At 71.4% G+C, this 57671-nt stretch carries 51 protein-coding genes (2 of these 51 cut by a window edge); 24 read left to right on the top strand and 27 right to left on the bottom strand.

All coding sequences use genetic code 11. The annotated features are described in order from the left end of the window. The 5 genes in view from SROS_RS34225 to SROS_RS34205 are tightly spaced (at most 60 nt apart) and all read left to right on the top strand, a layout consistent with a single transcriptional unit that may run on beyond the window. A protein-coding gene (locus tag SROS_RS34225; RefSeq protein WP_012893526.1) for an ABC transporter permease crosses the window boundary here: on the top strand, nucleotides 1-724 show its 3' portion. The gene continues 260 nt to the left of window position 1, outside the view; the window shows 724 of its 984 coding nt (coding positions 261-984); its start codon lies off the left edge, out of view; the stop codon is at nucleotides 722-724. An 8-nt stretch (nucleotides 725-732) separates the two neighbouring features. Continuing rightward, complete coding sequence (locus SROS_RS34220) at nucleotides 733-1644, top strand: ABC transporter permease (protein WP_012893525.1); 912 nt, start codon at nucleotides 733-735, stop codon at nucleotides 1642-1644. Beyond that, the gene (locus SROS_RS34215; RefSeq protein ID WP_012893524.1) at nucleotides 1641-3797 is read left to right on the top strand and encodes a dipeptide ABC transporter ATP-binding protein; all 2157 of its coding nucleotides are present in this window, start codon (nucleotides 1641-1643) and stop codon (nucleotides 3795-3797) included. Before SROS_RS34220 ends, SROS_RS34215 begins: the two co-directional genes overlap by 4 nt. A 32-nt stretch (nucleotides 3798-3829) precedes the next feature. After that, nucleotides 3830-5566 carry an ABC transporter family substrate-binding protein gene (locus SROS_RS34210; RefSeq protein WP_012893523.1) on the top strand — a complete coding sequence of 579 codons (1737 nt, stop codon included), beginning with the start codon at nucleotides 3830-3832 and terminating at the stop codon, nucleotides 5564-5566. A 60-nt stretch (nucleotides 5567-5626) separates the two neighbouring features. Further along, nucleotides 5627-6715 carry a winged helix DNA-binding domain-containing protein gene (locus SROS_RS34205; RefSeq protein ID WP_012893522.1) on the top strand — a complete coding sequence of 363 codons (1089 nt, stop codon included), beginning with the start codon at nucleotides 5627-5629 and terminating at the stop codon, nucleotides 6713-6715. On the opposite strand, the gene SROS_RS34200 is transcribed toward SROS_RS34205, so the two are convergent. The 5 genes from SROS_RS34200 to SROS_RS34180 form a co-directional block, all read right to left on the bottom strand. Beyond that, nucleotides 6712-7704 carry a 5-oxoprolinase subunit C family protein gene (locus SROS_RS34200; RefSeq protein ID WP_043653508.1) on the bottom strand — a complete coding sequence of 331 codons (993 nt, stop codon included), beginning with the start codon at nucleotides 7702-7704 and terminating at the stop codon, nucleotides 6712-6714. The two genes, SROS_RS34205 and SROS_RS34200, sit on opposite strands and share 4 nt — an antisense overlap. A gap of 22 nt (nucleotides 7705-7726) precedes the next feature. Then, nucleotides 7727-8356: a 5-oxoprolinase subunit B family protein gene (locus tag SROS_RS34195; RefSeq protein ID WP_012893520.1), complete on the bottom strand. Its 630-nt coding sequence runs from the start codon at nucleotides 8354-8356 to the stop codon at nucleotides 7727-7729. Continuing rightward, nucleotides 8353-9108, bottom strand: coding sequence for a LamB/YcsF family protein (locus SROS_RS34190; RefSeq protein WP_012893519.1), 756 nt, complete (start codon nucleotides 9106-9108; stop codon nucleotides 8353-8355). The genes SROS_RS34195 and SROS_RS34190 overlap by 4 nt, the downstream gene beginning before the upstream one ends. A gap of 7 nt (nucleotides 9109-9115) precedes the next feature. Then, complete coding sequence (locus SROS_RS34185; protein ID WP_043657395.1) at nucleotides 9116-10627, bottom strand: hypothetical protein; 1512 nt, start codon at nucleotides 10625-10627, stop codon at nucleotides 9116-9118. A gap of 197 nt (nucleotides 10628-10824) precedes the next feature. Further along, a complete protein-coding gene (locus SROS_RS34180; RefSeq protein WP_012893517.1) occupies nucleotides 10825-11067 on the bottom strand; it encodes a hypothetical protein in 243 nt (80 codons plus the stop codon). A 742-nt stretch (nucleotides 11068-11809) separates the two neighbouring features. Between SROS_RS34180 and SROS_RS34175 the strand changes: the two genes are divergently transcribed. Continuing rightward, nucleotides 11810-13903, top strand: a complete 2094-nt coding sequence (locus SROS_RS34175) for a SpoIIE family protein phosphatase (protein WP_012893516.1) — start codon at nucleotides 11810-11812, stop codon at nucleotides 13901-13903. 242 nt (nucleotides 13904-14145) lie between these two features. Beyond that, complete coding sequence (locus SROS_RS34170) at nucleotides 14146-15783, top strand: RNA polymerase sigma factor (protein WP_043657392.1); 1638 nt, start codon at nucleotides 14146-14148, stop codon at nucleotides 15781-15783. 266 nt (nucleotides 15784-16049) lie between these two features. On the opposite strand, the gene SROS_RS34165 is transcribed toward SROS_RS34170, so the two are convergent. After that, nucleotides 16050-16790, bottom strand: a complete 741-nt coding sequence (locus tag SROS_RS34165) for a YaaA family protein (protein WP_012893514.1) — start codon at nucleotides 16788-16790, stop codon at nucleotides 16050-16052. A gap of 63 nt (nucleotides 16791-16853) precedes the next feature. On the opposite strand from SROS_RS34165, the gene SROS_RS34160 reads away from it, so the two are divergent. Further along, nucleotides 16854-17564 (top strand): GNAT family N-acetyltransferase, encoded by a 711-nt coding sequence (locus SROS_RS34160; RefSeq protein WP_012893513.1) that lies wholly within the window; start codon nucleotides 16854-16856, stop codon nucleotides 17562-17564. A 3-nt stretch (nucleotides 17565-17567) separates the two neighbouring features. Here SROS_RS34160 and SROS_RS48115 read toward each other — a convergent pair whose 3' ends face one another. Next, nucleotides 17568-17798 (bottom strand): DUF7455 domain-containing protein, encoded by a 231-nt coding sequence (locus SROS_RS48115; RefSeq protein WP_012893512.1) that lies wholly within the window; start codon nucleotides 17796-17798, stop codon nucleotides 17568-17570. 239 nt (nucleotides 17799-18037) lie between these two features. On the opposite strand from SROS_RS48115, the gene SROS_RS34150 reads away from it, so the two are divergent. Then, entirely contained in the window at nucleotides 18038-20110 is a 2073-nt protein-coding gene (locus tag SROS_RS34150) for a DNA gyrase/topoisomerase IV subunit B (RefSeq protein ID WP_012893511.1), read from the top strand. A 388-nt stretch (nucleotides 20111-20498) separates the two neighbouring features. Here the strand turns inward: SROS_RS34150 and SROS_RS34145 are convergent, their stop codons facing one another. Then, a complete protein-coding gene (locus SROS_RS34145; protein WP_012893510.1) occupies nucleotides 20499-20993 on the bottom strand; it encodes a beta-class carbonic anhydrase in 495 nt (164 codons plus the stop codon). Between the two features lie 166 nt (nucleotides 20994-21159). Here SROS_RS34145 and SROS_RS34140 point away from each other — a divergent pair, with 166 nt between their 5' ends. Next, entirely contained in the window at nucleotides 21160-21477 is a 318-nt protein-coding gene (locus SROS_RS34140) for a hypothetical protein (protein ID WP_012893509.1), read from the top strand. 268 nt (nucleotides 21478-21745) lie between these two features. Beyond that, complete coding sequence (locus SROS_RS34135) at nucleotides 21746-22111, top strand: VOC family protein (protein WP_012893508.1); 366 nt, start codon at nucleotides 21746-21748, stop codon at nucleotides 22109-22111. Between the two features lie 88 nt (nucleotides 22112-22199). Here the strand turns inward: SROS_RS34135 and SROS_RS34130 are convergent, their stop codons facing one another. Next, nucleotides 22200-24695 carry a DNA gyrase/topoisomerase IV subunit A gene (locus SROS_RS34130; RefSeq protein WP_012893507.1) on the bottom strand — a complete coding sequence of 832 codons (2496 nt, stop codon included), beginning with the start codon at nucleotides 24693-24695 and terminating at the stop codon, nucleotides 22200-22202. Between the two features lie 316 nt (nucleotides 24696-25011). After that, nucleotides 25012-25617, bottom strand: coding sequence for a GNAT family N-acetyltransferase (locus SROS_RS34125; protein WP_012893505.1), 606 nt, complete (start codon nucleotides 25615-25617; stop codon nucleotides 25012-25014). A 144-nt stretch (nucleotides 25618-25761) separates the two neighbouring features. On the opposite strand from SROS_RS34125, the gene SROS_RS53450 reads away from it, so the two are divergent. Beyond that, complete coding sequence (locus SROS_RS53450) at nucleotides 25762-26166, top strand: zinc ribbon domain-containing protein (protein ID WP_245564375.1); 405 nt, start codon at nucleotides 25762-25764, stop codon at nucleotides 26164-26166. A gap of 95 nt (nucleotides 26167-26261) precedes the next feature. Continuing rightward, nucleotides 26262-27110: a TauD/TfdA dioxygenase family protein gene (locus SROS_RS34115; RefSeq protein ID WP_012893504.1), complete on the top strand. Its 849-nt coding sequence runs from the start codon at nucleotides 26262-26264 to the stop codon at nucleotides 27108-27110. On the opposite strand, the gene SROS_RS34110 is transcribed toward SROS_RS34115, so the two are convergent. Then, entirely contained in the window at nucleotides 27080-28753 is a 1674-nt protein-coding gene (locus tag SROS_RS34110) for a SulP family inorganic anion transporter (RefSeq protein WP_012893503.1), read from the bottom strand. The two genes, SROS_RS34115 and SROS_RS34110, sit on opposite strands and share 31 nt — an antisense overlap. Before the next feature lie 140 nt (nucleotides 28754-28893). Between SROS_RS34110 and SROS_RS34105 the strand changes: the two genes are divergently transcribed. After that, on the top strand, nucleotides 28894-30963 hold the full coding sequence (locus tag SROS_RS34105) for a RecQ family ATP-dependent DNA helicase (RefSeq protein ID WP_012893502.1): 2070 nt from the start codon (nucleotides 28894-28896) through the stop codon (nucleotides 30961-30963). 211 nt (nucleotides 30964-31174) lie between these two features. On the opposite strand, the gene SROS_RS34100 is transcribed toward SROS_RS34105, so the two are convergent. After that, nucleotides 31175-32653: an MFS transporter gene (locus tag SROS_RS34100; protein WP_012893501.1), complete on the bottom strand. Its 1479-nt coding sequence runs from the start codon at nucleotides 32651-32653 to the stop codon at nucleotides 31175-31177. A 272-nt stretch (nucleotides 32654-32925) separates the two neighbouring features. Here SROS_RS34100 and SROS_RS34095 point away from each other — a divergent pair, with 272 nt between their 5' ends. The 4 genes from SROS_RS34095 (at nucleotide 32926) to SROS_RS34085 (ending at nucleotide 35421) form a co-directional block, all read left to right on the top strand. Then, nucleotides 32926-33576, top strand: a complete 651-nt coding sequence (locus SROS_RS34095) for a TetR/AcrR family transcriptional regulator (protein WP_012893500.1) — start codon at nucleotides 32926-32928, stop codon at nucleotides 33574-33576. Between the two features lie 85 nt (nucleotides 33577-33661). Continuing rightward, nucleotides 33662-33853, top strand: coding sequence for a ferredoxin (locus SROS_RS54250; RefSeq protein ID WP_342632948.1), 192 nt, complete (start codon nucleotides 33662-33664; stop codon nucleotides 33851-33853). 95 nt (nucleotides 33854-33948) lie between these two features. Then, complete coding sequence (locus SROS_RS34090; protein WP_012893499.1) at nucleotides 33949-35175, top strand: cytochrome P450; 1227 nt, start codon at nucleotides 33949-33951, stop codon at nucleotides 35173-35175. 51 nt (nucleotides 35176-35226) lie between these two features. Then, on the top strand, nucleotides 35227-35421 hold the full coding sequence (locus tag SROS_RS34085; RefSeq protein WP_012893498.1) for a ferredoxin: 195 nt from the start codon (nucleotides 35227-35229) through the stop codon (nucleotides 35419-35421). 73 nt (nucleotides 35422-35494) lie between these two features. On the opposite strand, the gene SROS_RS34080 is transcribed toward SROS_RS34085, so the two are convergent. Next, complete coding sequence (locus tag SROS_RS34080) at nucleotides 35495-36388, bottom strand: carbohydrate kinase family protein (RefSeq protein ID WP_012893497.1); 894 nt, start codon at nucleotides 36386-36388, stop codon at nucleotides 35495-35497. Between the two features lie 148 nt (nucleotides 36389-36536). On the opposite strand from SROS_RS34080, the gene SROS_RS34075 reads away from it, so the two are divergent. From SROS_RS34075 to SROS_RS34060, 4 genes are all read left to right on the top strand, one after another. After that, nucleotides 36537-39182: a bifunctional acetate--CoA ligase family protein/GNAT family N-acetyltransferase gene (locus tag SROS_RS34075; protein ID WP_012893496.1), complete on the top strand. Its 2646-nt coding sequence runs from the start codon at nucleotides 36537-36539 to the stop codon at nucleotides 39180-39182. 226 nt (nucleotides 39183-39408) lie between these two features. After that, the gene (locus SROS_RS34070) at nucleotides 39409-39999 is read left to right on the top strand and encodes a DUF5998 family protein (protein WP_012893495.1); all 591 of its coding nucleotides are present in this window, start codon (nucleotides 39409-39411) and stop codon (nucleotides 39997-39999) included. Then, complete coding sequence (locus tag SROS_RS34065; protein ID WP_012893494.1) at nucleotides 39996-41111, top strand: alkaline phosphatase family protein; 1116 nt, start codon at nucleotides 39996-39998, stop codon at nucleotides 41109-41111. Before SROS_RS34070 ends, SROS_RS34065 begins: the two co-directional genes overlap by 4 nt. Further along, nucleotides 41108-41920 carry a sulfurtransferase gene (locus SROS_RS34060; RefSeq protein WP_012893493.1) on the top strand — a complete coding sequence of 271 codons (813 nt, stop codon included), beginning with the start codon at nucleotides 41108-41110 and terminating at the stop codon, nucleotides 41918-41920. Before SROS_RS34065 ends, SROS_RS34060 begins: the two co-directional genes overlap by 4 nt. Here SROS_RS34060 and SROS_RS34055 read toward each other — a convergent pair. The 4 genes from SROS_RS34055 to SROS_RS34040 all read right to left on the bottom strand — a co-directional run bounded on the left by SROS_RS34055 (nucleotide 41860) and on the right by SROS_RS34040 (nucleotide 46443). Beyond that, nucleotides 41860-44295: a CHAT domain-containing protein gene (locus SROS_RS34055; RefSeq protein ID WP_012893492.1), complete on the bottom strand. Its 2436-nt coding sequence runs from the start codon at nucleotides 44293-44295 to the stop codon at nucleotides 41860-41862. The two genes, SROS_RS34060 and SROS_RS34055, sit on opposite strands and share 61 nt — an antisense overlap. Next, a complete protein-coding gene (locus tag SROS_RS34050; RefSeq protein WP_012893491.1) occupies nucleotides 44296-44760 on the bottom strand; it encodes a hypothetical protein in 465 nt (154 codons plus the stop codon). Then, nucleotides 44757-45329, bottom strand: a complete 573-nt coding sequence (locus SROS_RS34045) for an RNA polymerase sigma factor (protein ID WP_012893490.1) — start codon at nucleotides 45327-45329, stop codon at nucleotides 44757-44759. Before SROS_RS34045 ends, SROS_RS34050 begins: the two co-directional genes overlap by 4 nt. Before the next feature lie 61 nt (nucleotides 45330-45390). Then, nucleotides 45391-46443 carry a S8 family peptidase gene (locus SROS_RS34040; protein ID WP_012893489.1) on the bottom strand — a complete coding sequence of 351 codons (1053 nt, stop codon included), beginning with the start codon at nucleotides 46441-46443 and terminating at the stop codon, nucleotides 45391-45393. Between the two features lie 205 nt (nucleotides 46444-46648). Between SROS_RS34040 and SROS_RS34035 the strand changes: the two genes are divergently transcribed. Continuing rightward, nucleotides 46649-47143, top strand: a complete 495-nt coding sequence (locus tag SROS_RS34035) for a DUF3145 domain-containing protein (protein ID WP_012893488.1) — start codon at nucleotides 46649-46651, stop codon at nucleotides 47141-47143. A gap of 506 nt (nucleotides 47144-47649) precedes the next feature. On the opposite strand, the gene SROS_RS34030 is transcribed toward SROS_RS34035, so the two are convergent. The 9 genes from SROS_RS34030 to SROS_RS33990 form a co-directional block, all read right to left on the bottom strand. After that, nucleotides 47650-49071 carry an acyl-CoA carboxylase subunit beta gene (locus SROS_RS34030; protein ID WP_012893487.1) on the bottom strand — a complete coding sequence of 474 codons (1422 nt, stop codon included), beginning with the start codon at nucleotides 49069-49071 and terminating at the stop codon, nucleotides 47650-47652. Between the two features lie 13 nt (nucleotides 49072-49084). After that, entirely contained in the window at nucleotides 49085-50317 is a 1233-nt protein-coding gene (fabF, locus tag SROS_RS34025; protein WP_012893486.1) for a beta-ketoacyl-ACP synthase II, read from the bottom strand. 52 nt (nucleotides 50318-50369) lie between these two features. Then, nucleotides 50370-50609, bottom strand: a complete 240-nt coding sequence (locus tag SROS_RS34020; protein WP_012893485.1) for an acyl carrier protein — start codon at nucleotides 50607-50609, stop codon at nucleotides 50370-50372. 91 nt (nucleotides 50610-50700) lie between these two features. Beyond that, on the bottom strand, nucleotides 50701-51657 hold the full coding sequence (locus tag SROS_RS34015; protein WP_012893484.1) for a beta-ketoacyl-ACP synthase III: 957 nt from the start codon (nucleotides 51655-51657) through the stop codon (nucleotides 50701-50703). Nucleotides 51658-51731: 74 nt separating this feature from the next. Next, the gene (locus tag SROS_RS34010; RefSeq protein WP_012893483.1) at nucleotides 51732-52637 is read right to left on the bottom strand and encodes an ACP S-malonyltransferase; all 906 of its coding nucleotides are present in this window, start codon (nucleotides 52635-52637) and stop codon (nucleotides 51732-51734) included. A gap of 116 nt (nucleotides 52638-52753) precedes the next feature. After that, nucleotides 52754-53863, bottom strand: a complete 1110-nt coding sequence (locus tag SROS_RS34005; RefSeq protein WP_052317218.1) for a PucR family transcriptional regulator — start codon at nucleotides 53861-53863, stop codon at nucleotides 52754-52756. A gap of 291 nt (nucleotides 53864-54154) precedes the next feature. Beyond that, a complete protein-coding gene (locus SROS_RS34000; RefSeq protein WP_012893481.1) occupies nucleotides 54155-54634 on the bottom strand; it encodes a DUF350 domain-containing protein in 480 nt (159 codons plus the stop codon). A 15-nt stretch (nucleotides 54635-54649) separates the two neighbouring features. After that, nucleotides 54650-55810 (bottom strand): glutathionylspermidine synthase family protein, encoded by a 1161-nt coding sequence (locus tag SROS_RS33995; RefSeq protein ID WP_012893480.1) that lies wholly within the window; start codon nucleotides 55808-55810, stop codon nucleotides 54650-54652. A gap of 10 nt (nucleotides 55811-55820) precedes the next feature. After that, the gene (locus SROS_RS33990; protein WP_052317098.1) at nucleotides 55821-56180 is read right to left on the bottom strand and encodes a hypothetical protein; all 360 of its coding nucleotides are present in this window, start codon (nucleotides 56178-56180) and stop codon (nucleotides 55821-55823) included. 190 nt (nucleotides 56181-56370) lie between these two features. On the opposite strand from SROS_RS33990, the gene SROS_RS33985 reads away from it, so the two are divergent. Continuing rightward, entirely contained in the window at nucleotides 56371-57072 is a 702-nt protein-coding gene (locus tag SROS_RS33985; RefSeq protein WP_012893478.1) for a helix-turn-helix transcriptional regulator, read from the top strand. A 163-nt stretch (nucleotides 57073-57235) separates the two neighbouring features. Here SROS_RS33985 and SROS_RS50185 read toward each other — a convergent pair whose 3' ends face one another. Continuing rightward, nucleotides 57236-57671, bottom strand: the 3' end of a protein-coding gene (locus tag SROS_RS50185; RefSeq protein ID WP_012893477.1) for a LysR family transcriptional regulator. Its footprint extends 551 nt past the window's final position; only the last 436 of its 987 coding nucleotides appear in the window; its start codon lies off the right edge, out of view — the gene reads right to left on this strand; the stop codon is at nucleotides 57236-57238.

Here is a 57671-nt window from a genome sequence, read left to right as displayed (position 1 = left end):
CTCGGTCGGCCAGGACCTGGGGCGGCGGGCCGGTGTCACCCTGCGCCTGATCACCATAGGGCTGATCCTGGGCAGCGTCACCGGCGTGTTCGTCGGCGCCTACGCGGCGGTCAAGCAGTACGGCGTGTTCGACCGGCTGTCGACCGGCGCCTCCTTCGTCGTCCTCGCGGTCCCCACGGTCGTGCTGGCCAACATCCTGATCATCACCGGGGTCTGGTTCAACGAGCTGGTCGGCGCGCAGGTCTTCCTGGTCAGCGGTGAGGCCACCCCCGGGCTGCGGGGAGGCTTCCCCACCCAGGTGGTGGACCGGGTCCAGCACCTGATCCTGCCCACCCTGTCGCTCTCGCTGGGGCTGATCGCCGTCTACAGCCGCTACCAGCGCAACATGATGCTCGACGTGCTCGGCGCCGACTTCATCCGTACGGCCATGGCCAAGGGGTTGCGCCGCCGTACCGCGCTGACCAGGCACGCGTTGCGCACCGCGCTGATCCCGGCGGTCACCTACTTCGCCTTCACCTTCGGCTCGCTGCTGGTCGGCACCACCTTCACCGAGAAGATCTTCGGCTGGCACGGCATGGGCGAGCAGCTCGTCAACTCCATCTCCACCAACGACGTCAACACCGTGGCCGCGATCAGTTGCTTCGCGGCCTTCGCGGTCCTGGCGGCCTCGCTGGCCTCCGACGTCCTCCATGCCGTCCTCGATCCCCGGGTCCGGGTGGGGTGAGCGAGAAGATGACCATCTCCGACGAGGAACTCGCCGAGCAGAGGGCGGGCATCGACAGGATCAAGGCGCCTTCGCGGCTCCGGGTGGTGGCCGGCCGCTTCTCGCGCTCGGTCCAGGGCCGGATCGGGTTCGCGCTGTTGGTCCTGATGTTCCTGCTGGCCTTCGCCGGGCCCTACCTCGGCAGGTGGAGCTACACCGACAAGGACTTCATGGCCTTCCTGCAGCCGCCCTCCGCCGAGCACTGGTGGGGCACCCTGCAGACCGGCGCGGACGTCTACGCGGTCACGCTGCGCGGCATGCAGAAGTCGCTGATCGTGGGCCTGCTCGCGGCGGTGATCGGCACCACGCTGGCGGCCGTGGTCGGCGCCTTCGCCGGATACTTCATGGGCTGGGCCGACAGATCGCTGACCTGGCTCACCGACCTGTTGCTGGTGCTCCCGGCCTTCCTGATCCTGGCGATCATGTCGCCGCTCTTCGCCGAGGGCCAGTGGCCGCTGTTCGTGCTCGTCCTGGCGCTGTTCCTCTGGATGGTCACCTCGAAGATCGTCCGGAGCATGACCATCTCGCTGAAGGAGCGTGAGTTCATCCAGGCCGCCAGGTTCATGGGCGTGTCGCCGGTGCGGATCATCTTCCGGCACGTCATCCCGAACATGTCCTCGCTGCTGGCCGTGGACGCCACGCTGAACGTCAGCGCCGCGATCCTCACCGAGACCTCCCTGTCCTACTTCGGCTTCGGCATCCAGCCGCCCGACGTCTCGCTGGGCAGCCTCATCGCCGACGGCGCCAAGACGGCCGTCTACGCCCCGTGGACGTTCTGGTTCTGCGCCGGCCTGCTGATCGTCACCGTGCTCGCGGTGAACCTCGTCGGTGACTCCCTGCGCGACGCCTTCGACCCCACCGCGAAGCGAGGAGGACAATGAGAGAGTGTGACGAACGCCAGGTGGGTGCGGGAGCCAGGCCCGGCGCGAGCGGCCGGGCGGACCTGGCCGACCCGGTCCTCGAGGTGACCGACCTCAACGTCACCTTCGGATCCGGCCGTGACGCGGTGCGCGTCGTCCGGGGGGTGAGCTACGCGGTCCGCCCGGGCGAGGTGCTCGGCATCGTCGGAGAGTCGGGGGCCGGCAAGTCGGTCACCTCGCTGGCGGTGATGGGCCTGCTCCCGCCGCACGCCCACGTCACCGGCTCGGTCCGGCTGCGGGGCCAGGAGATCCTCGGGGCGACGGAGAAGACGCTCACCGCGTTCCGGGGCAAAACGATCTCGATGGTCTTCCAGGATCCGCTCTCCGCGCTCACCCCGGTCTACCGGGTGGGCGACCAGATCGCCGAGGCCGTGCGGATCCACCAGAAGGTCACCGGGCAGCAGGCCGCGAGGCGGGCCGTCGAGCTGCTCGACCTGGTCGGCATCCCCAACGCCGCGCAGCGCGCCAAGGCGTTCCCGCACGAGTTCTCCGGCGGCATGCGCCAGCGCGCGGTGATCGCGATGGCGATCGCCAACGACCCCGACGTGATCCTCTGCGACGAGCCGACCACCGCGCTCGACGTCACCATCCAGGCCCAGGTGCTGGAGGTGCTGAAGAGGGCGCAGCGGGAGACCGGCGCGGCGATCGTCCTGATCACCCACGACCTGGGGGTGGTGGCCGGGTCCGTCGACCGGGTCCTGGTCATGTACGCCGGGCGGCCCGTCGAGGTCGGCTCGGTGGACGACGTCTACTACCGCATGCGCATGCCGTACACCATGGGCCTGCTCGCCTCCATCCCGCGGCTGGACCGGGACGGCGGGCAACCGCTCGTCCCGATCGAGGGGAACCCGCCGTCGCCGTCGGCGCTGCCACCCGGCTGCCCCTTCGAACCGCGCTGCCCGATAGCCGTCCCGGCCTGCGCCGAGGCGGAGCCGGCGCTGGAGCCGGTGGGCTCGCCCGGCCACCTGGCCGCCTGCATCCGCGCGGGCGAGATCGACGCCGAGGGCTGGACGCCCGCCCAGATCTACCGCGCCGGGACCGGCGGCCCTGAGGAGCACGGGCCGGGGATGCCCCCGGTCCACCTGCGGCCGGCACGGCTGCCGCGCGACGAACGCGACGTGGTCCTGGCGGTGAAGGACCTGACCAAGCACCACCCCCTGATGAAGGGGGCGCTCTTCAGGCGGCGGGTCGGCACCGTCCACGCGGTGGACGGCATCAGCTTCGACATCCGCAGGATGGAGACGCTCGGCCTGGTCGGCGAGTCGGGCTGCGGCAAGACGACCACGCTGATGGAGATCCTGGAGCTGACCAGGCCGCAGCACGGCACGATCGTGGTGCTGGGACACGACACGGCCACGCTGAACGCCCGCGACCGGATGGCGATCCGCCGGGACATGCAGGTCGTCTTCCAGGACCCGCTGGCCTCGCTGGACCCGAGGATGACCGTCTACGACATCGTCGCCGAGCCGCTGCGCACGCACGGGATCCGGGACCCGGGACCGAGGGTCCGGGAGCTGATCCGCCTGGTCGGCCTGGACGCCGGCCACGCCGCCCGCTACCCGCAGGACTTCTCCGGCGGCCAGCGCCAGCGCGTCGGCATCGCCCGGGCGCTCGCGCTGGAGCCCCGGCTGCTCGTGCTGGACGAGCCGGTCTCGGCGCTCGACGTGTCCATCCAGGCAGGCGTGATCAACCTGCTGGAGGACCTCAAGGACCGGCTGGGCCTGTCATACCTGTTCGTGGCGCACGATCTGGCCGTGGTCCGGCACATCGCCGACCGGGTCGCAGTCATGTATCTCGGGAAGATCGCCGAGATCGGCCAGGTCGGCCAGGTCTACGACACCCCGATGCACCCCTACACCCAGGCGCTGCTGTCGGCGATCCCGCTGCCCGACCCCGAGAAGGAACGTTCCAGGAGACGCATCCTGCTCGAAGGCGACCTGCCCAGCCCGGCCGACCCTCCCTCCGGCTGCCGCTTCCGCACCCGCTGTCCCAAGTTCAAGACCCTCGACGAGACCGACCGGACGCGGTGCGTCGAGGAGGAGCCCCGGGTCCGCCGGCTCGGGGAGGACCACGGCGTCTCATGTCACTTCGCCGAGAAGCTCGACGTCGTCTGACCCGCTCGACGTCGTACACCCCAGGAGGAACCGTGATATCAATCCGGCGCGTGGGCGCGTTCGCCGCCGCCCTGAGCGTGGCCGGCTCGTTGGCGCTGGCCGGCTGCGGCAGCCAGGGCGGGAGCGGCGGAGGCAGCCGGAGCGGCACGGGAGGGGAGCCGTCAGCCGGTTCCGCCTCGGCGGTCAAGGCCTACGACATCAACCCGGTCCCCCGGGACAGGGTCCGCGAGGGAGGCCAGCTCCGCTGGGGGCTCAACGAGTATCCGACCAACTGGAACCTCAACCACGTCGACGGCAACCTGGCGATGGTCAAGAAGGTCATCGACGCGCTCATGCCCTCCGCCTTCCGCTCCGACGAGAAGGGGGAGATCTCGGCGAACACCGACTACCTGTCGGAAGGGGTGATCACGGCCCGCAAGCCCAAGCAGGTCGTCAGGCTGACCCTCAACCGGAGTGCCCGGTGGTCCGACGGAAAGCCGATCACCTGGGAGGACTACAGGGCCCAGTGGCAGGCGATGAGCGGTAAGAACGGCGACTACCGCGTCGCGGGCACCACCGGCTACCAGGACATCGAGAGCGTGGCGAAGGGCAAGGACGACCACGAGGTCGTCGTCACCTTCGCCAAGCCCTTCGGCGACTGGCAGTCGCTGTTCGGGCCGCTCTATCCCAAGGCGACCAACGCCACCCCCGACGGGTTCAACAACGGATGGCTGAACAAGATCCCGGTGACCGCGGGCCCGTTCAAGTTCGTCTCGTTCGACCAGACGGCCAAGACCGTCACCATCGTCAGGGACGACGCCTGGTGGGGGGACAGGGCCAAGCTGGACCAGATCATCTACCGGGCGCTGGAGAGCGACGCGCTGGTCGGCGCCTTCAGCAACGGTGAGCTCGACACCTTCGACGTCGGCCCGTCCGCGCCCGACTACGCGCGGGCCAAGAGCACCCAGGGCGCCATCGTGCGGCAGGCGGCCGGCCCCGACTTCCGGCACATCACGATGAACGGCGAGAGCGCCGTGCTCTCCGACGTCAACGTCCGCCGGGCCGTCGCGATGGCCATCAACCGCCAGGCCATCGCCCAGTCCGACCTGCAGGGCCTGGACTGGCCGATCGTCCTGCTGAACAACCACTTCTTCATGAACACCCAGGAGGGCTACCAGGACAACGCGGGCGAGGTCGGCGTCCACAACGTCGAACGGGCCGCGCAGCTGCTGGACGCCGCCGGGTGGCGGCTGGAGGGGCAGACCCGCAAGAAGGACGGCAGGGAGCTGGCCCTGCGGTTCGTGATGCCGTCCGGCCTGCAGCTCACCAAGTCCGAGGCGGAGATCACCCAGAGCATGCTGGCCCAGGTCGGCGTCAAGGTCACCCTCCACGCGGTGCCCAGTGACGACTACTTCACCAGATACATCATCCCCGGCAACTACGACATCACCGCCTTCGCCTACGTGGGCACGCCCTTCCCCGTCTCCAGCGGCTACGGCCAGTACGCCGACGCCACCAAGGATTCCAAGGGCCGGCTGCAGTGGAACGCCAACCTCGGCCGCATCGGCTCCCCGCAGATCGACGCCGCCATGAACAAGGCGACCGCCGACCTCGACGGAGCCCAGGCCATCGCCGACACCAACGCCGCGGACAAGCTGATCTGGGAGGCGGTCAACGTGGTGACCCTCTACCAGCGCCCGCAGAACGTCGCGGTCAAGAACACCCTCGCCAACTACGGCGCCCGCGGCTTCTACGACCTGAGATACCAGGACATCGGCTTCACGGGCTGACGCCCTCGCCGTCCGGTGGGGGCAGGCCTTCCGTCGGGGCGGTGGTGTAGAAGACAGTCCATGACGATTTCAGTGACCTGGCCCCAGGTGCTCGCATGGCGGTTGAAGCGCCAGTTCATTGATCCGGCGACCGGCCCTGACGCGGTGTCGGTCGTCCGGCGGCTCACCGGGGTCCAGGCCCAGGTGGCCTCCTCGGCGGAGCTGGCGGTGGCCGTACGGCACGCGGGCCCGCGCCCCGGCGAGATCGACGCGGCCCTGTGGCAGGAGCGCACCCTGGTCAAGACCTGGACGGCGCGCGGCACCCTGCACCTGGTCCCCGTCGACGAGCTGCCCTCCTACACCGCGGTCCTGGGCGCCTTCCGAAACTGGGACAAGGGGTCCTGGCAGCGCGGTCACGGCGTCACCGCCGCCGAGGTCGCCGCCATCCTCGACGCGGTCCCCAAGGCGCTCGACGGCCGCACCCTCACCCGGGAGGAGCTGGTGGAGGGGGTCATCGAGGTCACCGGCGACGCCCATCTGAAGGAGGCGCTCACCTCCGGCTGGGGCGCCCTGCTCAAGCCGCTGAGCTTCCTCGGCGAGCTCTGCTACGGCCCGCCGCGCGACGGCCGCGTGACCTTCGTCAGCCCCCGAGACTGGGTGCCCGGCTGGCCGGCCGAGCCGCTGTCGGCGGAGGAGGGCGGCCTGCGCCTGGTCCGGTCCTTCCTCGGCGCCCACGGCCCCGGCACACCGGAGACCTTCGACACCTGGCTCTACCGGGGCGCCGCCCGCAAGGCGATCCTGCGCGGCTGGTTCCGCGACCTCGCCCCCGAGCTGGCGGAGGTCGAGGTGGAGGGCCGGCCGATGGTCCTGCTCGCCGAGCACCTCGACGACCTGGCCACGACCACGCCCTCCACCGGAGTCCATCTGCTGCCCGGCTTCGACCAGTACATCCTCGCCGCCCCCCGCGACCTCGAACCGCTCCTGCCCAAGGAGGCCAGGCCCAAGGTGAGCCGGGCCGCCGGCTGGATCTCCCCCGTCGTGGTCCACCGGGGCAGGGTGGCCGGGGTCTGGGAGGCGAAGAACGGCGAGATCGCCTTCGACCTCCTGGAAGACGTCCCCGCCGACGCCCTGGCCGCAGAGGCCCGGCGGGTCGCCGCGCTCCTGCCCTAGAGCGACGCCTCGGATCCCCGGCCGAGGCGGAAGCGGACCCGGTCCCCGGGGCGGAGCTGAGCGGCTCCGGCGAGGTCCGCCGAGACGAGGACGGCGATGACCGGGTAGCCGCCCGTCGGCGGATGGTCGGCGAGAAACACGATCGGCAGGCCGTCCGGCGGCACCTGGAGAGCTCCGGCGACCATGCCCTCGCTGGGCAGTTCCCCGTCGCGGGCGCGCTCCAGGCGGGCGCCCTCCAGCCGCACGCCGACCCGGTTGCTGTCCTGGCTCACCCGGTACGGCTCGGCGCACAGGGCCGCCAGCGCGCCGGGGACGAACCAGTCGTCGCGGGGGCCCGGCAGGATCCGCAGCACCTCCGGCGGGGCCGCGGTGGGCGGCGCCGCGTCCACGGTGATGGGGGACAGGGCGCCGGTCGGGCCGACGGGCAGGACGGTGCCGGGACGGAGCGGGGGAGGGCCGAGGCCGGAGAGCGAGTCGGTCGAGCGGCTTCCCATGACGAGGGGCGTGTCGAGACCGCCCCGGACCGCGACATAGGTCCGCAGGCCGACCGGAGGCGTCCCGACCCGGAGCTCGCCTCCCGCCGGGACCCAGACGGGCGCGTACGGTCCCACGGTCCTGGTCCGAGGACCCGGCCCGCCCGGCGGAAGGCCCTCCCGCCCCGCGCCGCCCGGCAGCCCGGCGTCCGGGAGCTCGCCGATCCGCAGCCCGGTGCTCGGCAGCCCGGTGGCCGGGGGCCCGGCGGTCCGGAGCTCGACGGGGCAGGGGGCTCCGGTGACGGCGGCCCAGGCTCCGGAGGTGAACCGCAGGCAGGCCCCGCCGAAGGTCAGCTCGATCCCGGCGGCATCCTCCGGATTGCCGACCAGGCGGTTGGCCAGCCGCAGGCTCGGCGCGTCGGCGGCACCGGACCGGGGAACGCCGAGATGGCCGTAGCCGGGCCGGCCGAGATCCTGCACGGTGGCGTACGGCCCCGGCACGAGCACCTCGATCACGGGACGGTCCGGAGAGGAGGGGTCATCCCGTGACCGCCCGGAAGCGCACCCGCGTGCCCGGCGTCAGGACGGCGGGCGGGTCGGCGGTCACGTCCCACACCGCCATGAGGGAGCGGCCGAGCAGCCGCCAGCCCCCCGGCGAGGCCGAGGGATAGACCGCCGAGTAGGGGCCGGCGATCGCCACGGCGCCGGCGGGCACCGCGGTCCGGGGGGTGGAGAGCCGGGGCACGTGCAGCGCCGGGTCCAGCCCGGTGAGGTAGGCGAACCCCGGCGCGAAGCCGAGCCAGCCCACCACGAGCTCCCTCCGGGTGTGCCGCTCGACCACCTCCTCGGTGGACAGCCCGCTCAGGGCGGCCACGTCGTCCAGGTCGGCGCCGTCGTAGACCACCGGAACCGTCACGGCCCTCCCGGCCGCGGAGGCGCCGGTGCCCGCGTCGCGTGCCGTACCCAGCAGGTGGGAGAGCCGGGAGCGGAGCCCGGACAGGTCGGCACCCGGCGCGGTGACCAGGACGGTCTCCGGGCCGGGCACGATCTCGACCACCCCGGCCGGGCGGTCGGCCCGCAGGAGGGCGTCCAGCCGGTGGGAGATCTCCAGCGACCCGGTCTCCACCAGCAGCGAGTCTTCCCCGGCCCGGCGGATCCAGGACGTCAAGTGAAGGCCTTCAGGGTCACCCCGGCGGCGATCAGGGCGTCGCGGACGGCCCGCGCCAGCAGCACGGCGTCCGGGGTGTCGCCGTGCACGCAGATCGATCGCGCGTCCACCGGGACCTCGGAGCCGTCCACCGCGGTCACCGTGCGGGCGGTCGCCATGCGCACGGCCCGGGCCGCGACCGCGGCGGGGTCGTGCAGCACCGCGCCGGGGGAGCGGCGGGGGAGCAGGGTCCCCGCGGGGGTGTAGGCGCGGTCGGCGAAGGCCTCCGTGACGGTGGCGACGCCCTCCCGGGCGGCGATCTCGTGGACGGCCGAACCGGGCAGGGTGAGCAGCGGCAGGTCGCGGTCGTAGTCGGCCACCGCCTCCACGACCGCGTCGGCCTGCTCGGGGTCGCGGCAGATCCGGTTGTAGAGCGCGCCGTGCGGCTTGACGTAGGAGACCCGGCCGCCCATCGCCCTGGCGATCCCGTCCACCGCCGCGAGCTGGTACAGCACCTCGGCGCAGAGCTCCTCCGGATCCACCTCCATCTCGCGCCGACCGAATCCGGCCAGGTCCCGGTAGGACACCTGGGCGCCGATCATCACCCCCCGGTCCACCGCGGCCGCGCAGGTGCGGCGGATGGTCAGCGGGTCGCCCGCGTGGAACCCGCAGGCGATGTTCGCGCTGGTCACAATGTCGAGCAGGGCCATGTCGTCGCCCAGCCGCCAGATGCCGAAGCCCTCACCGAGGTCGGCGTTGAGGTCGATCACCATGGCTCACCTACACCGGAGGCTCGTCGGGAATGTCAGCGATGTCATCGAGGGCGATGGCCAGCTCCTCGGGGTCGTCGCCGATCCGCTCGGCGATCTCGATCAGCACGTGCAGCACGTCGTGCCGGTCGTGGCCGAGGTCCAGCAGCCGCTGGGCGGCCTCCCAGAGCTGCGGAGGGTCGCCCTCCCAGAGCCGGCCGGCGATCTCCTCGTGCCAGGCGAGGTGCTCGTCGTAGTCCGGCCGGTTGAGCTCGCCCCCGTGGTCGATGCCCAGCAGCACCCGCCGGTCGGCCTCGTCGGACGGGTTCAGCAGGTCGAGCTTGATCTCGCCGTGCGTGCCCTGCAGGAACGGGAACGCGAACACCCGCCGGGCCAGCGCCGACAGGTCGCCGTCCGGCAGCAGCCGGTCCAGCAGGTCGCGGTCGAGGCCGAAGGTCGTCGGGTCGCGGTAGGTCTCGGCGAACCTGGCGGTCGTCTCCCAGATCCCGTCGAGCGTGGCGCGCAGGCCCTCGTCCGGCAGCCCGGTCCGGCGCGCGGCGAAGCGCGCCCAGGCCCCCAGAACGTACGGCACCGCCTCCTGCTCGGCCGGGCTGAGCATGACCTTGCGCGGCAGCCAGTCGAGCAGGAACGTCTCACACTTGGTCGGGCTCACCCGTAACGGGCGGCCGAAATCCTGGTCGCAGCCGTAGTCGATGATGTGGTCGGCGCAGCGCGAGGCCGCCGAGGGGTCCGACAGGTGCTCGGCCGCGTCCGAGGAGAGGAACTCCGCGGCCAGCATCGCCCGGCGGTCACGGCTGTAGGGGGCCTCGCTGTGCAGCGGCGCCGGGCGCTTGCGGCCGGGCGGCAGCGCCTTGATCCGGGACCGGGCGAAGGCGTGGTAGGCGCTGTAGCTGTCGCTGACCGGCGCGGTCGTCCTGCGGTGGCCGTACTCCACGGTGGCCTTCATGGCGGATTCGAGCAGCGCTCTGGCCTGCTGCGGCTCGATCTCCTCGAACCTGAGCATCGGGTTGGCCTCGGCCTCGGCCGCGGCCTGCTCCAGGAGCTTCTCCACGTGTGAGGAGACCCAGGCGTCGCGGGCGATCCCCCGCATGTTGTAGTCGACGACCACGACCAGCGCGTGCCGGTCCTCGCCGCTGTCGGCGCCCCGGTAGGCGAAGGTGCACACCACGGTGTCCTGGTCGCCGTAGGCGTCGCGGGAGACGAAGCACCCGGTCGGCTTGACCGCGCCCAGCCGGTCGGCCCAGCGGGGCCTGGCCACGTCGCGCTCGATGAGCGCCAGCGCCGCGCCCTCGGCCTTGGCCGCCTGGCGGGCCGTGCCGAGATAGGCCAGGGCGATCAGCAGGGTCAGCGCGGCCGGGGATCCCGCCTTGGCCGCGTAGTCGACCAGCCCCTCGCCGAGGACCTGCTCGGCGTCCCCGCGCCGCAGGCGCCGCCCCCACCAGGCTCCGACCATGTCGGAGACCATGAGCTCGGCGTCCAGCGGGCTGCGTACGGCCAGCAGCTCGCGAGCAGCGATCAGCATCTCGGAGAACACCTCGTCCGGGGACTGGCTCTCTCGGGGATCTCGACGGTGTCGCCGGCTCAAGCAGCCTCCTCCGTCGGCCGTATGAGCCCAGTGCCACCGCGCTGATTGGCTCGCTCGCTTCGCTCGCTCACGTCCCAACCTTCTCGCATTCCCGGGCCAAACGGTGCGTGGAACACGGCCCGGTGATCCCGATGTTACCGGGGACTTCGCGGTGGCGGCGCGGAGTTCACGAGGGCGAGCAGATGCTCGCGGGCGACGCGTTCGATCACCTCGGGCGTCGCGTCCACCCTCAGATGCTCGGCGCAGGCCCGTACGTCGGCCACGCACCGTGCCACGGTGCCGAGCGGGACGGTGAGGAACTCGGCGGCCAGACGGGCGCTCACCGGGTCGTGGAACGTCGTTGTGCCGCCGGTGAAGCGGATCGCGAGAGCGGGCATGGGTGTCGCATTCCTCCGGGTTTCCGGGGGGCATCCCCCGGATGGACGGCGGGGACGTGCGTTCTCATTCCACAACTTATCCCGGGAGTGTCAACCCTTGGATGGGCGACATGCGAAGCTGACCCCAATCCTGACTCGATTTGTCGACCGGGGAGTAAACGAGTGTCCCCGAAGGGGCAGCCAAATCGCCAACGAGTCAGTAGCCTGATCTTGCTTGGGACGCTGACGGAGACGAGGTGGGCAGTTGTCGGGACGGTCCGGCTTGATCCTGCTAGGGTCCTGGCCGCATACGTTCGAAGGCGTCGGCGATGATCACGCCGGCGTTCCGGGAGGGCAGTGGGAGCGGCGTCAAGCCCAGGTCGGCGCAGGTCGGCGGGGGTGAGGACGCGAAGCAGTCGGAAGAGTCCGGAACCGGGCCGATCGCATCGCGGTGCGACTGCCGCCGCGCTCCCCGAAGGGGGGCGGACGCGGTGGGGGACGGCATCATCGTTCGGCTTCGGCCGAACGCCGGTCGGGCGACGCCCATGCCGGGGAACCCGCGCGTTAGCGTGGAGCCTCCGGTCTTCGGACCCGGGAGGTTCGCGGGATGCGCTGACCGCATCATGGGCGGGGCTTCCGTCCGCACGCACCCATCGCCGATGATGTACTGCAGGATCCGGTCCCCCGGAGCTGCGCTACGCCAATTCGCAAGTTTGGAGATGTGCCTCGTGGGAGACCCTGGCACGCGACGGAGGTGCCGACCATGAGCGCCGAAACCTCCGTGCCCCGTCCCCGGGAGTCGGGTGTGGACATCTCAGACCCCGGCCTGCTGCAGGGCCTGTTGTCGCAGTCGCCGTTCGCCTTCGCGTTCTTCGACCCCGACGGCCGCTTCCAGCGGGTCGACGAGGTCTTCGCCGACGTGGTCGGTCTCCCGGTCGAGCGCCTGGTCGGCCGGGCCCCGGGCGAGTTGCTCTCCGCCGACCTCACCGCGCTGGTGGAGGGGTCGGTCCGCGGCGTCGTCGAAGGGACCGGGGTCGAGGCGGACCAGCGGATCCGGGTGCGCACCGCCGACGGGCAGACCCGTCACTGGTCGCTGACGTTCTCCCCGATCCACGACGACAAGAGCGAGCTCCGCGCGGTCTGCCTGGTCGGCGTGGACATCACCGAGAGCAGGCAGGTCGAGGAGGACCTGCGGCGCAGCGAGGAGCGCTACCGCTCGCTGGTCGAGGCGCAGTCCCAGCTCGTGTGGATCACCGCCCCGACCGGGGCCGTGGTGGAGGACGCGCCGCAGTGGCGCGCCATCACCGGCCAGGGCCTGGAGGAATACCTCGCCCACGGCTGGCTGGAGGCCGTCCATCCCGACGACCGGCCGCACGCGGAGGAGGCCTGGCGCGAGGCGCTGCGCGGCCGGATCATGTTCGAGTGGAACTACCGGGTCCGCACCCGGGCCAGCGGTTACCGCCACTTCGAGGTGCGCGCGGTCCCGATCATCCGCCACGGCCGGGTGGTCGAGTGGGTGGGCGCCAACACCGACGTCACCCCCCAGCGCGAGGCCGAGGAGATGCGCGGCCGGCTCACCGACCAGCTCGGCGCGGCCGCCCTGCGTACGGCACGGCTGCAGGGCGCCACGGCGCAGCTCGCCGAGGCGCTCACCGTCGAGCAGGTCGTCCAGGTCATCATCGACGTCGGCCGTACGGCACTGGCGGCCGACCGCTCGGCGGTGGCCCTGCTCGACGTCGAGCGGGCCGCGCTGAAGCTGGTCAACAGCGGTGGCATCCCCGATGTTCCCGGTGCGCCCGGCGAGGAGATCCCGCTGTCGCACTCCAGCGTGATGACCATGGCGGTCAACAGCCGCCGTCCGGTCTTCGCCGAATCGCCCGACAGCCTGCGCTCCCAGCTCGTGGACGCCGGGGGCGACGACGAGGCCGTCACCGGCTTCATCGACCACAGCGACGAGCGGGCCTGGGTGGGCCTGCCGCTGCTGGCCGCGGGACGCGCGCTCGGCGCGCTGAGGTTCTCCTTCACCCGTCCGCAGAAGATCTCCCAGGAAGACGGCGTGTTCCTGGAGGCGCTCGCCGGGCAGTGCGCCCTGGCCGTGGAGCGGGCCACCCTGTTCGAGCGTGAGCACCGCACCGCCGAGACGCTCCAGCGCAGCCTCCTGCCCGATCGCCTGCCGGTGGTGCGCGGCCTGGTGCTGGCCCAGCGCTTCCGCTCGGGCAGCCGTCACGTGCAGGTCGGCGGAGACTGGTACGACGCGTTCGTCCTGCAGGACGGCCGGGTCGCCGCGGTGGTCGGCGACGTCATGGGCAAGGGCGTCAAGGCCGCGGCCGGCATGGGCCGCATCCGCAACGCGATGCGGGCCCTGGCGCTGACCAATCCGCCGCCCGCGGCGGTCCTCACCGGCCTGGACCGGGTCTTCGAGGCCACAGAGGAGGAAGAGCAGGTCACCACCCTCGCCTACATGGTCGTCGAACCCGGCACGGGAGAGGGCACGCTGGCGCTGGCCGGCCACCCGCCGCCCCTGCTGGTCTCACCGCAGGGCATGCCGCTGCTGTGCGACGGCGAGCCGGGCACCCCGCTCGGCTGGCCGACGAGCCGCAGGCAGTTCCGGTTCTGTGTCCCGCCGGGGCACACCGCTGTCCTTTATTCGGATGGTCTGGTGGAGAACCGGAAGCGTGGGCTGGATGCCGGACTCGCTGAACTTTGCTCTGTTGTGACCGAAGCGCCGCCCGAAGTCGTCGGAAGTCCGCATATGTTGCTGGATTTCCTTGTGGATCGGATGCTGTCGGGGTATGAGCAGGATGATGACGTTACGGTGCTGGCGATTCACGTCCCTCCGGCCACGAAGAGTGACTGAATGAAACAGTCATAACGGTTGCTTTCGGGTATCGGTGCCTCGCTTCCGTACGCACTACTCTCTTGGTCGGCCTAGGGTGGAGGGCAACCGCCAGGAGGCGGCCGTATGGATCACGGTGTCGTGCCACAATGCTGGACAGGTGCGTCGCGGTTCGCGGCCTCGTTCATCATGACAACTAGAGGTATCTGCCCCTAGTGGGCATCTGGGTCCATTCTCGTCACGCTTTCCTTCGAGAGGTGTTCGTGTCGCCTGCAAGTTCGACTCGCTCGAAGCCATCCGAGCTGAACGAGCCCGTCATTCAGCAGCTGATGGAGCGGGGGCGCTCGCAGGGGTTCCTCGAGTCCGAGGATGTCCGCAAGGCCGTCGAGGAAGCGGACATTCCGATGGCGCAGGTCGCTGGAATCCTGCGCAGCCTCAGCAAAGAGGGCATCACCGTACGACTGACTGCTGAGGACTCCGCGGCTCCCAAGAAGTCTCGGACTTCGACCAAGCGCCGTACCCCCGCCGCTCCCGCCACAGTCAAAAAGACCAAGACCGCCGCGGCGGCCAAGGAGCAGCCGGAGACCGTCACCGCGGTCGTCGGCGGCTCCGAGCCCACGCCCGCGGCCAAGAAGCCGACGGCTCCCGCCAAGAAGGTCGCCCCGGCTGCCAAGAAGCCGATCCCCGGACCGCCGCCGAAGAAGGCCGGCCCCGAGGGGATCGCACCCGCGGCCAAGTCCGAGCCCAAGCCGAAGACGGCCGGTGGCGAGGACGACGAGGTCATCGAGCTCGAGGACGACGTCGAGATCGAGGACTTCGACCTCGAGGTGGAGGTCGAGACGGAGGTCGAGGTCGAAATCGAGGCCGAGGCCGAGGTCGAGACCGAAGAGGAGCCGAAGGTCGAGGTCGTCGAGCAGAACGAGGACGAGGTCCTCATCCTCTCCGACGACGATGACGACGCTCCCGTGCCGCAGGTCGCCGCCGCCGGCGCCACGGCCGACCCGGTCAAGGACTACCTCAAGCAGATCGGCAAGGTCCCCCTGCTCAACGCCGAGCAGGAGGTCGAGCTCGCCAAGCGCATCGAGGCCGGCCTGTTCGCCGAGGAGCAGCTCGGCACCGACGGGGACAAGCTTCCGGTGGACGTCCGCGCCGAACTCGAATGGATCGCCGAGGACGGCCGCCGGGCCAAGAACCACCTGCTGGAGGCCAACCTCCGTCTGGTGGTCTCGCTGGCCAAGCGCTACACCGGCCGCGGCATGCTCTTCCTGGACCTGATCCAGGAGGGCAACCTGGGCCTGATCCGTGCGGTCGAGAAGTTCGACTACACCAAGGGCTACAAGTTCTCCACCTACGCCACGTGGTGGATCCGGCAGGCGATCACCCGCGCCATGGCCGACCAGGCGCGGACCATCCGCATCCCGGTCCACATGGTCGAAGTGATCAACAAGCTGGCCCGGGTCCAGCGGCAGATGCTTCAGGACCTCGGTCGTGAGCCCACTCCCGAGGAGCTGGCCCGCGAGCTCGACATGACCCCTGAGAAGGTCGTCGAGGTCCAGAAGTACGGTCGTGAGCCGATCTCCCTGCACACCCCGCTGGGTGAGGAGGGCGACAGCGAGTTCGGTGACCTCATCGAGGACTCCGAGGCGATCGTCCCGGCCGACGCGGTCAGCTTCACGCTTCTGCAGGAGCAACTCCACTCCGTTCTGGACACCTTGTCCGAGCGCGAGGCGGGCGTGGTCTCGATGCGCTTCGGTCTCACCGACGGTCAGCCGAAGACGCTGGACGAGATCGGCAAGGTCTACGGGGTGACGCGCGAGCGCATCCGGCAGATCGAGTCCAAGACCATGTCCAAGCTCCGCCACCCGTCCCGGTCCCAGGTCCTGCGCGACTACCTGGACTGAGGTCTCTTCCGACGAGGGCCCGCTGCCACCCGGCGCGGGCCCTGCGTCGTTGGAGGGGACGAGAGGCCGGGCCCCGGCCGGACGCGACATCCGGCGGTGCCCCGCGGCATGCCGCGACACGGCCGGCGGGACATGCCGGATGCCGTGACGCGGTCGCGGGTCACGCCGGGCCGGATGCTGCGACGTGGCTGCGGGTCACGCCGTGCCGGAATGTCGTGATGTGGCCGCGGGTCACAGCGGGCCGGATGCCGTGACGTGGCCGCGGGTCACACCGTGACGTCGAGGGTCCACGGACGCCTGCCCGCGGGGGCTTTGCCGAGGGCGACGGTGTGGCCGAGGCTGTCCAGGACCTTGACAAGCTCCTCCGGGGTCTGCGGGTCGCAGTCTCCCTCCAGCAGGGAGCGGGCGATCACTCCCCGGGTGGCCTTGGCCATGTGGCTGACGACCTTGCCGTCCTTGAGCACCCGTACGGCCACGGCCCGGCCGCCGGGTTGCCAGGCCGCCGCGTAGGTGCTGGAGCGCATGTCCACCACCAGACCGGGTTCGGCGTCGAGAACCGGGGCGACGGACCGGCGCCAGTAGGAGCCCAGGCCGCCCAGCGGCGGCAGCTTCACGCCCATGGACAGGCGGTACGGCGGCACCCGGTCGCCGATCCGCAGCAGGCCCCAGAGACCGGAGAAGATCACGAGGCTCTGCGCGGCGCGCCCGGCCGCCTCGGAAGACATCGAGGCCAGGCCGAGATGGTCGTAGAGCACCCCGGTGTAGAGCTCGGCGGCCGTCAGGGTGGGAGCCCCCCGCAGATCCCGGTTCTTGCCGATCTCGCCCAGCTGTCCCTGCGACAGTCCGAGCACGGTCTGCGCCCCGGATCCCGCGCAGAGCGCGACGAGCGCGTCCAGGACGACCTCCCGGGAGGCGTTCAGGGACGGGAAACTCAGCCGGGACAGCTCAAGAGCGGGGCCGTTGCCCAGCTCGGCCTTTCCCTCCGACGGAGGCAGCAGAATCAGCACAGTCGCCGAGCGTAGTGCGACGGGAGGGGTCCAAGCTCCACGGCCATGAACGGATCCACTGCTGTGAACGACGAAATCTTCGCCCGTCTCGTCGATCAGGCATGGCCCGCCGTCGACCGGGTGGATACGGGCGGATGGGTCATGCGCGCCATGGACGGGGTGACCAAGCGGGCCAACTCGGTGCTGCCGCTGGGGGAGCCGGAGGATCTGGGGGCGGCCATCGCCGAGGCGGAGAAGTTCTACGCCGACCGGGGGCTGCCGTGCGTGTTCTCCGTGGGCGGAGGCGCGACTCCCGGGCTGGACGAGGCGCTGCGGGCGCGTGATTATCAGATGGTGGACCCCACACTGGTGATGACGGCGCCGCCGGCGCGCGCCGTACCGGCCGGAGAAGGGGTCGAGCTCGCGCGGACGCCGTCACAGGCGTGGCTGGACACCTGGTGGAGCGTGGACGGGAGATTCGGTGACGAGGGCTTGGCGACGGCCGCGCGGATCCTCACCGGCGTGCCCGCCGTGTACGCCTCGCTGGGACGGCAGGCCGTCGGGCGGGGCGTCAAACAGGGAGAATGGTTCGGGATCTACTCCATGGCGGTGGTGCCGCACGCGCGGCGCCAGGGCCATGGCCGAGAGATATTGCGTGCCCTGCTCTCACATGCGCGGGAGCAGGGCACACGGAAGGCATATTTGGTCGTGGTGGAATCGAACGCCGCGGCCCGGTCGCTCTACGAGCAACAGGGCTTCACGGTGTCGGGCCGATATCACTACCGGGTCCGGTGATTCCTACCGTTCGTCATTGTTCGCGGTTGCAGGGGTGTCGCTGAGGCGTGCCGACTCGTCCTGGATGTCGGCGCCCTTGGCTCTCAGCACAGCTACGTGCTGCCGCCCGTGGTGGGCGCAGAAAAGCAGCTCCCCACCTACGGGCAGGGTTGCGCGGATGTAGGCCTGGGCGCCACACCGGTCACAGCGGTCCGTGGCCGTCAGCTGCTTGGCGGGGGCGAGGGTTCCAGTCACGTATCGCCTTTCAGGTCATCCCCTTGTGGAGGATCTGGCGTCAGTCACTTGAGAGAACATCTAACCCGATGCGAACGTTCCCAACCGACCCCCCGCTACGCCGAGAGCGGAAAGTGTCCGAAAGTAACGGCGAGCACGCCGGAAGTAACACTGTTGGCTACCTGATGGCAAGCTTGTACGCGCCGCGCCGGGAAGAACGGTAGGCTGCGCACACGTGTTCGAGCAGAGTGGGAGTGGGTGTGACCGCAGTTAGCGTGGAGACGGGTTATACAGCCCGTCATCTGTCGGTTCTGGAGGGTCTCGAAGCCGTCCGCAAGCGCCCGGGCATGTACATCGGGTCGACTGACAGTCGCGGTCTCATGCACTGCCTCTGGGAGATCGTGGACAACGGGGTCGACGAGGCCCTGGCCGGCTACTGCGACCGCATCGAGGTCGAGCTGCACGCCGACGGATCGATCGAGGTGCGCGACAACGGCCGGGGCATCCCGGTCGACGTCGAGCCCAAGAGCGGCCTGGCCGGAGTCGAGCTGGTCTACACCAAGCTGCACGCGGGCGGGAAGTTCGGCGGCGGCTCCTACGGCGCCTCGGGCGGCCTGCACGGCGTCGGCGCCTCCGTGGTCAACGCCCTGTCCTCCCGGCTGGACGTCGAGGTCGACCGCGACGGCCAGATCCACGAGATCAGCTTCCGCAGGGGCGTTCCCGGCGTCTTCGACGGCGACGGGCCCACCGCCAAGTTCAAGAAGAAGTCCGGTCTGCGCGACGGCGGCAAGCTCGCCCGCAAGGTCACCGGCACCCGCGTCCGCTTCTGGGTGGACCACCAGATCTTCCTGCCCGAGGCCGAGGTCTCCCTCGACGAGATCCACGTCCGCCTCCGCCAGACCGCCTTCCTGGTCCCCGGTCTCACCCTGGCCGTGCGCGACAGCCGGGGCGAGGAGGCCGTCGAGGAGGAGTTCCACTTCGACGGCGGGATCTCAGAGTTCACCGAGTTCCTCGCCCGCGACGAGGCCGTCTGCCAGGTGCTGCGGCTGCAGGGCGTCGGGCACTTCCACGAGACCGTTCCGGTCCTCGACGACCTGGGGCACATGACCCCCACCGAGGTCCAGCGCGAGCTCACCGTGGACGTCGCGCTGCGCTGGGGCAAGGGCTACGACACCACCGTCCGGTCCTTCGTCAACGTGATCGCCACCCCCAAGGGGGGCACCCACGTCAACGGCTTCGAGCGCGCCCTGGTCCGCACGCTCAACGAGCAGCTGCGCGAGACCCGCCTGCTGAAGAACGGCGACGCCCCGGTCAGCCGGGAGGACATCCTGGAGGGCCTCACCGGAGTGGTGACCGTCCGGGTGCCCGAGCCGCAGTTCGAGGGGCAGACCAAGGAGGTCCTGGGCACCTCGGCCGCCTCCCGGATCGTCTCCCACGTCGTCTCCCGCGAGCTCAAGGAGCTGTTCACCAACCCCTCGCGCGCGCTCAAGCCGCAGTTGCGGGCGGCCCTGGAGAAGATCGTCGCGGCGGCCAAGGCCCGCATCGCCGCCCGCGAGCACCGCGACAACCAGCGGCGCAAGACCGCCCTGGAGAACTCCGCGCTCCCCGCCAAGCTGGTCGACTGCCGCAGCGACGACGTGGACCGCAGCGAGCTGTTCATCGTCGAGGGTGACTCGGCGCTGGGCACCGCCCGCGCGGCGCGCGACTCGGAGTTCCAGGCTCTGCTGCCGATCCGGGGCAAGATCCTGAACGTGCAGAAGGCGTCCGTCGCCGACATGCTCAAGAACACCGAGTGCGCCGCGATCATCCAGGTCATCGGCGCGGGCTCCGGCCGCTCGTTCGACATCGAGGCCGCACGCTACGGCAAGGTCATCCTGATGGCCGACGCCGATGTGGACGGCGCGCACATCCGCTGCCTGCTGCTCACCCTGTTCCACCGCTACATGAGGCCGATGGTCGCGGCCGGTCGTGTCTTCGCCGCCGTTCCGCCGCTGCACCGGATCGAGGTCACCAACCCCGGTCGCGGTCAGGGCAAATACGTCTACTGCTACTCCGACGCCGAGCTGCACCGGGTCCTGCGCGACCTGGAGCGTCGCGGCAAGCGCTGGAAGGACCCTGTGCAGCGCTACAAGGGTCTGGGCGAGATGGACGCCGACCAGCTGGCCGAGACGACCATGGAACCCCGTCACCGGACCCTGCGCCGGGTCAGGATCGAAGACATCGAGGAGGCCGAGCGCATCTTCGACCTCCTGATGGGCAGCGACGTGGCGCCTCGCCGGGAGTTCATCGTGGGCAGCGCGGCCGAGGTCGACCGCGACCACATCGACGCCTAGACCGCCGACCGGGCCTCCGGTGGCAGCCCCACCCGGGCCGCCGTCCGGAGGCCTTCGCGCGTTCACCCCGCCTGCTTGAGCCGGCCAGACGGCAGCCGCCGCCGGCTTGAGCTGTACGGATGGACCGCCGGCGGCTGAGCCGTGTGGATGGACCGCCACCGGTTCGAGTCGTACGGATGGACCGTCGGCGGCTGGGCCGTACGGGCGGCGGCTGTACCGGACAGGGGCAGCGTCTGCGGTCGTGGTGCCCCCATGGTCACCGCCGGTCCGGTGACGGGTGACGGCCGTCTCTCCCGTCACCGGGGGCCGGCGGTGTGGCCGGCCCCGGTCGCGGGTGGGGGCCGGCACCCGTGCTCTCCGGTGCGCCCGCCCTGCCGCGGGCGGGACGCTACAGCTCGACCGGCATGAGCTTGCCGGTGTGCACGTCGTAGATGGCGCCACCGATGGCCAGGTCCGGCGGCAGGAACGGGCTGGTCCTGATGCGCGTCAGATCATGGCGCAGGGCGGCGTCCTGGTCGGGGACGGTGTGGAAGTCCAGGCTCCGGGTGTCGACGCCGTGCTGTGCGGCGAGCGCGTGCACATCGTCGTCGGTGCTCTTCGCCATGCCACAGTCGGTGTGCGGCATGACCAGCACCCGGTTCACGCCCAGGAGATAGACCGCCAGCACGAGTGTCCGTAACACGTCGTCGGTCACCCGGGCGCCGGCGTTGCGCAGGATCTTGGCGTCGCCGGGCTTCAGGCCGAACACCCCCAGTGGATCGATCCGGGAGTCCATGCATGTAACCACCGCCAGGCCGCGTGCTGCCTTACCGGTCAGGGCGGAATGGGTGAAGGCGGCGGAGAACTCCTTGTTGGCGGCCAGCAGGTCGTCGAAGGCACTCACGTGAACACCTTTCGGTCAGCGGAATCGACGGATTTATGATCCTGCATGCTCTTTTCGTCGAAGTTTCCGGGGGGCCTATCCGGCTCGACTTGGGGAAGATCCCACACTTCTCCTTCACCATGAGTGATGATGTCGTGACGCAAAGCGCGGAAAACTGGAGAGGGTCATGAGCAGGATCGAATCCCTGGCCGAATATCTGCGTGCCGAGGGCAGGCGGAAGCTGGACCGGGTGGAGGTCCGCGACGGGGGCCGCAACGCCCGCTCCGCGCTCGCCCTGCTCGACGCGGCGGCCTACACCCGGTCGCTCGGCGACGACGACCCGCTCATGGCCGTTCTCGTGGAGGCCGGATGTTTCGGCCCGCACGGCTTCGACGACTTCCAGCCGGGCGAGCAGGTGGCGGGGCTCGTCCGTTCCTGGGAGTCCGGTGAACCCTGGCAGTTGCTGATGGCGATCAGGTTCGCTCTCCAGGGGTCGCTGACCTGATCGGGGCCGCCGGCGCCCGTGACCTCGCCTCCGGCGCCGCCGCGGCCCCGGCTCCGGCGGGCCGCCCGCTCCAGGTCGCCGTTGCCGTACGGATCGTGTCGGGTCCGGGAGACGCGGCGGTGCTCGGTTTGAGCCTGCCCGCTGGGGAAACACGGATCGAGGCGGTCGCGCTGGGCTGGGCGCCCTGTGTGTGCTCGGCGCCAAGCGATGGTGAAACCCGGTGACACCGCCATAAGCTTGATACTGGTGTCCCGACTTGGAGGCAATCATGGCAATCGCACGGATGCGGTCGGTGGTTCTCGACTGCCAGGACCCGAAGCGGCTGGCTGATTTCTACAGCGCGATCCTGGGCTGGGCGATCACCTCGATCGAGGACGACTGGGTCGTCGTCACCGACGGGAGGCCCGAACGGATCTGCTTCCAGCTCGTCAAGGACCACCAGCCGCCCGACTGGCCCCACCCCGACCGGCCTCAGCAGCTGCACCTGGACCTGACGGTGGACGACCTCGACCGGGCGGAGGCCGAGGTGCTCGCGCTGGGCGCGGTCAAACACAGATACCAGCCGAGTGAGGACGGCAGTTTCCGCGTCTTCCTCGACCCGGCCGGGCACCCGTTCTGCCTCTGTGCGGACTAGGCGCTCCGCGCGGGCCGAGGTCTCCCCGGGGCCTTCCGTGAAGCTCTCAGGACTTCATGCCTGAGAACTCCGCGGAAGGCCCGAAGGGTCACTGCTCCGAGGGGGCCGGTTTCTCGGCGGCGGGCTCCCCGCCGGACGCGCCGAGGGCGCCGCCCACGGCCGCCACCGTGTGGGTGAGCCGGACACCGGAACCGTCGCGGCGGCCCAGCTCCTCCGGCAGCGGGACCGGCTTGCCGACGGTGGAGACCGCGCGGGCCGGTGCGGGGCCCGCCCAGGCGAGGAGCAGCACGTCTTCGCCCTTGAGGAAACGCTGGACCCGGACGCCGCCGGTGGCGCGCCCCTTGGCCGGATACTCGGCGTAGTCGGAGATCTTCGCGCCGCCGATCTGGGTGCCGGGCAGTGCGGTGGAGGATCCCGCGATCGTCACGACCCGGGACTCGCGCGCCGGATCGACCACACCGAACCAGATCACGGTGGCACCGCCGTCCAGGCGGACGCCCGCCATGCCGCCCGCCGGGCGGCCCTGCGGCCGGACGTTGACGGCGGGGTAGCGCAGCAGCTGGGCCTCGGAGGTGATGAAGACCAGGTCGTGGTCCTCGGAGGTCAGCTCCACCGCCCCGACCACGGTGTCGCCGTCCTTGAGCCCGATGACCTCGAAGTCGTCGCGGTTGGCCGGGTAGTCGGGGACGACCCGCTTGACCACGCCCTGCGCGGTCCCCAGCGCCAGGCCGGGGCCGTCGGGATCGAGCGAGCCGATGCCGACGACCGTCTCACCCGGGCTCAGCGTGACGTATTCGGACACGGGGTGTCCGCCGGAGAGCGACGGCGGGTTGGCCGAGGGAGGCAGCGTCGGCAGGTCGACCACCTGGACGCGGATCATCCGGCCCTGGTTGGTGACCACGCCCACCTCGCCCCTGACCGTGCTGTTCACCACGGAGACCAGCACGTCGTGGGCCGAGCGGTCACCCTCGCCGGCCAGCGGGGAGGCGTCGGTCGTCCGGGCCAGCAGGCCGGTCGAGGAGAACAGCACCAGGCACGGGTCGTCGGCCACCTCCAGCGGCACCGAGGCGTTCCTGGTGACGCCGGAGGACTCCAGCAGCACCGTACGGCGGGGCGTGCCGAAGGTCTTGGAGACCTGGGCGAGCTCGTCGGAGACGACCTTGCGGAGCTTGTCCTCGGACGACAGGATCGCGGTCAGCTCGGCGATCTCGCTCTCCAGGGTCTCCTTCTCCCCGTCGAGCTCCAGCTTGTCGAAGCGGGTCAGGCGGCGCAGCGGGGTGTCCAGGATGTAGGCGGCCTGGATCTCCGACAGCTCGAAGACCTCCATCAGCCGCTCGCGGGCCTGGGCCGAGTCGTCCGAGGAGCGGATGACCTGGATGACCTCGTCGATGTTGAGCAGGGCGATGATGAGGCCCTCGACGAGATGGAGACGGTCCTCGCGCTTGCGGCGGCGGTAGGCCGAACGGCGGCGGACCACGTCGAGGCGGTGGTCCACGTAGACCTGGAGCAGCTCGCGCAGCCCCAGCGTGCGCGGCTGGCCCTCCACCAGGGCGACGTTGTTGATGCCGAAGGTCTCCTCCATCGGCGTCAGCCGGTAGAGCTCCTCCAGCACGGCCTCGGGGATGAAGCCGTTCTTGATCTCGATGACCAGGTTCAGGCCCTTGTGCCGGTCGCTGAGGTCCTTCAGGTCGGAGATGCCCTGGAGTTTCTTTGCGGTGACCAGCTCTCTGATCTTGGTGACCACCCGCTCGGGGCCCACGTTGAACGGCAGCTCGGTGACGATGATGCCCTTGCGCCGGGGGCTGACCTGCTCCACGGAGCACTTGGCGCGCATCCGGAAGGTCCCCCGGCCCTTGGCGTAGGCGTCGCGGATGCCGTCCAGGCCGATGATGGTGCCGCCGGTGGGCAGGTCGGGCCCCGGGACGAACCGCATCAGGTCGTCGAGTGTGGCGTCGGGCTTCTTGATCAGATGGCGGGCCGCCGCGACGACCTCGACGAGGTTGTGCGGCGCCATGTTGGTCGCCATGCCGACCGCGATGCCGGTGGCCCCGTTGACCAGCAGGTTCGGGAACGCCGACGGCATGACCGTGGGCTCGGTCTCCTGGCCGTCGTAGTTGGGCTTGAAATCGACGGTGTCCTCGTCGATCGACTGCACCATGGCCATGGCCGCCGCGGCCAGCCGGGCCTCGGTGTAACGCATCGCGGCGGGCAGGTCGTCGGGGGAGCCGAAGTTGCCGTGCCCGTCGATCAGCGGCAGCCGCATCGAGAACGGCTGGGCCATGCGGACCAGCGCGTCGTAGATGGCGGTGTCGCCGTGCGGATGCAGCTTGCCCATCACGTCGCCGACGACCCGTGACGACTTGACGTGTCCCCGGTCGGGCCGCAGGCCCATCTCGCTCATGGAATAGAGGATGCGGCGCTGGACCGGCTTGAGGCCGTCCCTGGCGTCGGGCAGCGCACGCTGGTAGATGACCGAGTATGCGTATTCGAGGAAGCTGGTGCGCATCTCGGCGGAGACGTCGATGTCGACGATCCGCTCCTCGAAATCCTCGTCAGTCGGGGGTGTGGTCGTCCGTCGGGCCATCTGATTTCCTGCGCGGGCACCTCGGCTTTCAGGCCGAGAGGGAAGCGCATCCTCCTTCTGTCTTCGTGGTGTGACGATGGCCGTCGGCTCGCTGGAGCGTCGGGCCGGTGTGCGGGGTATCGGTATATCCCGTGCGGGTGGCGATGCGGTAGCGTACGGCGACGCGTTCTGTGCGCTCACGCGCGGGGAACGGAGTCATCGGAGGCACCTCCTCGATGATGACGGGGGTGATCCGCGGGCTCAACCCCGATCGAGGTGACCGGACACTGTGCCGCGACTCGTTACCATACTCACGCCGTCCGACACTTACGGCCCCCTAGCCGGCATCCGGTGAAGCACCGGGCGTGCGGCGGAGGCGAGGACCGGCTCCCGGCCACGGACCGGGCGTGGGCCCCTCGTGCTCGTCTCCGGGGACGTTCAGCCTGCTGTCGTAGATCCGGAACCCTCGTGCCTGGTAGTTGGCGAGTGCGACCGGACTGTCGAGGGAGCAGGTGTGCAGCCACACCCGCCGGGTGGGCTCCCGGTCCGGCTGCCGTTCGGCCAGGTCCCAGGCGCGGGCCGTACCGGTCTCGAGAAGGTGGCCGCCCAGGCCCTTGCCGATCGCCCAGGGAAGGAGGCCGAAGCAGGTGATCTCGACGGCCCCGTCGTCACCGGGCATGAGCTCGACGTAGCCCGCCGGGGTGCCGCGGTAGTAGGCCACCCAGGTCTCCACGCCGCGCTCCAGCCAGTCCGCCCACTGCTGCCAGGTCCACGGCAGCCTGTCGGTCCAGTGCCAGTCGCCGCCCACGGCCGTGTTCAGGAACCTGCTGAACTCGGGCGAGACGATCTCGGCGCGCACGATGTCGACCTCGATCGCCGGCGGCCTGGCGGTGAGCAGGTCGGAGCGGGAGGTCTGTTCGAGGTACCAGGTTGTGACGTCCATCAAGTTCTCCGGAGGGGACCGCTGCCTTCAGGCGACGGGGGAATCGGGAGCGGGAGGGCCGTCAAGACCCGAGCGTGCAGCGACCTGCCAGGCTTGCGCATCGAGAGCTCCGCGTTAGATGGATGGCGGTGCTGTAATGATCGCATGCCTCGTCAGGTGCGCACTTCTCCCGGTGCGGCGCATGACCTCGGACACCACGTCGTGCGGTGCCCGAATTATCGCCGCCCGGTTCTGAGCGGGCGGGTGAAGACCCGGCTGGGGGAGCTGATCGCGGTGAACCCCGCACACACCTCCCGCACCTGCGCCCGGTGCGGGCATTGCGCGCGGGAGAACCGCCGCACCCAGGCCGGGTTCGCCTGTACGGCATGCGTTCACGCCGCGCACGCCGACGTGAACGCGGCGATCAACATCTTCAGGGCAGGGCTTGCCCTTCGCCGAGCCGCGCAAGCGGCCTGGCGAGAAGCCGCTCCTCTCCCCCTGCCCCAGGTGCCCGGAGGCACTTTCTCTCCGGGTGGGGCGGGGCATATTCTTGACCAAGCGGTTGCTTGACTGGCGCGGTCGGGCAATGCTCGTGACAAGGGGCCGGCCAGGACTTCCCGGTCCCTGGGACCGGCGTGTGGCCACAAACGGAGGGCGTCCACAAGATGATCGAGTTCAAGCCCGTCACCAGGCACATCGGCGCCGAGGTGAGCGGTGTCGACCTGCGCAAGCCACTGTCGGAGGGCGAGGTACAGGAGCTCCGCCGGGGCTGGCTGGAGCACAAGGTCCTCTTCTTCCGCGACCAGCACATCAACGACGAGGAGCACGTCCGCTTCGCCGAGAACTTCGGCTCGATCAACCACCCGGCCTTCAAGAAGGACGGCGGCAGCCCGATCCACGTCCTCGACCAGACCGACCCCAAGGGGGAGGGCGGCGACGAGTGGCACAGCGACAACACCTTCGAGCCGGTCCCGCCGATGGGCTCGCTGCTGCGCTGCGTGCAACTCCCCAGCGTCGGCGGCGACACCATGTGGGCCAACTCCTACCTGGCCTACGAGACGCTCTCCCCGCCCATCCAGCGGCTGTGTGACGAGCTCACCGCGATCCACGACATCACGGCCTCGATGAAGAAGGCCATCTCCAAGGGCCACGACTTCGACCTCGCCGAGATCCAGGCCAAGTGGCCGCCGATCGAGCGCCCCGTGGTGCGGGTGCACGCCGAGACCGGGCGCAAGGCGCTGTTCGTCAACCGGGCCTCCACCACGCGGCTGGTGCAGCTGTCCGACCGGGAGAACGAGGCGCTGCTGCCGTACCTGATCGACCACATCCGATCTCCCGAGTACCAGGTCCGGCTCAACTGGCGGCCGGGCACGATGGCCTTCTGGGACAACCGCAGCACCCAGCACTACGCGGTGGCCGACTACACCGAGCGCCGCCGCATGCACCGGGTGACCATCAACGCCTTCCCCGAGCACGCGGACGCTCAGGGGCCGGAGGAGCCGCAGGCGCGATAGGCGGCGACGGCGGCGTCCACGGCCGGGTGCAGCCGCCCCCGGCCGGACAGCCGCTCCCAGGTGCCCGTGTGCCTGAGCATCTCGATGGGCTCGCGGCTGTCGAGGGCGACCCAGAGGTCGACGCCGCGCTGTTCCATCGTGCCGTGGAACTCCTCGGCCGCCGACACCGCGGTGAGGTCCATGCCGGGCACGCCGGTCAGGTCGAGGAGCAGCGCGTGAGGGCGGGGGGTGGCGGCCTCGACGAGGGCCGTCACCCGCTCCGCCACCCGGCGGGCGTTGGCGAAGTACAGGCGGCTCTCGACGCGCACGATCAGCAGCCCCGGCTCGGTCTCGTCCGACGGGTGGCGTGTGAGGTCGCGGTAGACCCCCGAGGCGGGATCGCGGCCCAGCGGGTAGATCGCCGGATTGTCCACATGGTGCAGCAGCAGGAGTATCGAGATCAGGACCGCGGCCGGCACGCTCTGCATGATGCCGAAGCCGACCGCCACCAGCATCGTCAGGCAGGTGAGCGCGGCCTCCGACCGCCTGGCCCGCCAGATCGCCGCCAGCCCGCGGACGTCGATCAGGCGCGCCGCGATGGTCATGACGAGCCCGCCCAGGGCGGCTCCGGGCAGCGGGGCCAGGATCGGGGTGAGGAAGACGAGCACCACCGCCGCGCAGAGCGCGGTCACGATCTCGGCCCGCTGGCTCCGGGCGCCGGAGGCGTCGTTCACCTCGGTCTGCGTCATCCCGCCTGCCGCGGGGTAGGCCCGAAAGATCCCGCCGGCGGAGTTCGCCAGTCCGAGGGCGAGCAGTTCCCGGTCGGTGTCGAGCGGCGGGTCGTCCCGGTGCCGGAAGATCCTCGCCGCGGTGATCGACTCCACGAAGGCGAGCAGCGCCATGCCGAGGGCCATCGGCGCCAGGACCCGGACCAGGCCGGGATCGGGCAGGAGCGGGAACGGCAGGCCGCCGGGCACCTCGCCGACGGTGGCCACGCCGTACGAGGGCAGGTCCGCGAGGGAGCTGACCAGCGTGACGGCCGCGATCGCGACCAGCGGGCCCGGCACGTGGGGCACGCGCCGCAGCACGACGACCAGCAGGATGGTCCCGCCCGCCACGAGCACCGTCGGCAGGTGGGCGTCGCCCAGCCTGCCGAGGGCGGACAGCAGCCGGTCGACGACCTTGTCCCCCTCCGTGCGGACGCCGATGACCGTGCCGAGCTGGCCGGCCGCGATGGTCAGGCCGATGCCGCTCTTCAGACCGGTCATCACCGGGTCGGAGATGAAGTCGGCGAGGAACCCCAGCCGCAGGAAGCCGGCGATCAGCAGGATCACCCCGGTCAGCACGGCCAGCGTGGCGGCGGCCGTCATCGGCGAGGTGCCCGGCGGGGTCGCCGCGAGGGCGGCGGCCGTCAGGGCGGACAGGGTGGAGGTGGTGCTCACCGACAGCGGGCGGGAGGTGCCGGCCAGCGCGTAGGCGACCATGGGGACCAGCGCGCAGTACAGGCCCGCCTGCACCGGCAGCCCTGCGATGGTGGCGTAGGCCGCGGCCTGGGGCAGGACGACGGATGCCGTCGTCACCCCCGCCACCGCGTCGGCGCGCAGCCTGCTGAGGTTCGGCATGTGGGTGAAGCGCAATTCTCGTCGGTGTGCCGGGCTGTTCACCCCACTCTCCTCCCGCTGCCCGGGGACGGAGCCGAAAGGGGTCCGGCGGTTCGGTCAAGGTTCGGCCATCGCCGCCGGACGGCGTCCGGAGTGAAACAGTCGGCGGGACCTGGTACCAATGACCGGTGAGCGAAGAGCAGATGCTGCGAGAAGAGGCCGAAGGGCGGCTGCGGGCGCTGGCGGGCGAGCACGCCCGGCTGCGCGAGGACCAGTGGGCGGCGATCAAGGCGTTGGTCATGGACCGCCGCCGGGTGCTCGTGGTGCAGCGGACCGGCTGGGGCAAGTCGGCGGTCTACTTCATCGCCACCGCGCTCCTGCGCGAGCTGGGCGAGGGGCCGACCGTCATCGTGTCGCCGCTGCTGGCGCTGATGCGCAACCAGATCGCCGCCGCCGAGCGGGCCGGGATCAACGCGGTCACGATCAACTCGGCCAACCCCGAGGAGTGGGAGCAGATCTACGGTCAGGTCGCCGAGGGCATGGTCGACGTGCTGCTGGTCAGCCCCGAACGGCTCAACAACCCCGACTTCCGCGACCAGGTCCTGCCCGAGCTGGCCGAGAGCGCCGGGCTGGTCGTGGTGGACGAGGCGCACTGCATCTCCGACTGGGGCCACGACTTCCGCCCCGACTACCGCCGGCTGCGCACGATGTTCGAGGAGCTGCCCGAGGGCGTGCCGATCCTGGCCACCACCGCCACGGCCAACGCCCGGGTCACCCACGACGTCGCCGAGCAGATGGGCGAGGAGACACTCGTCCTGCGCGGGGCGCTGGAGCGCGAAAGCCTCCATCTGGGTGTCGTACGGCTGCGCGGCGCCGAGCAGCGCCTGGCCTGGCTCGCCCAGACCCTGCACGAGCTGCCCGGCTCCGGGATCATCTACACGCTCACCGTGGCCGCCGCCCAGGAGATCGCCGCCTACCTGCGCGAGCAGGGGCACGAGGTGGCGGCCTACTCCGGGCAGACCGAACAGGCCGAGCGGCTCGCCGCCGAACAGGCCCTGCTCGACAACAAGATCAAGGCGCTGGTCGCCACCTCCGCGCTGGGCATGGGATACGACAAGCCCGACCTCGGCTTCGTCGTCCACGTCGGCGCGCCGCAGTCGCCGGTGGCCTACTACCAGCAGGTCGGCCGGGCGGGGCGCGGGGTCGAGCGGGCCGAGGTGATCCTGCTGCCCGGCGCCGAGGACCGGGAGATCTGGGCCTACTTCGCCTCCCTGGCCTTCCCGCCCGAGCCGGTCGTGCGGACCGTGCTCGCCGCCCTTGAGGAGGGGGGCGTGCTGTCCACGGCCGCGCTGGAGAACAGGGTGGACCTCAGCCGCACCCGGCTGGAGACCATGCTCAAGGTGCTCGACGTGGACGGCGCGGTGCGCCGGGTCAAGGGCGGCTGGGAGGCCACCGGTGAGGCCTGGGGTTACGACGCCGACCGCTATGCCCGGGTCGCCGCGGAGCGCGAGGCCGAGCAGCGGGCCATGCTCGACTACCTCGACAGCACCGAGTGCCGGGAGATGTTCCTCCGCCACCGCCTGGACGACGACACCGCCACGCCGTGCGGGCGGTGCGACAACTGCACGGGCGCGCACCGCTCGCCCGAGGTCGAGGAGCGGGCGGTGGAGCGCGCCGCCGAGAGCCTGCATCGGCCCGGCGTGGAGGTCGAGGCGCGAAAGCAGTGGCCGACCGGGCTGACCGACCTCAAGGGCCGGATCAAGCCCGAGCTGGGCGCCGAGCCCGGCCGCGCCCTGGGGCGGCTGACCGACATCGGCTGGGGCAACCGCCTGCGCGGCCTCCTGGCCGAGGGTGCCCCCGACGGCCCGGTCCCCGACGACGTCTTCGCCGCGGTGGTCAAGGTGCTGTCGTCCTGGGAGTGGACCCAGCGCCCGATCGCGGTGGTCGCGATGCCCTCCGCGGGCCGCCCCCAGCTCGTCCGCAGCCTCGCCGAGCGGCTGGCCCAGGTCGGGCGCCTGTCCTATCTGGGCGACCTCGGATACCGTTCGGGTCCGCCCGGACGCCAGTTCAACAGCGCGCAGCGCGTCCAGGCCATCCGCGGCACGCTCGCCATGCCCTCGGCGCTCGGTGCCGCCATCGCAGGGGCGGGCGGCCCGGTCCTGCTGGTCGACGACCGCGTCGACACCGGCTGGAGCATGACGCTCGCCGCCGCCATGATCCGCCACGCCGGGGCCCCCGCCGTGCTGCCGCTCGCCCTGGCGGTGACGAGTTAGGGCGCCGGCCGTTCACCGGGTCCGCCGGCCGGTGGTCGGAGCGGTCCGCGTGGATGACCTGTCCGGCGGGCTCCGGGAGCACCACACCGGCCCGCGCCCGTAGCGCGCACGTACACCGAGGCCGGCGTCGAGGCGGTGTGCGGTGGCCGGCGGCACCGCGAGGTCCTCGCACGAGCACGAGGATCCGTGCACGGCCTCGTGCCGCCCTCGGCTACGGAGCCGCTTCGGCGGGCACCGCGGAGGCGGTGTGCGTCGTCGGCGTGGCGGAGGCCGGACGCCGGCCGGGCAGGAAGGCCGCGAGGGCGAAGGCGACGAGGGCTGCGCCCGCGCCGATGGCCATGACCAGGCGCAAGCCGTTCTCGGAGGGGACGGTGGCGGAGCCGAGCGTGATGGTCATCTGGGCCAGGACGACGCCGGCCGCCGCGCTGGAGGTCGAGGTGCCGATGGACCGCATCAGCGTGTTGAGGCTGTTGGCGGCGGCTGTCTCCGACATGGGTACGGCCGCCATGATGAGCGCGGGCATCGCCCCGTACGCGAGACCGATGCCGGCTCCGATCACGGCGGAGACGAGCACGAGATGCCATATGGCGGACATCATTGCGACGCTCAGGCCGTAGCCGGCGGCGACCACGACGGCGCCGAGCATCAGCGTCACCTTGGGGCCCCTGGCTTTCGAGACCCGCGCGGACAGCGGCGCCATGGCCATCATCACCAGCCCGGAAGGTGCCATCACCAGACCCATGGCCAGCATCGACTGTCCCAGCCCGTAGCCGGTGGCCTCCGGCAGTTGCAGGAGTTGCGGGAGCACCAGGGACATCGCGAACATCGCGAACCCGAACACGGCGGACGCGAGGTTGGTGAACAGCACCTGGCGGCGTGCGGTGGTGCGCAGGTCCACCAGCGGTTCCCTGGTGCGCAGTTCCCACCAGCCCCACAGCACCAGCACGACGACCGAGGCCCCGAACAGGCCGGTGGTGAGGGCACTGGTCCAGCCCCAGTCGGCGCCCTTGGAGATCACCAGCAGCAGGCAGAACAGCCCGGCCGACAGTCCGGCCGCACCTACCAGGTCGAAGCGGCCTCCGCTGCGGACCGCGGACTCCGGCACGAGCGTCAGCACGAGCACGGCGGCGAGGGCGCCGAGACCCGCCGACACCCAGAACAGCACGTGCCAGTCGGTGTATTCGGCCAGGAGGGCGGCGGCAGGCAGGCCGAGCGCGCCGCCCACGCCCAGCGAGGCGCTCATCAGCGCGGTCGCCGCGCCGAGCCGTTCGCTCGGCAGTTCGTCGCGCATGATGCTGATCCCCAGCGGGATGACACCGGCTGCCAGTCCCTGAAGCGCCCGTCCGACGACCATGGGCGCCAAGGTGTGGCTGAGAGCGGCGACGACCGAACCGGTCACCAGCAGGGCAATGCTGATCAGGAGCATGAGCCGCTTGCCGTACATGTCTCCCAGCCGTCCCACCACCGGCGTCGCGACGGCGCCCGCGAGCAGCGTGGCGGTGATCGCCCAGCTGGTGTCGGCCGCCGAGGCGCTCAGGAGTTTCGGGAGCTGGGGGATCAGCGGGATCACCAGGGTCTGCATCAGCGAGACCACGATCCCGGCGAGGGCGAGCACCACCACGACGGTGTTCGCCCGCGGCAAGGCGGCCGCCCCGGCGGGTTCGGCGGGTTCGGTGGGGACATGGGGCATGGGGAAGCCTCCGGCTCGGCAGTTGCGGATCGCACGACTCGACAGACTTTAAAGCAGTCGCTTGACTTAAATTAGCAGCCCAGGTTAACTGGCCATGAGCTGAAGGCCGGTTGGGGGGAGGTCATGGTGGGTCATGATGGCGGCGGGCCGATGCCGAGCTGTCCGATTCCCGGCGACGCGACACTGCTTGTCGCCGGTCCGGTGGAAGAGCCGCGCCAGGTCGAGGGGCTCGCCGCCGGCGGGCCGCGCGAAGTCCCGGTGAGGTGGTGACCATGGCCGGCAGGACTGTCCGGGCCGAGCGGGTCGGTGCGACGCGGGAGTCGATCCTGACGGCGGCGGAGCGGTTGTTCGCCGAGCACGGGGTGTTCGCCGTGTCCAACCGCCAGGTCAGCGAGGCCGCGGGGCAGGGAAACAACGCCGCGGTCGGCTATCACTTCGGTACCAAGGCCGATCTGGTCCGCGCCATAGTGCGCAAACACGCCGAGCAGATCGAGCAGGTGCGCTTGCGGATGCTGGCCGAGATCGGCGACAGCTCGAATGTGCGCGACTGGGTGGCCTGCCTGGTGCGCCCGAGCGCCGAGCATCTGGCCGCACTGGGCAGCCCCACGTGGTACGCCCGGTTCGGTGCCCAGGTGATGACCGACCCCGCAATCCGCGGGATCATGGTCGCCGAGTCTCTCACCTCGCCGTCGTTGCACCAGGTCCTCGACGGGCTGAACCGGTGCCTTCCCGACCTGCCGGTCGAGGTGCGTGCCGAGCGCGGTGACATGGCCCGCCAGCTGATGGTGCACATGTACGCCGAGCGTGAGCGCGCTCTCGCCGAGGGCTCCCTCACTCCCCGGTCCAGCTGGCACGACGCCGCGACCGGGTTGATCGACGCGATCGTCGGGCTGTGGCTGGCGCCGGTCACGTCCTGCCCGTGAGGATCCGCGGCGGCCCCTTCCGTAACCGGAGCCGCCGCACCTCGGCGGACCGCAGGCAGAGGAGGAACGGACCTTGAAAGTCACCGTGGACGAGGTCAGGTGCCGCGGTGCCGGCCAGTGCGTGCCGATCGCGCCGGAGGTGTTCGATCAGCGGGAGGCCGGAGGTGTTCGATCAGCGGGAGGACGACGGGATCGTGATCCTGCTCGACCCCGCACCGGCCCCGCGATGACAGCGGGGGGAGGCCGGCCCGGCACCGCTCCCGACGGGAACCGCTGAGCCCTCTCGTCCGACTCGCTGCCCCTTCGTCAGGGGAAGTGCTCGTCAATGTTCGCCGCGAACACGTCGCGACACAGGTTCCACTGGAGGAATCGATGACCAGCAGGTTGAATCCGGTGAGTGGGCACCCCGCCGAGACCCCGGAGTACCCCATGACCAGGGCGGCGGGCTGCCCGTTCGACCCGCCCCCGGCTCTGCGGGCCAAGCAGGAGGAGGGGCCGCTCACCAAGGTCCGTCTGTGGGACGGCAGCACCCCGTGGCTGGTGACCCGTTATGCCGAGCAACGGGCACTGCTGGCCGACCCGAGGGTCAGTGCGGACATCAGCCGGCCCGGCTATCCGAGCTCGGCCCCCATCGGCGGCTCGTCGACGATCAGCTTCATCTTGATGGACGATCCCGAGCACGCCCGGCTGCGGCGGATGGTGACGGCGCCGTTCACCATCAAGCGGGTGGAGGCGCTGCGGCCGGCCGTACAGAAGATCGTCGACGATCTGATCGACGACATGCTCGCCGGCCCGAAACCGGTCGACCTGGTCGAGGCGTTCGCCCTGCCGGTGCCCTCGCTGGTGATCTGCGAGTTGCTCGGCGTGCCGTACACCGACCATGACTTCTTCCAGGACAACAGCAAGACCATCATCAAGCGGGACGCGGCGCCCGAGCAGCGGTCGGCCGCTCTCGGCAACCTGGCCGGCTATCTGGACAACCTGCTGGGCGAGAAGCTCACCGATCCCGGCGACGACATGTTGTCCCGGCTGGCCGAGCGGATCAAGGCAGGGGAGCTGTCCCGGCAGGAAGCGGCCCAGATGGGGGTGCTGCTGCTGATCGCCGGGCACGAGACCACCGCGAACATGATCGCGCTCGGCACGCTCGCCCTGCTGGAACACCCCGAGCAACTGGCCCTCCTCCGCGACACGGACGACGGGAAGGTGGTCGTCTCGGCGGTGGAGGAACTGCTGCGCTACCTGCACATCACGCACAACGGGCGGCGCCGGGTGGCGCTGGAGGACATCGAGATCGCCGGACAGCTCATCCGTGCCGGCGACGGGCTGATCATGGCCAACGACATCGGCAACCGCGACCCCGCCGCCTTCCCCGACCCCGACCGGCTGGACATCCGGCGCGACGCCCGCCACCACGTGGCCTTCGGTTTCGGGGTGCACCAGTGCCTGGGCCAGCCGCTGGCCCGGCTGGAACTGCAGATCGTCTACAGCACCCTCTACCGGCGCCTCCCCACCCTGCGGCTGGCCACGGATCTGGAGCAGATCCCGTTCAAGCACGACGGGTCGGTCTACGGGGTCTACGAACTCCCCGTGACCTGGTGACGTGCCCTCGCGCGGCGAACAGACGACCACGGCGACAACGAGGAGGATCTTATGAAAGTGACCATCGACCAGGACAAGTGCGTCGCTTCCGGACAGTGCGTGGTCGCCGCCGCGGACGTGTTCGACCAGCGTGACGAGGACGGCATCGCCGTGCTGCTCAACCCCGATCCGTCGGCGGAGCAGGCCGTCGACGTCCGGCACGCGGCGGTGGTCTGCCCGGCGCTGGCCATCCACATCGAGGAGTGACCTCCGGGGCGATCCGGTCGTGACCATGGCGCTTCCACCCCGGACCCGTCCGCGGTGGAAGCCCTCCGCGGGATCAGAGGCGGGGGCGGGCGCCCAGGTGGGAGATGGCCCGCGATGCCAGGCGGCAGCCGGAGGCGAGGGACTCGGCGGGGGGCTTGCCCTCCAGCCAGGCGGGCAGGAAACCTGCGGTGAACGCGTCACCGGCGCCGGTGCCGTCGACCACGCGCTCCACGCTCTCGGCGGGGGCCTTGACCGGCTCGGCGCGGTTGTTGGTGTACCACAGCGCGCCTTCGTCGTTGAGCTTGACGACGACCTGGGGGAACCAGGCGGTGAGCACCTTCGCGGCGGCGGCGGGATCGTCGCGGCCGGTCAGGACCTTGGCCTGGTCGGCGTTGGCGAACAGCAGCTTGGCGTTCTGGGTCCACTCCAGGAACGGCTCCGCCCCGGTGCGCTCCAGGGGGGCGGAGGAGGAACAGTCGACCGAGACGGACATCCCGGCGCGGCCGGCCATCTCCAGGGCGGCGAGACCGGCCTCACGGGAACCCTCGTTGATCAAGGTGTAGCCCGACAGGTGCAGGTGGCCGCCCTGGGTGAACAGGTCGCGGGGCAGGTCCTCGGGGGACAGGGCGGCGTTCGCCCCCGGATCGGAGAGCATGGTGCGCTCGCCCTTGTGCGTGACGAGCACCACGCAGGTGCCGGTCGGCCGCTCGGGATCCATGACGAGGCGCGCGTCGACGCCGTAGCCCATCAGCTCCATGTCGCGGTTACGCCCCGTGATGTCGGCGCCGCGACGGCCGATGAAGGCCACCTCGGCACCCTCGACGGCGAGCCAGGAGGCGATGTTGGCCCCGGAACCCCCGCCGTGCATGGTGACGATCGCCGGTGTGTCGCTGGCCCTGGCCAACGGGTAGCGAGCCCGCGCGACCGCGTCGGTCATGAGATCGCCCACCACGACCACCCGCGTCATGATGTCACCACCTTGCTGCCTTCGATGCTGACGTGCCTCTAGCCGCGAAAAACTTAACAGCTTCCGGCCAGCGTATGGGGTCCGGACCGGACACCGGGCCATAGTCGATGCACAAGCGTTGCGTGAAGTCGCCCTGCTGGTCCGTTATATGGGATTCGCGTTTACTCTCGGGACTGTGGAGGTTTCTCACTATCCCGCTCACTGGGAGGCTGACGTCGTCCTGTCAGACGGCGGCACCGCTCACGTACGCCCGATCCGGCCCGCCGACGCCGACCGGTTGCGCTCCTTCTACTCCAGGCTGTCGGAGGAGTCGATCTACTTCCGCTTCTTCGGCCCCCGGCCCCGGCTGTCGGACCGTGAGATCACCTGGTTCACCAACGTCGACTACGTGGACCGCGTCGCGCTGATCGCGACGATCGGCACGGAGATGGTGGCGGTGATCCGCTATGACCGGATCGAGCCGGGAGAGGCCGAGGTGGCCTTCCTCGTCGAGGACGCCCACCAGGGGCGCGGGGTCGCCTCGGTGCTGCTGGAGCACCTGGCCGCGACCGCCAGGGAACAGGGGATCGCCCGGTTCGTCGCCGACGTGCTGCCCGCCAACCAGAAGATGATGGCGGTGCTCAAGCAGGTGGGCTACACCGCGCAGAGCCGCTTCGCCGACGGCGTGGTCCGGATGACCCTCGACCTCACCCCGACCGAGACCGCCCAGGAGGTGACCGCCTCGCGCGAGCACCGTGCCGAGTCCCGCTCGATCGAGCGGCTGCTCTCCCCGGGGTCGGTGGCGGTCGTCGGCGCGGGCCGCGAGCCGGGAGGCGTCGGACAGACCGTCCTGCGCAACCTGCTCGGCGCGGACTTCACCGGTCCGGTCTACCCCGTGCACCGCGAGGCGCGGGCCGTCGCCGGAGTGCGGGCCTACCCGAGCGTGACGGCCATCGACGGCGAGGTGGACCTCGCGGTGCTGGCCGTACCCGCCGACGGGGTGATCGAGGTGGTGAAGGAGTGCGCGGAGAAGGGCGTGCGCGGGTTGATCGTGGTCTCCTCCGGATTCGGCGAGACCGGCGCCGAGGGACGGGCCAGGCAGGACGAGCTGGTCCGCATCGCCCGCGCGTACGGCCTGCGCGTCGTCGGCCCCAACTGTCTCGGTGTGGCCAACACCGACCCGGCGGTCCGGCTGAACGCCACGCTCGCCGCGACCATCCCCGGCCGGGGCCGGGTCGGCTTCTTCAGCCAGTCCGGCGCCCTGGGCACCGCCCTGCTGCAGCGGGTGGCCCAGCGGGGCATGGGCATCTCCTCGTTCGTGTCGGCGGGCAACCGCGCCGACGTCTCGGGCAACGACCTGCTCCAGTACTGGGAGGAGGACCCGCAGACCGATGTGATCCTGCTCTACCTGGAGTCGCTGGGAAACCCCCGCAAGTTCGCCCGCCTGGCCCGGCGGATCTCCCGGCGCAAGCCGATCGTGGTGGTCAAGAGCGGCGGCACCACCCAGGGCGTGCCCACCGGCCACGCCGCGCCCGTGCTCGGCCTGCCCGACACCGCGCTGAGCTCGCTGTTCGAGCAGGCCGGGGTGATCCGGGTCGACGACCTGATCCAGCAGTTCGACGTGGCGCAGCTCCTGGCCTACCAGCCGCTGCCGGCGGGCCCCCGGGTCGGCCTGGTGAGCAACTCCGACGCGCTGGCGCTGCTCGCCGCCGACGCCTGCGTGCGTGCCGGGCTCGAACCCGGCACGCCGGTCAACCTCGGCGCGCGGGCGGGAGCCGCCGCGTTCGGCACGGCCCTGACCACGCTGATCCCGGACGTGGACGCGGTGGTCGCGATCTACATGCCGCCGATCCCCGGCAGGGCCGACGAGGTCGCCGCCGAACTGCTGCGGGTCTCCCGCGACTGCGGCAAGCCGGTGCTGGCCACCTTCGAAGGCAAGATCGGCATGCTGCCGGAGCTGCGGGTCGGCACCGTCCCCGAACGTGGTTCGATCCCCTCCTACGCGGCGCCCGAGGAGGCGGTCCGCGCGCTGGCCCATGTCGTACGGCACGCGCACTGGCTCAAGCAGCCCGCGGGCCTTCACGAGGAGATCGAGGGCGTCGACACCGCCGCGGCACGGCGGATCGTGCTGTCCGGGCTGGGGGAGGAACCGGCCGAGATCGAGGCCTCGGAGCTGCTCGCCTGCTACGGGCTCACCGTGTGGCCCGCGGAGGTGGTGGCCTCGCCCGAGGAGGCCGTCGAGGCGGCCGAGCGACTCGGATGGCCGGTGGTGCTGAAGGCCGCCGACCCCGAGGCGGCCAAGCGTGCGGGCACGGTGCGTCTGGGGCTGTCCGGCCCCGACGGGGTGCGCGAGGCCTTCGCCGGCCTGCGGGAACAGCTCGGCTCCGACGCCGTGCTCGCCGTGCAGCGGATGGTCCCGCAGCCCGCGGTCCCGACCGTGGTCAGCGTCATCGAGGACTCCGCGTTCGGCGCGGTCGTCTCCTTCGGGCTCGGCGAGGTCACCGCGCGGCTGCTGCGCGACGAGGTCTACCGGCTCGCCCCGCTGACGGGCGAGGACGCGGCGGCCCTGGTCAGATCGCCGCGCGCGGCGCCCCTGCTCTTCGGCGAGTACGGCTACCCGCCGGTCGCGGTCGAGGCGCTGGAGGACCTGCTGATCCGCGTCGGACGGCTGGCGGACGACCTTCCCGAGGTGGCCAGGCTCGACCTCGACCCCGTGCTGGTGGGGGAGTCCGAGGTGATCGTGCTGGGGGCGCGCGCCGTACTGAGCAGCCCGGTGGGGCCGCGGCTCGACGGGGGGCCGCGCCGCCTCGGTTAGGCGCGCTCCGGCCGGACGCGCCCGGCCGGGTGGAGCGGGCCGTTCAACTGATTCACTGTGAAAGACCGATGGCCAGCCTAAGAATGCCAATTAATTATAAAAAATCGAATTAAATGCTTGTGATGCGTAAAGGGGGTGTGGTCGGTCACGGTCACGATTTGCGCCGACGGCCGAACGGCGTGCGCACAGGGTGAAAGCGCTGCCCCGGACAGGGCAGGATGGACCCATGAGGGAAACCCGACTCTCGGCCGCAGGCCTGCGTGACGCCATCGACCGCAGTGGCTACTATCCTGACCTGGTCGCCGACGCGGTCGACTCCGCCTTGGGCAAGGAACAGGTGGGCGCCTACGTGGTCCACCACGAGGCCACCTTCGACCCGGCCATGGAGGTGCGCAGACACGTCACCGTCCTGGTGCTCTCCCCCACCCGCCTGCTCGTCTGCCACACCGACGAGCACCCGCCGGTGGAAGGGGTGTCCGCCTCTCACGCCTCCACGACCACCGAGGCCGTGCGGCTCAGCCGGATCCAGTCGGTCGCCGTCACCCGGGTCGTCCCCGACCCCGCCTCCTACGTGCCGGGCGTGCCGCCCACGGAGGTCACGCTCACCATCGGCTGGGGAGCCATCTCCCACGTCGACCTGGAGCCGGCCACCTGCGGTGACGAGAACTGCGAGGCCGACCACGGCTACACCGGAGCCATCACGGCCGACGACCTCTCCCTGCGGGTGAGCGAGGCGGCGGACGGCCCCGAGGCCGTCACCCACGTGCTGGCCTTCGCCAAGGCACTGTCGGAGGCGACCGCCCGCGCCGCCTCATGAACCCCCTGGTCCCCGCCTACGGCGTGGCCTCACTCGCCGACCTCTCCTCCTCCCTTCTGACCGTGCTCGGGATGGAGGGGGACAACCCGCTGGAGCTCGCGCCGGCCGAGCGCGTCCTGCTGTTCCTCGTCGACGGGCTGGGAGCCGAGCTGCTCCGAGCCCACCCGGAGACCGCCCCCTTCCTGTCGGCCCAGCTCGGCAGGGTACTCACCGCGGGCTTCCCCGCCACCACGGCGACCAGCCTCGGCACGCTGGGCACCGGCCTGCCGCCGGGCGAGCACGGCATGCTCGGCTACCGGATCGCCGTGCCCGGCGCCGGCTACCTGCTCAACTGCCTGCGCTGGACCGCCTCGGGCCCGCTGATCCCTCCCGACGAGTGGCAGCCCACCCCGACCGTCTACGAACGCGCCGTGGCGGCCGGGATCCCCATCAGCTACGTCGCCCCTTCGGCGTTCGAGCCCACCGCGTTCAACCGCGCCGTCTACCGGGGCGTGCACTTCATCGGCGCCGACGGGATCGACGACCGCATCGAGGGCGTCCGCCGGGCGCTGGCCGAACCCCGCTCCCACGTGACGGTCTACTACGGCGACCTCGACGGCATGGGCCACCTGACCGGCTGGGGCTCCCCGCAGTGGCTGGAACAGCTCGCCCTGGTCGACCGGATGGCCGAGCGGCTGGCGGGCACGCTCCCGCCCGGCTCGGCGATGTACGTCACCGCCGACCACGGCATGATCAACATCACCGAGCGGGTCGACGTGGACGCCCTCCCCGAGCTGCGCGAGGGCGTCGCCCTGCTCGGCGGTGACACCCGCGCCCGGCACATCTACACCGACCCGGGCGCGGCGGCGTCCGTGCTCGACGCCTGGCGTGACATCCTGGACGGCAGGGCATGGGTGACCTCCCGCGAGGAGGCGGTCGAGTCGGGCTGGTTCGGGCCGCGTGTGCGTCCGGAATGGCTGCCCCGAATCGGCGACGTCCTCGCCGTGCCCTACACCGACTGCGCCATCGTCGCCTCGGTCGCCGAGCCGTTCGAATCGTCGTTCACCGGCTGCCACGGCTCCCTCACACCCGCTGAGCAGCATGTTCCCCTGCTGGAGGTAAGCACCCGATGAGCCCGCTGATCACTCCTTCCGAGCTGGCCGACCTGGCCGGTGCGACCGTCCTGGACGTGCGCTGGAAGCTCGGCGGGCCGCCCGGCGCCGACTCCTACCGCGAGGGGCACGTCCCCGGCGCCGTCTTCTGCGACCTCAACGCCGACCTCGCCGCCCCGGCGGGGCCACTGGGCCGTCACCCGCTGCCCTCCGCGGACCTGTTCCAGGACGCCATGCGCCGCCTGGGCGTGTCCGGCTCCCGCCCCGTCGTCGTCTACGACGGGGCCGACTCCACCGCCGCCGCCCGCGCCTGGTGGACGCTGCGCTACTTCGGTCACCCGGACGTCCGGGTTCTCGACGGCGGGTTCCGCGCGTGGGCCGCCGAAGGCCTGCCCGTCTCCACGGGGGAGGAGGCCGCCGCGCCCGGTGACTTCGTCGCGCGCCCGGGCGGGATGCCCGTGCTCGACGCCGCGCAGGCTCTGGAGCTCGCCGCAGACGGGGTCCTCCTCGACGCCCGCGCCGCCGAGCGATACCGGGGAGAGGTCGAGCCGATCGATCCCGTCGCAGGGCACGTCCCCGGCGCGGTCAGCGCTCCCACCGGCGACAACGTCGATCCGGCGGGCCGCTTCCACCTGCCCGACTTCCTCCGCGAGCGGTTCAACACCCTCGGCGCCGTCCCCGGCGTGAGGGTCGGCGCCTACTGCGGCTCCGGCGTGACGGCGGCCCACGAGGTGCTGGCCCTGGAGCTGGCGGGCATTCCGGCCGCCCTCTACGTCGGCTCCTGGTCCAACTGGGTGGCCGACCCCTCGCGGCCGGTCGCCACCGGCTGACCGCCGTAACCGAAACAGACGAACCCGGCCACCCCGGTCTTCCCGCCCGCCGCCGTCAGCGCCTGGGCGGGCGGGTGGCCGGCAGCCAGCAGCTCATGGAAGACCGTCATCAGCGTCAGGGTCTCCTCATCACGCACCGGGACCAGGCTGGCCACCACGCACTGCGACCCCAGCGACAGGAAGGTGCCCGCCAGCCCCAGCGGTGCCCCGTCGGCCGGAGCGCGCGCCATGCCCGCATCACACGCCGACAGCACCACCAGGCGCGGTGGCGTGCGGAGCCGTAGCAGGTCGTAGGCCATCAGGGGGCCGTCGTCGAGGTCGATGCTGGACAGCAGCGGGCTGCGCGAGGAGAACATCCCGTGCGCGGCCAGGTGCGCCACCCCGGCCCGCTCCAGCGCCGCCATCACCTCCGCCCGCAGCGCGGCGACCCGCTCCGTCCCCGGATGGCAGCCGCCGACCATGTCCGCCTCGGCCTCCGCGCACCGCAGCCCGGGACCGGCCACCGCCACCACCCTCCCGTGCCGTACGGCCCGCATCCGGTGCCCGGCCAGCCAGGCGGCGGCACCGGATGCCACGGTCACCGGCCGGCCGGCGTTCATCGGCAGGACCGGCCAGGGCAGGGTGTGCAGCGTCCCGGTCGGCACGATCACCAGTGGCCGGTCGCCCAGCCTGCCGCGTAGCGGGCCGAAGAGCAGCCGCTCCAGCAGGGCGGCCTCCCCGGCCAGCCCGGGGGCCTCCCCGTCGAGCAGATGGGTCCGGCGCAGGCCGTACCGGATCCTGACCGTGGCCTCGGCGACCGCGGCGAAGGGGCCCAGGCGGCGCAGCACGACGCGGTCCGGGGTGACCGCCACGGCGACCAGCTCATCGGCGTGACGGACGAACTCCACCAGCGCCGCCTCCCCGAGCGCGGCGCGCAGCTCCTCCACGTCGGGCGCGACGGGCTGACCGGTGCCTCCGACGACCGCCCGCCACCGTTCGGCCCAGGCCAGGAGGGTGCGGCCCCGTCCGGTCCGCAGGGCCAGGGCCAGGCCGAACCCCGCCAGCGACTCACCGGCCCTGACGGCGTGGGCGCGCACCATCGGGTCACTGAACGCCATCGCCTCGGCGCCCACCTCCACCAGGCCGGCCCGGACCATTGCGAAGGCTCCCCGCCGGTCTCCCGCCAGCGCCCGCCGCACCGCCGCCGCCTGGCGGGACACCACACCGGGACCGGACGAGACGAGGCGGGCGAGCTGCTCGTCGGCGGCGGGACGGTCGCCGAGCCGGAGCGCGACCTCGGCGCCGGTGAACCTGAGCGCCCGGGAGGCCTGCCGGTGGCCCGCCGCGTCGAGGGTGCCGGCGCACGCGAGCATCTCGGCGAGCAGCTCCGCGGTGGGCGGGCCGAGCATGAGCCGGGCGCGGAGGAGGATCTCCGCGGCGAGCGGTGCCAGGACCGTCCGGCCCTGCGCGGCCAGATCGGCCGCGGCCCGCTCCGCGCTCTGCCGGGCGCGGTGCGGGTCGCCGGTGCTCAGCTCGGCCTGGGCGAGCAGGAGACGGGCCTCGGCCAGGGCCACGTTCGCGCCCGCCGCGGTCAGCTCCGGTACCGCCAGGTCGAGCAGGACCCGCGCCTCACCGGGCAGGTGGGCGGCGATCAGCGCCTCGGCAAGGTCGCAGCGCATCGTGGCCAGCCGTTCCGGATAGCCGGACAGGCTGCTCTCCGCGCGATGGTAGGCGCTGAACGCGGCGGACAGGTCTCCCCGCCGTGCCGCCAGGAACGGCAGGTTGCCCTCGGCGAGCGTGAGCACGTGATCGAGGCCCGCTTCCCGCGCGAGGTTCGCGCACCGGGTCAGATCGGCCTCCGCCGCCTCGAACTCGCCGAGGAACACCCGGGCCAGCCCCCGGTTCAGCACCGCCCCGGCCATGAACCTGACATCGCCGCCGAGGGAGTCCACCGCGCGGTCGCAGTGGCCGACGGCTTCGGCGTAGCGGCCGAGGCGGGTCAGCGCCACTGCTCGGTGGACGCCGAGCCTGGCCACCTCGACCGGGGTGAGGTGGGGCTCGGCGGAGTCGGCGATGGTCAGGGCCTGCCGTGGGTGGCCGAGCTCGGTGCGGACGTGGACCAGCGACAGGCGTGCCTGGGCGGCCCGGTGCGGAAGGCCCGCGGAGAGCGCGACGCTCACGGCCAAGTCCAGGTGCTCCTCGGCCAGCGGCAGGTCGCCCAGCTCGCGGGCGGCCACCGCCAGCGCCCGGTGGGCGACCGCCACGGCCTCGCAGCGAGGATGGGAGGCCGACATGCGGTGGAGCACGCTGTGCGCCAGTGCCCGGGCTCGCTCCGGGGCCGTGCCGGAGAGGTCCACCGCGTGCTCGGCGGCGGCGAGCGCGTCGTCGGCGATCACCTACGGGCGGATCCGGGTCCAGCTGGTGACGACCGGAGAGCGCTCCGGCCGGTGGCACACCACGCTGAACCAGCCCGGCGGCAGGCCCGTGACGGCGAACTGGCCCGTCGGGGAGAGCTCGCGCGACTCGGTGAGATGCAGGGTGCGCACCTCCACGCGGGTGCCCGCCTCCGGACACGGGGACACCTGTCCGGCCAGGTCCACCAGGCCGTCCATCGAGGTGACCTCCAGATCCACGGTGAGCTCGGCTGCGGTGAACCGGAGCAGCCGTGCCTCGTCGGCGGACCGGACGCCCCGCGGGGCGGGTGTGGCCACCGGCCGGGCCGCGGCGGCACCGGGCAGCCGCAGGCCGAAGACCGCCCTGGCTGCGGCGGAGACGTGGGCGGGCACGGGATCCTGGCCGGCGCTCAGGCGGAGTGCGGCGATGAGGGACTCGTCGTCGATCGCCGGGGGATGTCGGGTCATGGCGTCGCCTCCTGGGCGGTGAGCACGGTGCGTAGTCGGTTCAGGCAACGTCCCCGGGTGGGGCCGTAACTGCCGCTGGGCATGCCCAGTCGACCGGCGAGCTGGTGGACGCCCGCGTCGGGCGCGGTGGCCATCAGCCGGAACAGTGAACGGCAGGGCTCGTGCATCTCCTCGACGGCCCGCCACAGCCGGCGGCCCTCGTCGGCGGTCAGCACCGCCACTGCCGGGTCGGGGTGGACATGCCCGGCCAGCGCCGGGTCGGAATGGGCATGCTCGGTGCCGGCGGGATCGGCGGTCAGCCGTTCGCCCCGGTTCCGCCTGCTCAGGAGGGCGGCCTCGCGCTTGGCCGTGGTGAACAGCCAGGGACCGATCCGATCCGGCTCACGGATGGTGTGCAGGCTCTCGACCAGTCGCAGCCATGCCCCCTGCACCGCGTCGGCCGCGTCCGCCGCGCTCAGGTCGTAGGCGCGCACGGCCGACCAGAGCGGCCCCGAGAACCGGTTGACCAGCACGTCCCATGCCGCCTGGTCGCCTGCCAGGACGGCATCGATCGCATGCTGGTCACTCACCGGCGCCTCCGAGGCCACGGCGAACACTCTGGGTGTTCACGCGAAGACTTTGGGTGAGACTTTACCTCGGCATGGGCACCGCAACACCCAGATCCGGGATTTGGCGGGTCCGCAGCGGATCGAGGACGTGCGCCGCGGCCTCCCGCGGGGTCCGGCCCCGGGCCGCCGCCGCGATCACCCCGCTGACCACGGCCGCGGCGAAGGAGGTCCCGCTCCAGCGCGCGTAGCCCCGGAAGGCTCCGTGTTCGAGGAAGGAACTGGTCAGCCACTCGCCCCGGGCGCAGGCGTCCACCCACGGGCCGTGCGCGGAGAAGGGGGCCCTGGCCTCCTCGGCCGCGTCCAGCGCGCCAACGGCGATCACCCCGGGCAGCGCCGCGGGCCAGAACGGGCGGTCCGAGGCCGTGTTGCCCGCGCAGGCGACCACGGCGGTGGCGCTCAGCCCGGCCAGGGCGGTCTCCACCAGCGGTGAGGAGTGATCGTCGAAGGTGTGGCCGCCGAAGGAGAGGTTGAGCACCTGGGGCGGGTCGTTCCGCAGCCGGGTCAGGGCCCGCAGCAGACCCGCCTCGTCTCCGATGCCGTGGCTGTCCAGCACCCGCAGCGGGCGCACCCGCGCGCCGGGAGCCGAGCGCAGCACCAGCCCGGCGACGAACGTGCCGTGCCCGGCCTGGGCGTCCAGCTCGCCGTCGCCGTCCGCGTCGGGCAGCTCGGCGGCCTCGCGCCGCTGCTCCAGGAACCAGGGATGACTCCGCCACCAGGGGTGCGCGGTCAGGCCGGTGTCGGCCACGGCCACGGTCACCGCGTCTCCGGCCGCCTCGGGCGGGGGGAGAGGGTCGGCCGGAAAGGGGCGGGAGGCCGGGCCGCCGAAGAAGAGCGGCTGGCCCACCAGGACGTGGTTGGGGGAGGCGGGGTGGCCCCTGCCGCGCACCGCCGTCACCAGGTCGCAGACGTCCACACCGGGCGAGAGCCGTATGCGGAAGATCCCGTCGACCTCGGCCACGGCGGTGGTCCACCGGGAGACGGCGGCCATCCCCGAGGCGTCGGTCAGCAGCTGCCCCGGCCTGATCAGCGCGGGTGCTCCGGGCACGGGTTCCACCCGTATGATGTCGGCGTCCATCCGGCCCTCCGGGGTTGATCACCAGGTCGCTGCGTCTTCTCCCCTCCGAGGATGCCCCGAGCCGGGCGCCCGCGGCACAACATCTCGGTATGACCCCCCTCTGGTGCGGCGTCACAACCGACGGTAGTCTCTCCTTCAGTCACTTGTGATCATCCTGGGACGAGGCCGTTGGGGAAGGCGCACCTCGTACGAAACGGGAGGTCCGGTGTCTGCTCGTGGCGTGCTTTACGTCCACTCAGCTCAGCCTGCGCTGTGCCCTCATATCGAATGGGCGGTCGCGGGTGTCCTTGGCGTACCCGTAGACCTGACCTGGACTCCGCAGCCTGCCGCGCCCGGCCACGTGCGCGCACAGGCCGAGTGGGAGGCCCGTGTCGGGACCGCGGCTGCCATCACCTCGTCGTTGATGGGCTGGCAGCGTATCCGCTTCGAGATCACCGAGGACGCCTCGCCTGGTTCCGACGGGTCCCGTCATGCCTACACCCCGTCCCTTGGCGCCTTCACGGCGGTGATCGGGGCCTCGGGTGACATCCTGGTGCCCGAGGACCGGCTGCGCTCCGCCATGTTGATGGCGCGTCAGGGCCGCGTGGTGCTGGAGGAGGAGCTGGACCGCCTGCTCGGCAAGCAGTGGGATGCGGAGCTTGAGTCGTTCCGCTACGCGGGGGAGGGCGCCCCGGTCCGCTGGCTGCACGCCGCGGTCTGACCCGGCGGTCCCCTCCGGGTACGAAGACCTCCGAGCACGGAAGGAGGATGAGCGTCCCGGCTCTGTCGCCTCGGGTCTGCCCGCACCCCTGCGGCGCCGTCCTGACCCCGGCTCTGTCGCCTCGGGTCTGCCCGCACCCTTGCGGCGCGGTCCTGTCCCGGGTCTGGCTCTGACGGCGCCTCGTCCGCGCGTTCGGATGCCCGAGGGGTCGCCCGATGGTCCGTCCGGCTCGGGAGGAACATCCCTCCCGAGGATTCACCCCTCCTGGTGGTTCCCGGCCCTCGGGTCTTTCATCCCTTTTGAGGGCCCGAGTTTTGGGGGCCCGAGTAAGCGCTCCGGGCGCCTCGGAGCGGCTCCGGTAGGGCTTCTCCCGTCCCCTGAGGCAGGCGGACACCCGTGCTCTGAGGGGGGCACGCCCGTGTGCCGCGCCCGGGGAGACGGTCCGCGCCCGGGAAAGCACGACGCCCCCGCCGGCGGGAGGCCGGCGGGGGCGTCGCTGAAGCGGGTCAGAGCGGGATGTTCCCGTGGGCGCCGCGGGCCGGGGTGGCCTGGGCCAGGATCCTGGCGATGGCGCCGCGGGTCTCCTCGGGCTTGATGACCTCGTCCACCACGCCGAGCTCGATGGCCCGGTCGAGGCCGCCGGCGAGGATCTCGTGCTCCTCGGCGAGCTTGGCCTCCAGGGCCGCGCGCTCCTCGTCCGGTGCCGCCGCGAGCTCGCGGCGCTTGAGGATGCGGACCGCGGCGACCGCCCCCATGACCGCGATCTGGGTGGTCGGCCAGCCGAAGACCCGGGTGGCGCCCAGCGAACGGGAGTTCATCGCGATGTAGGCGCCGCCGTACGCCTTGCGGGTCACCAGCGTGATCCGCGGCACGGAGGCCTCGGCGAAGGCGTGCAGGAGCTTGGCGCCGCGGCGGACCACGCCGTCGTGCTCCTGACCGACGCCGGGGAGGTAGCCGGGAACGTCCACCAGGACGACCAACGGCACCCCGAAGGCATCGCACATCCGGACAAACCGGGCGGCCTTCTCGGCGGAGGCGGAGTCCAGGCAGCCGCCCAGGCGCATGGGGTTGTTGGCGATCACGCCGATGGTCCGGCCCCCGAGACGGCCCAGCGTGGTGACGATGTTGGGCGCCCACTTGGGGTGCAGCTCGACGCCCGGCTCATCGAGCAGGCCCTTGACCAGCGGCTTGACGTCGTAGGCGCGGCGGACGTTCTCCGGCAGCAGGCCGGAGAAGTCCACCTCCTCGATGTCGCCGCGGACCCGGCCCTGGTGGCCCAGGAGCACCGCCAGGCGGCGGGCCTGGGCGTAGGCCTCGGTCTCGTTCTTGGTGACGATGTGCACGACGCCGCTGCGCTTGCTGTGCGGCTCGGGGCCGCCGAGCGCGGCCATGTCGATCTGCTCGCCGGTCACGCTGCGGACCACGTCGGGGCCGGTGACGAAGATGCGGCCCTCGTCGGCCAGGATCACGATGTCGGTCAGCGCCGGGCCGTACGCGGCGCCGCCGGCCGCGGGGCCGACCACCACGGACAGCTGCGGCACGACGCCGGAGGCGCGGGTCATCGCGGCGAAGACGCGGCCGACCGCGTGCAGTGACTCGACGCCCTCGGCCAGGCGGGCGCCGCCCGAGTGCCAGACGCCGATGACCGGGACCCGCTCGCGGACCGCGACGTCGTAGGCGTGGACGATGTGCTCGCAACCTTCGCTGCCCATCGCGCCGCCCTGGACACGGGCGTCGCTGACGAACACCACCACCGGCACGCCCTCCACGCGGCCCGTCGCGGCGAGCACGCCGCTGCGGTCCACAGGGGAGATCAGCCGGATCGAGCCCTCGTCGAGGAAGGCCGTGAGGCGCACCTGGGGATCACGAGGATCGTCAACCTCCTTGTCGGAGGTGTCGGTCACCACCCTGTTGCCGAGCACGGTCATCACCAGCTCCTTGTCAGATGCTCGTGAAGGCGACGGCGACGTCGTGTCCGCCGAACCCGAAGGAGTTGTTGATCGCGGCGATCTGGCCCTCGGGCAGCTTGCGCGGCGCACCGCGCACGATGTCCACCTCGATGCCGTCGTCGAGGTTGTCCACGTTGATGGTGCCGGGTGCGATCCGCTCGTGCAGCGCCAGGACGGTGAAGACGGACTCGATGCCGCCGGCGCCGCCGAGCAGGTGGCCGGTCATCGACTTGGTGCCGCTGACCAGCGGGTGGTCGCCGATGACCTCCCTGATCGCGATGGTCTCCACCACGTCACCCGCGGGGGTGGAGGTGGAGTGCGCGTTCACGTGCTTGATGTCCTGGCCGGTGAGGCCGGAGTTCTCCAGGACGCGGCGCATGGCCAGCATGACCCCGGCGCCGGTCGGTTCGGGCTGGGCGATGTGGTGGGCGTCGGCGGAGTAGCCGACACCCGCGGCCACCGCGTAGATCTTGGCGCCGCGAGCGAGGGCGTGCTCCTCGGACTCCAGCACGACGATGCCGGCGCCCTCGCCGAGGACGAAGCCGTCACGGTCCTTGTCCCACGGGCGGGAGGCCAGCTCGGGCGCGTCGTTGCGGGTGGACATCGCGCGCATGGCGGCGAAGGAGCCGATGTTCAGAGGATGGATGGCCGCCTCGGTGCCACCGGCCACGACCACGTCGGCGCGCCCGGAACGGATCATCTCGATGGCGTAGCCGATCGACTCGGCGCCGGTGGCGCAGGCGCTCACGGTGGCGTGCACGCCGGCGCGGGCGCCGACCTCGATGCCGATCCAGCCCGCCGCGCCGTTCGGCATCAGCATCGGGACGGTGTACGGCGAGAGCCGCTGCCAGCCCTTCTCCTTGAAGGTGTCGTAGGCGGCGAGGATCGTGGTGATGCCGCCGATGCCGCTGCCCACGACCACACCGAGGCGCTCCGGATCGACCTTGTCGATCGCGGCGTGCGCCCAGGCCTCGCGGGCCGCGACCAGCGCGAACTGCTCGGCCCGGTCAAGCCGCCGTGCCTCCGGCCGGGGCAGCACCTCGGTCGGGTCCACGGCGGCCACGGCGGCGAACTTCACCGGGACCGAGTCGACCCAGTCCTCGGTGAGGTTGCGGACCCCGGACTGACCGGCGAGAAGCGCCGACCAGGTCGAGGCGACGTCCCCACCGAGGGGCGTGGTCGCGCCGAGCCCGGTGACGACGACACGTACCTGGTCTGTACTCACGTTCTGCGCTCCTTGTGAATCGCGGGTCAAATCCGGGAAATCTTCAGACGTCTCAGTTCTGGATGAAGTTGATGACGTCCTTGACGGTCTTCAGGTGCTTGAGCTGCTCGTCCGGGATCTCGACGCCGAACTCGTCCTGGGCGGCGACGGCGATCTCGACCATGGACAGCGAGTCGATGTCGAGGTCGTCCACGAAGTTCTTCTCCGGGCTGACCTCGGAGGCCGGGATGCCGGTGATCTCGTTGATGATCTTGCCGATACCAGCGAGGATCTCCTGCTCGGTCAGAGCCATGTCGCTTGTTCTCCTTGGATTGGGTTTTTTCTTGTTCTGCACGGCCGGAGCCGTACAAGCTTTGTGTCGCGCGGCCGGAGCCGTACGGGTCTCAGGGGATCTCGATGACCTGACCGGCGTAGGTCAGGCCGGCGCCGAAGCCCAGCAGCAGGGCGAGGTCGCCCGACCGGACCTCGCCGCGCTCGATCATCCGGGACAGTGCCAGCGGGATCGAGGCCGCGGAGGTGTTGCCCGCCAGCACGATGTCCTTGGCGATGACGGCGTTGTCGGCGCCGAGCTTGCGTGCGATGGCCTCGATGATGCGCAGGTTGGCCTGGTGGGGGACGAAGGCCGCCAGGTCGGCGGGGTCCACTCCGGCACGCTCGCAGATCTCCTTGGCCACCGGGTGAAGCGCGGTGGTGGCCCAGCGGAACACGGTCTGGCCTTCCTGGTGCAGGAAGGAGTCGCGGTCCTTGATGATGATCGCGTCGGACTTGTCGCCGGCGCTGCCCCAGACCACCGGGCCGATGCGGGGGGTGTCGGACGGGCCGACGACCGCGGCGCCCGCGCCGTCCGCGAAGATCACCGCGGTGGCTCGGTCGGTCCAGTCGATCCACTGGGAGAGCTTCTCGGTGCCGATGACCAGCACGTTGGTGGCCGAGCCCGCGCGGACCGCGTCGTTGGCGACGGCCAGCGCGTAGCAGAAGCCGGAGCAGGCGGTGTTCACGTCGAACGCGCCGGGGGCGTCGATGCCGAGGCGGTTGGCCACCCGGCCTGCCGCGTTGGGGATCTGCGTCTCCAGCGTGCAGGTGGCGACGATCACCAGGTCGATGTCGGTGACCGCCAGCCCGCTCGCGGCGAGGGCCTTGCCGCCCGCCTGAACGGCCAGGTCGATCTCGGACTCGCCCTCGGGGGCGATCCGGCGCTCCTTGATGCCGACACGGCTCTGGATCCACTCGTCGTTGGTCTCCATGGTCGCCGACAGATCGGCGTTGGTGACCACCTTGGACGGCTGGTAGTGGCCGAAGGCCAGGATCTTCGCGCCAGGAGCGCCATTCATGATCTTCATCCGTCGCTCACCACTCCTCGTTAGCTGCGGAGGCCACTCGTGCCTCGTGGACCACCGCGCTCACCGCGCCGGCTTCACGCCGATCCACTGAGAACCCCGCGGGCCGCGTCCAGGTCGTCGGGGGTCTTCAGGGCGACGGTGGCCACCCCGCGCAGGGCGCGCTTGGCCAGGCCGGTGAGGGTGCCGCCGGGGACCAGCTCGATCATCGCGGTGACGCCCCGGTCGGCCATCGTGGCCATGCAGGAGTCCCAGCGGACCGGGTTGGCCACCTGGTTGATCAGGCGCTCCACGAACTCGGCGCCGCTGGTGACCGCCGCGCCGTCCGCGTTGGACAGCAGGGTGGTGGACGGGTCGCCGGGCGTGATGCCGGCGGCGGCCTTGCGCAGCTGGTCGACCGCGGGGGCCATGTGCACCGTGTGGAAGGCGCCGGCCACCGAGAGCGGGATCAGCCGGGCCCGCGCGGGCGGCTCGGCCCTGAAGGCCTCCAGCTGTGCCAGCGTGCCGCCGGCCACGATCTGCCCGGCGCCGTTGATGTTGGCCGGGGTGAGGCCGTGCCCGGCGATGGCCGCCAGCACCTCGTCCTCGGCGCCGCCGAGGACGGCGACCATGCCCGTCTCGGTGACCGCGGCGGCCTTGGCCATGGCCTGGCCGCGCTCGCGGACGAGGGTCAGGGCCTGCTCGGGGGTGAGGACTCCGGCGAGGACCGCGGCGGTCAGCTCTCCGACGCTGTGCCCGGCGACGATGGAGGGGGAGGCCCCGAGGACCTCCGCCACGGCCAGCCCGGCGGCCACGAGCAGTGGCTGGGCGACCGCGGTGTCACGGATCTCGTCCGCGCCGGCGGTGGTCCCGTAGGCGACCAGATCGAGGCCGACCAGGTCGGACCACGCGGACAGGCGGTCCGCCAGGCCCGGTATTTCGAGCCATGGGGCGAGGAAGCCTGGGGTCTGGGCGCCTTGGCCCGGAGCGACGATAACGAGCACGAAATCCAGCCTGCCCTGTAGGAGTCTGCTACCCGGATAAGGATACGAACGAACTTTATCCACACCTTTTTGTAGGAAGCCTACAGCGGGGGTTTCGTTGAGGTTACGTAAGGACCTCAGGTCCCGATTGTTTCGGACAGGCGGCCGAGGATGAGCCCCACCTGCAGGGTGAAGGCGGAGCGTCCCTCCGTGGGCTGGTATCCGGTCAGCTCGGTGATCTTACGAAGACGGTAGCGCACCGTGTTCGGATGCACGAAGAGCAGCCGGGCCGTGGCCTCCAGGGACGTGCCCTGTTCGAGGTAGGTCGCGAGCGTGTCGAGAAGCGGCGTGCCCACCAGCGGAAGGTAGACGTTCTCCACGAGCTGGCCCCTGGCGTCGGCGTCGCCGTCGATCGCCCGCTCGGCCAGCAGGTCCTCGGCGTGGACCGGCCGGGGCGCGTCCGGCCAGCCGCCGGCGGCCCGCAGGCCGGCGATCGCGGCCCGCGCCGAGCGCGCGGCCGCGTGCAGGTCGTTCACCTCGGGCCCGATCACGATCGGCCCCGGACCGAAGCGCGGCACCACGTGCCTGGCCGCGGCGCTGACACTGTCGGCGCCGCCCACGATCACGATCAGCCGGTCGCCCTGGACTCCCGCCAGCATGTCCAGCCCGGACCTGCGGCCCCGGTCGCGCAGCCCGTCGATCACCGCCTGAGGGTCGTCGTCAGGCGTCTGCCCGGCCAGCACGACGACGGGGGAGGAGATCCAGCCGAGCGCCGCGGCCCACGAGTGCAGGCCGTCGTCGACCTCGCCCCGGACCAGCGCGTCCACGATCAGCGCCTCCAGCCGCGCGTCCCAGGCGCCCCGCGCCTCGGCCTCCCGCGCGTAGACCTGGGCGGCGGCGAACGCGACGTCGCGGGTGTAGCGGAGCATCGCCTGCTGGAGCTGGTCCTCCCCGCCGGGCGCGGCCAGGTCCCCGGTCTGCGCCTCGACCACCTCGACCACGATCCGCACGATGTCCACGGTCTGCTGCAGCGAGATGGAGCGCTTGAGCTCGCGGGGGGCGGTGCCGAAGAACTCGATGCTGGGGGTCGGACGGCCCTCCCCGGCGTGCTGGAACCACTCCACGAACGCGGCGATCCCCGCCTGGGCCACCAGCCCGACCCAGGACCTGTCCTCGGCGGACAGGGCCCGGAACCACATCAGCCGGTCGTCCATCCTCGCCATGGCGGCCGTGCCCAGCGTGCCCATGGCCCGCTCCAGCCTGCGCGTGGTGTCCTCCCTGACCCGGTCGGGGTCGGGCTCCCTCCTGGCGGGCTCCTTCCTGCCGGAGTCTTTCCCGCCGGGCTCGACCACGACGTCGCTGTGTCTGCTGCCTCGCTCGTTCCGCTCCCTCACGTCACTAAGAGTGCCAGGTCGCATGAGATGCGCCAGCCGCTGCGCCGGACAGCGCGCGGGCTCCCGTTCTGTACGGTTCGCGCACGGCGGGGCGCCGGAAGTTCTGTACGGTTCGCGCACGGCGGGGCGCCGGGAGCCCTCCGCTCAGATGACGGCGACGGCGGTGATCAGGCCGATGACCAGGTGGGTGACCGCCAGCAGGCGGGCACCGGGCTGGAGGTCGGGCTCGCTGACCAGGTCGCGGACCGACATCCCGGCGATCTTGTCGAATGCGATCATCGCCACCGTCTGCACGGCGATGCCCACCAGGCCGAAGACCGCGGTCGCGAGCAGGCCCTCGTGCAGGGCTCCGCCCGAGGACCAGATGGAGGCCGCGACGATGAGCCCGACGGCGGCCAGGCCGGAGGCGGTGAGCAGGGTGGCGTTGGGGTTGCGGTCGGACTTGATCAGGTGGCTGAGCTTGCCGGGGATGGCCATGTCGATCACGTAGAAGCCGATGATCAGCAGGATCACGCCGAGCGCGGCGTAGGAGACGATGGCGAGCGCGCCGCGCCCGAGGGTCTCGGCCAGCGAGATCGTCTCGACGCTGATCGAGCTCGGGACGGGCAGGGGGGTGGGGCTCATGTGGTTCTCCAGGGTTCAGAGTTCGATGCGGTGCGGGACGAAGGACGACGTGTCGTCGGTGATGAACCCTGAGGTCTCACGGATGCCGACCCCGGCCGCCTCGTCGTGGATGATCCAGGCGCCGAGCACGGGACGCCAGCCGTCGAAGACGGGCAGCGGCTGGAACTCCTGGTAGACGTGACCTTCGGCGCCGTAGCCGCCGGGGGTCTCGACGCGGTCGCCAGGGGTGACGATCCGCATGTTCGCGCCCTCCCGGCCGAGCAGGGGCTTGGCGATGTGGGAAGGCATGTCGCGGGGGCCGTCGAGGTAGGCCGGCAGCAGGTTCGGGTGGCCGGGATACAGCTCCCAGAGCACCGCGAGCAGCGCCTTGTTGGACAGCAGCATCTTCCACAGCGGTTCGATCCAGGTCATCGAGACCTGCTGGCGCACCGCGCGGGCGCCGAACGGGTCGGCGACCGCCCACTCCCACGGGTACAGCTTGCACAGCGAGCGGATCACCCGGCGCTCCATGTCGACGAACCGCAGGTTGAGGCTGTCCCAGCCGATGTCCTCCATGGCTACGGCGATCGTCTTCAGCCCCGCCTGGTCGGCGGTCTCCTGGAGGTAGGCGAGGGTCATCGCCTCCTCGCCGGTCTCGTCCATGTTGGTCCAGGCGAAGTGCGCCGGGCCGGTGGGCAGCCCGGCCGCTATCTGCTGCCACCGGTCGATCAGCCGTTCGTGGATGGAGTTCCACTGGTCGTCGTCCGGGTAGCGGTCGCGCAGCCAGAACCACTGCACGACCGAGCTCTCCAGCAGGCTGGTCGGAGTGTCGGCGTTGTACTCCAGCAGCTTGGCGGGGCCGGTCCCGTCGTAGCGCAGGTCGAACCGGCCGAACAGGTGGGGGTCGCTCCGCTCCCAGGAGCGGGCGATCTCCGGGGCCACCCATTCGGGGATGGCGAAGTCGGCGTAGCGGCCGTGCGCGACGACGTGCTCCACCGCGTGCAGGCACATCCGGTGCAGCTCCTCGACCTGGTTCTCCAGGTCGAGGACCTCGTCCATGGAGAAGACGTACTGCACGCTCTCGTCCCAGTAGGGGCGGTCGAGGCCGTCGGGGTGGGCGGAACGGTGGTAGGCCAGGCCGTGGCCCTCGATGATGCTCTCCCAGCCGTCCCGGGGGAGCGAGGTTTCGCGTCTCATCTGTCCGGGCTCAGCTCCCGCTGCCCCAGCCGCTGCGGCCGCCGAAGCCGCCACGCTGGATCACGGTGCCGTTGCGGCTCGTGATCCTGACGTCCGAGGGGCGCACGGTGGTGCCCTGCGTGATCCGCGCTCCGGTCCGCACACCTCCGTAGTACCAGCTGTAGGCGCCGCGGGAGCCGTAGTAGTGGGTGTCGTCGTCGCAGTAGTCCTCGTCCACGACGGTGTAGGACCCGTCCGGCTCGAGGCTGTTGACGTCCACGCAGTCGGCGCCGACCTCTTCGTAGTCGTCGTCCTGGGCGGAGCAGTAGCCGATGAGGAGCAGGGAGACGACGCCGATCCCGGTCAGTGTGATGACCGTGGACGCCTTCACACCCGAGGACTTGGGGGCGGGCGTACGCGAAGGGGGCTGTCCTGCTGACAGTGGGTGGTTCGGTCCTGCAGCCATCGAACTCCAATGAGATGTGTCGCCACAGGCTATCGATGCTGTTTTGTCTGTTCAACTACGGTAAAGGGATCGGTGCTCACGGAGACTGTCGGTATCACCGCGTAACGTCACAAGTGTGAACCGTACCGATCGGCTTTACGCTCTGGTCGAGGAGCTCAGCGCGGTCTCGCCCCGGTTCCGGTCGGCGCGTGAGCTGGCCGCCGGGTTCGAGGTCAGCGTCCGCACGGTCGAGCGCGACGTCTCCGCGCTCCAGCAGGCGGGGGTGCCCGTCCACGCCGAGCCCGGCGGGCGCGGGAGCTACGCCCTCGGCAGGAGCGTGCCCCCGCCCCCGCTCACCTTCACCTCGGACGAGGCGGTGGCGGTCGCGGTGGCGCTCGAACGCGCGGGGGACCATCCCTTCGGCATCCACGCCCGCAGTGCCCTGCGCAAGCTGGCCGCCGCGATGTCGCCCGCCACGGACGCCGGGGCCGGGGAGCCGGTCTCCCGGGTGCACACGGCCGTCGAGCCGGAGCCGTACCCCCGTGCGTCGCGCGTGATCGAGCAGGCGCTGCTCCACCGCAGGGTGCTGCGGATCGAATACGAGGACCGGAAGGGCCGGATCACCAGGCGCGAGGTGGAGCCGGCGATCTTCGTGGGCGGCCGCGGCGGCCACTGGTATCTCGTGGGCATGTGCCGGCTCCGGCAGGACGCCCGGGTCTTCCGGCTCGACCGCATCGGCTGGGCGGAGGAGACGGAGGAGGTCTCACCCGAGCACCCGCCGGAGCGCTTCGCCTCGCAGATCCCCCACATGCTCGCGGGCAACCCCGACCTCGGCTGAGAGCACCGGTACGGGGCCGCCGGGGCGCGGGCGGCGACCGTACGGTGACCCGGATCGGCGGCCACCGGCCCGGCAGGGCTTCCGCCCGCCCGGCGGATCTTGCTCGTGAGGTCCGCGGTGGTCGGCCGGTGGGGCCCGGATGACGAGGAAAGATCCACGACGGTCAGCCGGCGCCGTCCCGGTCGATCGGGGCGGCGCCGGTGGCGGCGGCCCGGTCCTCGGCCGGGAGCCAGTGCCGGGCGGGCTCGTAGCGCAGCCATCCCTCCCGCCGGGCCGTCGCGGCGGCGGTGCGCAGCAGCCGGGGCAGGAGCGGGTGGCGGTTGTCGTGCCGCCAGACCAGCGACCACGGGTAGAGCGGGGTGGGGTCGACCAGCGGGATCAGCGCCGTGGCCGGGATATGGGCGGTCTGGACGTCGGCGTCGATCAGCCACACGCGATCGGGGTGTGCGTGGATCTGCGCCACCACCTGGTCGAGGGTGGCGACCGCCGGGCCGATGGCCAGGGGGATCCGGAAATGGTCGCCGAGCGCGCGCAGGTAGCCGTCCAGCTCGGTGGCGCCCGCGAGGGCGGGCGTCCAGATCCCCTGGGGACGCAGGTCG

The sequence above is a fragment of the Streptosporangium roseum DSM 43021 genome, assembly GCF_000024865.1.
GTDB lineage: Bacteria > Actinomycetota > Actinomycetes > Streptosporangiales > Streptosporangiaceae > Streptosporangium > Streptosporangium roseum.
This window is presented reverse-complemented; position numbering and strand designations above follow the sequence as displayed.

Coding starts and splice junctions, on each gene's coding strand:
- SROS_RS34220 (WP_012893525.1), top strand. CDS start 733: ATGACCATCTCCGACGAGGAACTCGCCGAGCAGAGGGCGGGCATCGAC.
- SROS_RS34215 (WP_012893524.1), top strand. CDS start 1,641: ATGAGAGAGTGTGACGAACGCCAGGTGGGTGCGGGAGCCAGGCCCGGC.
- SROS_RS34205 (WP_012893522.1), top strand. CDS start 5,627: ATGACGATTTCAGTGACCTGGCCCCAGGTGCTCGCATGGCGGTTGAAG.
- SROS_RS34190 (WP_012893519.1), bottom strand. CDS start 9,108: ATGGTGATCGACCTCAACGCCGACCTCGGTGAGGGCTTCGGCATCTGG.
- SROS_RS34185 (WP_043657395.1), bottom strand. CDS start 10,627: ATGCTGATCGCTGCTCGCGAGCTGCTGGCCGTACGCAGCCCGCTGGAC.
- SROS_RS34180 (WP_012893517.1), bottom strand. CDS start 11,067: ATGCCCGCTCTCGCGATCCGCTTCACCGGCGGCACAACGACGTTCCAC.
- SROS_RS34175 (WP_012893516.1), top strand. CDS start 11,810: ATGAGCGCCGAAACCTCCGTGCCCCGTCCCCGGGAGTCGGGTGTGGAC.
- SROS_RS34140 (WP_012893509.1), top strand. CDS start 21,160: ATGAGCAGGATCGAATCCCTGGCCGAATATCTGCGTGCCGAGGGCAGG.
- SROS_RS34135 (WP_012893508.1), top strand. CDS start 21,746: ATGGCAATCGCACGGATGCGGTCGGTGGTTCTCGACTGCCAGGACCCG.
- SROS_RS34130 (WP_012893507.1), bottom strand. CDS start 24,695: ATGGCCCGACGGACGACCACACCCCCGACTGACGAGGATTTCGAGGAG.
- SROS_RS34125 (WP_012893505.1), bottom strand. CDS start 25,617: ATGGACGTCACAACCTGGTACCTCGAACAGACCTCCCGCTCCGACCTG.
- SROS_RS53450 (WP_245564375.1), top strand. CDS start 25,762: ATGCCTCGTCAGGTGCGCACTTCTCCCGGTGCGGCGCATGACCTCGGA.
- SROS_RS34115 (WP_012893504.1), top strand. CDS start 26,262: ATGATCGAGTTCAAGCCCGTCACCAGGCACATCGGCGCCGAGGTGAGC.
- SROS_RS34105 (WP_012893502.1), top strand. CDS start 28,894: ATGCTGCGAGAAGAGGCCGAAGGGCGGCTGCGGGCGCTGGCGGGCGAG.
- SROS_RS34100 (WP_012893501.1), bottom strand. CDS start 32,653: ATGCCCCATGTCCCCACCGAACCCGCCGAACCCGCCGGGGCGGCCGCC.
- SROS_RS34095 (WP_012893500.1), top strand. CDS start 32,926: ATGGCCGGCAGGACTGTCCGGGCCGAGCGGGTCGGTGCGACGCGGGAG.
- SROS_RS34090 (WP_012893499.1), top strand. CDS start 33,949: ATGACCAGCAGGTTGAATCCGGTGAGTGGGCACCCCGCCGAGACCCCG.
- SROS_RS34085 (WP_012893498.1), top strand. CDS start 35,227: ATGAAAGTGACCATCGACCAGGACAAGTGCGTCGCTTCCGGACAGTGC.
- SROS_RS34080 (WP_012893497.1), bottom strand. CDS start 36,388: ATGACGCGGGTGGTCGTGGTGGGCGATCTCATGACCGACGCGGTCGCG.
- SROS_RS34075 (WP_012893496.1), top strand. CDS start 36,537: ATGGGATTCGCGTTTACTCTCGGGACTGTGGAGGTTTCTCACTATCCC.
- SROS_RS34070 (WP_012893495.1), top strand. CDS start 39,409: ATGAGGGAAACCCGACTCTCGGCCGCAGGCCTGCGTGACGCCATCGAC.
- SROS_RS34065 (WP_012893494.1), top strand. CDS start 39,996: ATGAACCCCCTGGTCCCCGCCTACGGCGTGGCCTCACTCGCCGACCTC.
- SROS_RS34060 (WP_012893493.1), top strand. CDS start 41,108: ATGAGCCCGCTGATCACTCCTTCCGAGCTGGCCGACCTGGCCGGTGCG.
- SROS_RS34050 (WP_012893491.1), bottom strand. CDS start 44,760: ATGACCCGACATCCCCCGGCGATCGACGACGAGTCCCTCATCGCCGCA.
- SROS_RS34040 (WP_012893489.1), bottom strand. CDS start 46,443: ATGGACGCCGACATCATACGGGTGGAACCCGTGCCCGGAGCACCCGCG.
- SROS_RS34030 (WP_012893487.1), bottom strand. CDS start 49,071: ATGACCGTGCTCGGCAACAGGGTGGTGACCGACACCTCCGACAAGGAG.
- SROS_RS34020 (WP_012893485.1), bottom strand. CDS start 50,609: ATGGCTCTGACCGAGCAGGAGATCCTCGCTGGTATCGGCAAGATCATC.
- SROS_RS34015 (WP_012893484.1), bottom strand. CDS start 51,657: ATGAAGATCATGAATGGCGCTCCTGGCGCGAAGATCCTGGCCTTCGGC.
- SROS_RS34005 (WP_052317218.1), bottom strand. CDS start 53,863: ATGGGCACGCTGGGCACGGCCGCCATGGCGAGGATGGACGACCGGCTG.
- SROS_RS34000 (WP_012893481.1), bottom strand. CDS start 54,634: ATGAGCCCCACCCCCCTGCCCGTCCCGAGCTCGATCAGCGTCGAGACG.
- SROS_RS33995 (WP_012893480.1), bottom strand. CDS start 55,810: ATGAGACGCGAAACCTCGCTCCCCCGGGACGGCTGGGAGAGCATCATC.